The organism is Aeromonas salmonicida subsp. salmonicida, from assembly GCF_001643305.1.
In the GTDB taxonomy this organism is placed as follows: Bacteria; Pseudomonadota; Gammaproteobacteria; order Enterobacterales; family Aeromonadaceae; genus Aeromonas; species Aeromonas salmonicida.
This window is the reverse complement of the sequence record NZ_LSGW01000059.1, coordinates 1-57671: the sequence shown is the minus strand read 5'-3', so window position 1 is coordinate 57671 and position 57671 is coordinate 1. Positions and strand designations below refer to the sequence as shown.

Below are 57671 nucleotides of genomic sequence, written 5' to 3'. Positions count from 1 at the left end.
AAACAGTGGCGGCAGGGATCCTGCGACCTGCACCGAGCCCGGTTGCTCATTGGCAACCTCACGGGCCAGCTGGCCAGCCAGCGCGGCCAGCGCTTCCCCTTCGGCGGCAAATCGCTCGGCACCGATATGAAACGGCACCAGGGCATAACTGTTGGTGGTGATGACACGGGCACCGCTCGCCACATAGGCCTGATGTACTTCGCGCACCGTCTGTGGTGCCTCCATCAGCGCCAGCGCCGACCATTCAGGTTGGCGAAAGGGCGCCCCTCGCCGTGCCAGCTCGCGTCCCATGCCACCATCCAGTACCCACAATGCCTGTGTTTCCATCTGTCGTGTCTCTTTGTTGTTCTGTGTTTGTCTGTTTTGTCGATTTGCAGCTTTTTTGCGCTGCCATGCACTCTTTAGCGTTGCTCTGCGGCTGTGCGTCGCCGGGCCTCATCGTGGTGAGGTATCCCTATCGACACCAGCCATAAAAACATATAGATGTTTAGATGGCTAAAACAAGATAAAGCAAAGCAGTGCAGGCGGCAATCGGTATCAACAGAAATCAGAACGCAAAGATGAGGAAAGGTAGAAATGAGTGAGGCCACCCAAGGGTGGCCTCACTGCTGTCTGGTTAGCTGGCGGTTTAACGCCCTGCCAGCACTCGCTTGATCTGCTTGGTCCAGTCAGAGACCCGCCCCTGCTGGGGCAATCCCTGCCAGATCTGCGCCCACTGGGCCGGGCTCAGAGGGCGACCGAGACGACGCTGCACACCGGCATAGAGATAGTCGTGGGCAGTGGTGGCCGCCTGGGTCGAGGTGAGAAACTTGGAGACAGGGTCGGTCAACCGCACATCCCGCATGCCGAGCAGCGGATAGTCGCTGTGCACCGCCGCCAGCATGGTTTCACGCATGGCAGATTCGATGTAACCACGGGCAAACAGGGCGGTTACCGACTCCAGGGATCCCTGATCCGGGCCGTGATACTCCTCATCAAAGACCGGACTTGGCTCCACTACGGCGCTTTGTACCACGGCATCGGGATCGGATTGCGGCACCACTTCTGCCTTGGCGGCAACCGGTTTGGCAACGACAACCGCCTTGCGGGGGGCGCTCTGACTGCAAGCGCCCAGCGCCAGGGCAAGCGCCACACAGGCCAGCGCACGGGAATGAGACTGCATCTTCATGACTCCTTGGTAGCTCCTTTACGATTCCTGAGCGGACTTGTCGGTCACTATGGGTTCAACCCGAGTGACCAGCAGCTGGTCGATCTTGTAGCTGTCGATATCCACGACTTCAAATTTGTAGCCCGCGTATTTGACCGAGTCGGTACGCTTGGGGATCTTGCGCAGCATGAACATGATGAAACCGGCGATGGTCTCGTAGTTCTGGCTATCCGGAAACGCCTCTATGTCGAAGGCCCGCATCACGTCAGAGATGGGGGTGACACCATCCACCAGCCAGGAATTTTCATCCCGCTGCACAATCTGCTCTTCCACTACGTGGGTGGCCCACTCACCCATGACGGTACTCATCAGGTCGTTCATGGTGACTATCCCCACGACCAGGGCGTACTCGTTCATCACAACGGCGAAGTCACCCCTGTGGTTCTTGAAGTATTCCATCGCCTCGTAGAGGTTGAGGGTATCGGGAATGATGATGACGTTCTGCACCAGGGAGCCGCTGTTGAGATCTATGCTCTGGCCGCTGATGACGCGGATCAGCAACTCTTTGGCATCGACGAAGCCCTTGATGCTGTCGAGGTTGTGGTCACAAACCAGGAACTTGTTGTGGGGGTGCTCGGCGATCTTGGCCTTGATGCTCTCTTCACCCTCTTGCAGGGTGAAGTAAATCAGGCTCTCCCGCGCCGTCATGGCGGAGGTCACGCCGAGGGACTGCAACTCGAACACGTTTTCGATGAGCTGATGCTCTTCGCGCTGAATAACGCCCGCCTCGGCGCCGGCATCCATCACCGCATAGATATCGTCGGAGGTGATCTCGTCGTTGCGTATCATGGAGACCCGCAGCAGACGGAACAACGCATTCGCCATGCCATTGAAGAACCACACCAGCGGCATCAGCAGGGTCACGCACAGCAGCATGGGGCGAACCACCACAACGGCGATCCGCTCCGGCATGGTCATGGCCAGGCGCTTGGGCATCAGGTCGGCGATCAGGATAAACATGCCGGTGACGAACACGAAGGAGGCGGCAGAACTTATCTGGCCCAGCCAGGGGCCCTGATAGAAGCCGGAGATGAACCCCTTGATGGCCGGATTCAGGGCAGACTCGCCCAGGATACCGCCCAGGATGGCGACTGTGTTGAGGCCAATTTGCACCACGGTAAAGAAATTACCCGGCTGGGCCTGCAGTGCCAGCACCTTGGCGGCATGGCGGTTCCCCTCATCGGCCATCACCTGCAATTTGATCTTGCGGGAGGCGGCGAGGGAGATCTCGGAAAGGGAGAAGAACACACTGCCGGCAACCAGCAGCATCAGAAGAAATATACTATCGGCAAAACTCATGATTAACCTATTGCTACACCCGCCTTAGCACAAGACGGCAAACTGGGCCTGGGAGACCAGACCGTGAGTCCATCCGGAACTCACACAGGGGGCATATTCTAGCAGAAAACCGCTATCCGGGTGGCGATATCTTGCTCTGACATGCAGTGCAACAAAAAAGGCGCGAAACGCGCCTTTTTATTCATTTCATCAGCTCTTGCCAAGCAGATCGCTCAGCTCGTCAGCCTTGGTGTGGCGAACGTCCTTGCCCTTGACGTAGTAAACGATGTACTCGCAGATGTGCTGGCAGCGATCGCCGACCCGCTCGATGGCACGCGCCGCCCACAGTACATTGAGTACCTGGGGGATGGTGCGCGGATCCTCCATCATGTAGGTCATCAGCTCGCGGATGATGGACTCGTACTCCCGATCTACCTTGTCATCTTCCTTGTAGACGGCGATGGCCGCCTCCAGATCCATGCGGGCAAACGCATCGAGCACGTCGTGCAGCATCTTGATGGTGCGGCGCCCCATGTTCTCGAGCGACACCAGCGGCGGCTGTGGCTTGTTGGCGTTGTCGGTCAGCATGCGGGCTATCTTGTCCGCCACGTCGCCGATGCGTTCCAGATCCGTGATGGTCTTGATGATGGCCATCACCAGACGCAAGTCGGACGCAGTGGGCTGACGCTTGGCGATGATGCGGGTGCACTCTTCGTCGATGGCCACTTCCATGGCGTTGACCTTGTGGTCATTGGCCACTATCTTGCGCGCCGCATCCAGATCCTGATCGTGGATGGCGGCAATGGCATCGGTAAGCTGTTGCTCCACCAGACCGCCCATCACCAACACCTGATTGCGCACATTCTCAAGCTCGGCATTGAACTGACCGGAGATGTGTTTATTGAGGTTCATATTGTCCATACAAATAATCCTTGATGCTCCGATTATGCCTTAGCCGTTGAACGGGCCGGTAATCTGTTTATTGAGGTTCATCCTGTTCCCCTCCTTATCCGTAACGGCCTGTGATGTAATCTTCGGTCTTTTTCTTGGCCGGTGTGGTGAAGATGGTGTTGGTGTTCGAGTACTCGATGAGCTCGCCCATGTACATGAACGCCGTCTGATCCGACACCCGAGCCGCCTGCTGCATGTTGTGGGTCACGATCACCACGGTAAACTGGCTTTTGAGCTCGTTGATCAGCTCCTCGATGGTGAGGGTGGAGATGGGGTCCAGCGCAGAAGTGGGTTCATCCAGCAACAAGACTTCCGGCTCGATGGCGATGGCCCGTGCAATCACCAGACGCTGCTGCTGACCACCGGAGAGACCGAATGCATTGTCATGCAGTCGATCCTTCACCTCTTCCCACAGGGCAGCGCCACGCAGTGAACGCTCGGCCGCCTCGTCCAGGGTGCGTCTGTCGTTGATGCCCTGCAGCCGCAGACCATAGACCACGTTCTCGTAGATTGACTTGGGGAAGGGGTTCGGACGCTGGAACACCATGCCGACCTGACGACGCAGGGCGGAGACATCCACTCCCTTGTCATAAATGTTGTGGCCGTGCAGCTGGATTTCGCCCTCGATGCGGCAGATCTCCACCAGATCATTCATCCGGTTGATACAGCGCAACAGGGTCGACTTGCCGCAGCCGGACGGACCTATGAAGGCCGTCACCTGCCCCTTCGGGATCTTCATGTTGACGTTGAACAGCGCCTGCTTGTTGCCGTAGTACAGGTTGAGATCCTTCACCTCCAGCGCTGTCTGCTCCGGGCTCAGGTTGAGCAAGTCCAGCGCCGTGTGCTGGGTGGATGCGGTCGTTACGTTGATCATCTGTTACCTCAAATCAGTCTGTGGTGGCCGACAAATTCATGTTCCGGCAACCGTCATGCTTGGGTGGTGAGGGATGGCGGCACGCTCTTTGGCCGCACATCACTTACCTCAATATCAGTCTTGGATAGCCGGATTAATCTTCCAGCGACCGGAATTTTTCACGCAAATGGTTACGAATGCCTGTGATGTCAGTCAGGTTCATGCTGTTCATCCATTGCCTAAACACCAGTCTGGACTGCCGCATCAATGTTCCAAAGAGCGGAATTTTTCACGCAAGTGGTTACGAATGCCGATGGCCGTCAGGTTGAGGCCGACGATCACCGTCACCAGCAGGAACGAGGTGGCATACACCAGCGGTCGCGCCGCTTCGACGTTCGGACTCTGGAATCCCACGTCGTAAATGTGGAAGCCCAGGTGCATGAACTTGCGCTCCACGTGCAGGTACGGGAAGTTGCCATCCATCGGCAGGGTCGGCGCCAGTTTCACCACCCCCACCAGCATCAGCGGAGCCACTTCACCTGCGGCCCGTGCGATCGCCAGGATAAGGCCGGTCATGATGGCCGGGCTCGCCATGGGCAACACGATACGCCACAGTGTCTCGGCCTGGGTGGCACCCAGCGCCAGCGAACCCTGACGGATGGTGCTCGGGATCCGGGCCAGCCCCTCTTCGGTGGAGACGATCACCACCGGCAGGGTCAGGATGGCCAGGGTCAGCGCAGACCAGATGACACCAGGTGAGCCAAAGGTCGGGCTTGGCAGCGCCTCCGGGTAGAACAGCTGATCCAGCGAACCGCCCAGGGTATAGACAAAGAAGCCAAGACCAAACACGCCGTAAACAATGGAGGGCACGCCCGCCAGGTTGATCACCGCGATGCGGATGATCTTGGTCAGGCTGTTCTTGCCCGCATATTCGTGCAGGTAGACAGCCGCCACCACGCCGAGCGGCGTGACAATGATCGCCATCAGGAACACCATGAAGACGGTGCCGAAGATGGCCGGGAAGACGCCGCCCTCTGTGTTGGCCTCGCGGGGATCATCGGAGACAAACTTGCCAATCTGGTGGAACCAGTGACCCACCTTGGCCGGCAGGCTCATGTCATTGGGCCATACCACATCCAGTACCTTGGACATGGGCATGGTCACCAGCTCACCTCGCATGTCCTTGACCGTAATGGAGTCTCTGTCTGCCTGGGCTCGCAGGGAGAAAAGATCCTTCTCCAGCACCTGATAGCGATCGTTTAGCGCCTGACGTTCTTCAGCCAGCTGGGCTTTAAGCTGATCGGTCAGCTTGTCATCCAGCTCGGCCTTGCGCTCCTTGAGACGCAGCCGCTCCAGCTGGTAGTTGATGCTGCCTATGTACCCTTTTTGCAAATCGTCAGCCTGTTCGGACAGATCGTTGGCACGGGCCAGTACCCGTTGCAGCGCGGGATGCAGATCCTCGCTCAGTGCCTGTCCATCCTCTTTCACCCCGACGATATAACCGTAGAAGTTGCCGTTGGTGGCACGCTCCACCATGGCGAGCTCGGCCGGCTGGGTACGGGACTTGATGTCGGTCTCCAGCACCCAGCGAAAATCGAGGTCGACGAATTCGCGCTTGCCGGTCTTGACCAGATAGCGGGTCAGTTGCTCACGAGTTTCCCCTTCCAGGGGCAGACCCGCGGCGCGCAGCCGCTCCACCGGCACCAGTTCACGGTCGTTTATCTCGCCAATCAGCACGCTCTTGTTGCCGCTGGCATCTTCAATCTGCCACTCATAGATGGGGTGAGGCCAGAAATAGACCAGACCACGCCAGCCGATGAGCAGCAACAGACCCAGTACCGCTACCAGACTCAGGCTCACTGCACCGCCTGTCATCCAGATCCAGGGGGCCCCTGATTTAAACCACTTACCCATTGTCGATTCCTTGCCCGTTACATGGAGCTGTATTTTTCACGCAACCGCTGACGCACGAACTCGGCCAGGGTGTTGAACATAAAGGTGAATACAAACAGGACGAAGGCCGCGAGGAACAACACCCGATAGTGGGAGCTGCCCACTTCCGACTCCGGCATCTCCACCGCAATATTGGCGGCCAGGGTACGCAGTCCCTGGAACATGGAGAAGTCCATGATGGGGGTATTGCCTGTTGCCATCAGCACTATCATGGTCTCGCCCACGGCGCGACCAAGGCCCATCATCACCGCCGAGAAGATGCCCGGGCTGGCGGTGAGGATCACCACCCGGCTCAGGGTCTGCCACGGCGTGGCGCCCAGTGCCAGCGACCCCTGAGTCAGATGCTTGGGCACGGAGAAGACGGCGTCTTCAGCGATGGAGAAAATGGTGGGAATGACCGCAAAGCCCATGGCGATACCGACCACCAGGGAGTTGCGCTGGTCAAACTTGACGCCCATTTCATGGGTCAGCCAGATACGGGAATCGCCGTGCATGAAGGCGTTCTCGATGAGAGGGCTCAAAGAGAAGGCGCCCCAGCCAATCAACAGCAGCACAGGAATGAGCAGGATGGCATGCCACCCTTCCGGCAACCAGGACTTGCTGCGCTCGGGCAGATAGTTCCATACCAGCGCGGTCAGCAGCATCCCCATCGGCAACAGGACAAGCAGCAGCACCACGCCGGGCAGTGCCCCTTCGATAATGGGAGCGAGCCAGAGACCAGCCAGGAAACCGAGGATAACGGTCGGCAGCGCCGCCATGATCTCGACCGTCGGCTTGACGTATTTACGCAGCCCGGCCGACATGAAATAGGCGGTGTAGATGGCACCGGCAACACCGAGCGGCACCGCAAACATCATGGCGTAGAAAGACGCTTTCAGAGTCCCGAACACCAGCGGAACCAGACTCAGCTTGGCCTCAAAATCGTTGCTGGCGGAGGTGGATTGCCACACATACATGGGCTCGGGATAACCCTCGTACCACACCTCTTGCCACAGGGCAGACCAGGTCACCTCGGGGTGATCATTCTCGACCGCAAACAACTTGAAGGTGTCGCCCTGCTGCATCAGCAGCACGTTGTGGCGGGGCGAGATGGCCAGTGCCGACAGCATGCCCCCCTCCACCTTCTCGCTCAGCAGCTTGGTCTCGCCAGTGGCGTGGAAGAAGCTGATGGTGCCATCCTTGCCTGCGCTGATGAAGCCCTTGCGAAAGTGCTCAGGAGTCAGCAAATCCACAGGGCCATCGCCTTTGAAATCACGGATCTGGGTGAACTGGCGCTTGCCATCCTTGGCCACTTCGAACCATTGGGAGATGACACCATTGTCGTTACCCACCAGCAAAGAGGAGGCACCGGCGAGCAGCTCGACCCGGGTCACGTTGGCATTGGGGGCATTGATCTCCATGACGTTGCGCAGGGAGATGTCATTGAGGTTGTGGATGTCGTAGACAGAGAGGCGGTTAGCCTCACGCACGAACAAAATGCGCAGATTGGGGGTCAGCAGCATTTGATCCACATGACGCGGCAAGGAGGGGATGCTGTAGTTCTGGGCGCTCCACTCCACTTCACCCGAGATGAAATTCTCCTCGCCACTCATCACCGTCATCACGCCGCGGCCATCTTCGGTCACGGCGGCGGTGGCCATCTTGTCCTTGGTGGCCTCAAATACCATCAGCTGCAGCGCCTTGCCTTGGGGATCGATCACCACGGGCTCTTCGCCGAAGGGATATTTCAGGCTGGGCTCGATGACCCGCACATCATTGGGATAGGAAACCTTGAAATAGGGTTGCATCACCAGGGCTTTGCCATCGGCAAACCCGTAGGCGATGAGCTTCTGGCCCGGCGCCGGGCTGGTGACCGTCGTGATGTCACCGGCAACCTGAGCCTGACCAATGGCCTGCCCCACCTTGACCTTGCCATCCGCCTGAATGGCAAAGAAGTTGACCAGCCCCTTGTCGCTGAAGCGATAGCCGATCTCGTTCTGCTCTTCCATCCCGAGCCAAGCTGTCTTGCCTTCAATGGGCAGGCTGAACGACGTGGTCGGCTCCATGGTGGCGCCGTTGAAAATGGGTTTCACCACATAAAGCAGATAGAAAAAAATGAGCAACAGGGCCACCAGCACCAGAGCACCACCAGTGGTGACTCCGTACTTGGCCAACTTATCCTTGATCCGGCGTTTTCTACTGCCCGCCATGACCAGGTTGATCGATTCCGATGACATGCAAGACCTCAATGTGAGCTAGGCTTGGCGGCATTATATGGCGGTTGCATGACAGTTTTGTTACATCAAAGCCCCTTGAGCAGAGCTTATTTTCGAAGAGGAAAAGGACCACATTTTTTGGCAAGAAACAGATTCAACCATCTGTTTTATATGAAAATATATTGAATGGTGAGAAGCAGGACGCGGCAAAAGTCGCCCCCGCTTGCATCAAGAAGAAGAGTCGGTCGCTTGTTGCAGCGCCTGTCTGGCTGCCTTTTTCTCGGCGCGGCGGCGCTTGAAGAAGGCCGAGAGCTGAGCCGAGCAGGCATCTGCCAACACCCCCCCCGTCAACGACACTCTGTGGTTGTGGCGGGGGTCCTGCAAAATATCGAATACGGAACCTGCCGCTCCCGTTTTGAGATCCCGCGCCCCGAACACCACCCGCTTGACCCGGCTGTGAATGAGGGCACCGGCGCACATGCAGCAAGGCTCCAGCGTCACATACAGCACGGTATCTATCAGACGGTAGTTTTCCAGTCGGGCACCGGCTGCGCGGATCGCCATGATCTCCGCATGGGCACACGCATCATGCTCGCTGATGGAGCGATTCCCCCCCTCACCGACCACTTCGTCTCCCAGCACCAGCACGGCACCGACCGGGATCTCGCCGATCCCCTCGGCCCGGGCTGCCAGTGCCATGGCATGGCGCATCCAGCGCTCATCCTGCTCTGCTTGCTGTGCTGTCTGGCTCAGGGATACTGCGGCTGCTGATGGTTCCACCCCTTGCTCCTCTCTCGATTGGTTGTTCATGACCGATTGGTTGTTCATGACGGCTTGCCCTGCATGTGACTGCGCCCATCAGAGCTTGCCTGCGCCTGGAACAGGCACCACACCTGCGGTTGCTGGCGCCTTGACCACAGTCGCCAAGCTAGCCCTGCGGCGCAATTTTTCCACCGCAATACGGGGCGGCGATTATGCCAAATCTCCGTGGCCGGCCCAAGCAGCATCTTGAGTGAGCAATAAAGAAGCAATCGACATCTCACTGATAAAAAAGGAGTTGCACCAACAGATTCATATCATTAGACTCCCTTTCGTCAGCTCGAACTGACCTCGTCGGTGTGTAGCGCAGCCAGGTAGCGCATCTGCATGGGGTGTAGAGGGTCGGAGGTTCGAATCCTCTCACACCGACCATTTTCCCCGAGAAATAGCCCAGTCAAACGACTGGGCTATTTTTTTACCTCCATTTCACTCCAGCCCCTTCATCCTCCTTATGACCCTGGCAGTACTCTGTCCGGCAGGCGCCACCACAGAGCCATCACACATTGGTGGTATATTTTTTATTCAGAATCACTTGAAACCTGTGGCGAGTGTCGCTAGGATACGCGACTTTTCCGCCGGCAATGAAACAGGGAGGTGGGAATCCGGGTGATGGAGTCACCGACCGGCTTGCAATCCAATGAGGCAAGCACCCATGACGCAAGCAGTTGAATCACAGCCCCACCCAGCCCCCTTGCCACAAGCCGACATCGAACTCGGCGAGCACGAATACGGCACTATAGTGCATCTGGATGTGGTCGATCTCGCGGCGCCGGACGACGAATACTGATCCCGCTCAAGATAGAGTAGAAGAGGAAAAGTGGCCGCTGAAACCTTGGGTTTCGCCACCTTTTTACCTTCCCCGGGGGCCAGGAAGGCCCACTGACACAAATAACAATAAAATGCTGTGTAACTACGATTTATCAGTTTTATCCACTTCCCAACCTCCTCCCCTCATCACCCCAGATAGCAAGCCAAGGTGATACAAACCTACGTTATTGCTCGTCACTTTTCCCCTGCTGACGAGATAAACCCCATTCGCCCCCTCTTCCCCATCCAAGTTTTAAACAAACGTTCAATAGCCAACACTGGCGAGAGCTGAGTATTCACTGAGATCCAAAAAATCATTTCATACAGCCGTTTTCTGAAAGCTTGGAGTAAGGTCGGGATTTGTTTTTGCATTTGTAATTTTATTACGTAATTAGTTACATCCCGAGTATTCAAAACACCGCTGGCCTACACCACCACAGGGGGTAGGAAACCAAGAGCATAACCATCTGCATAGAGCATTTACACCAATCACATAATGTCATTAAAAACATAACCTTAACCATATGTCAGAAACAGGCGTTTTAAAAAAGTGGTTGACGGAGAGGGCAATATTTCGCACCTTATGAATCGTGTTATCCCGTTGTTATGGGAAGCTTGAAAGAACAGGGATCGACTTTAGTCGTAGTTAATTAGTTCAAAATGTAATTCTCAAAGGAGTGAACCCTATGTCGGCACCGGCCCAGACCCACTGTAGCGCCCGTCTGCGCATCCAGGGCGAGATGCTTCCCGAATACGCGCAAATTCTGACGCCGGATGCGGTGGCCCTGGTATCCGAACTGGTGGAACGCTTTGCTCCCCAACGGGGCGAATTGTTGAAACAACGTGTGGCACGCCAGGCCCGTATCGATGGCGGCGAGCTGCCGGACTTTCTGCCGGAAACAGCACATATCCGTGCAGGCGACTGGACGGTGCGCGGTATCCCGGCCGACTTGCAAGACCGCCGGGTAGAGATAACGGGGCCAGTTGAGCGCAAGATGGTCATCAACGCTCTCAACGCCAATGTCGAAGTCTTCATGGCGGACTTCGAGGATTCCCTGGCTCCTGCCTGGAATAAAGTGATCGAGGGTCAAATCAACCTGCGCGATGCGGTCAATGGCACCGTCTCCTACACCAGTCCGGAAGGCAAAGCCTATACCCTGAATTCCAATCCGGCCGTGCTCATCTGCCGGGTACGTGGCCTGCACCTGCCGGAAAAACATGTCACCTTCGATGGGGAGCCCATCCCCGGCGGCCTGTTCGACTTCGCACTCTATTTCCTGCACAACCATCAGGCGCTGCTGGCCAAGGGCTCGGGCCCCTACTTCTATGTGCCCAAGCTGCAAAGTCATCTGGAAGGTCGCTGGTGGAGCGAAGTGTTTGCCTGGACCGAAGACAAGTTCGGTCTGCCCCGCGGCACCATCAAGGCTACCGTGCTGATCGAAACCCTGCCGGCGGTGTTCGAGATGGATGAGCTGCTCTATCAGATGCAGGATCACATAGTCGCGCTGAACTGCGGCCGCTGGGACTACATCTTCAGCTATATCAAGACGCTGAAAGATCATGGGGACAGAGTGCTGCCCGACCGTCAGGTGGTCACCATGGACAAACCCTTCCTCTCAGCCTATTCACGGCTGCTGATCAAGACCTGCCACAAGCGGGGCGCTCTTGCCATGGGCGGCATGGCCGCCTTTATCCCGGCCAAGGATGCCGCCGTCAACGAGCAGGTGTTTGCCAAGGTCAAGGCGGACAAGGAGCGGGAAGCAAGCAACGGCCACGATGGCACCTGGGTCGCCCATCCCGGCCTCGCCGACACCGCCATGGCCGTGTTCAACGCCACCATACCGGCAGGCGCCAAGAACCAGATCGGCGTATTGCGCGAGCAGGATGCACCCATCACAGCCGCCGACCTGCTGGCTCCCTGTGAAGGCGAACGTACCGAAACGGGCATGCGCACCAATATCCGGGTCGCCCTGCAATATCTGGAAGCCTGGATAGGTGGCAATGGCTGCGTGCCCATCTATGGCCTGATGGAAGATGCGGCCACCGCCGAGATCTCCCGCACCTCCATCTGGCAGTGGATCCGCCACGGCAAGAGCCTCTCCAACGGCAAGGTGGTGACCAAAGAGCTGTTTCGCCAGATGCTGGCCGAGGAGCAGGAGGTGGTCAAACATGAAGTGGGCGCCGCCCGCTGGCAAGCAGGACGCTTTGCCGAAGCGAGCGAGTTGATGGAGCAGATCACCTGCGCCGATACCCTGATCGATTTTCTGACGCTGCCCGGTTACGAGCGGCTCTGAACTCCGGGTCTCCCCAGCGGAGCCCGCCAATAACAAGTCAATGGAAACGTGAAATCAATGAAAGAGGGAACTGATATGGCACTGACCCGTGAGCAACAGATCCAGGCTATCGAGAAAGACTGGGCAGAAAACCCCCGCTGGAAAGGGATCAAGCGCGGCTACAGCGCCGAAGACGTGGTGAATCTGCGCGGCAGCTTGCAGCCGGTGCACACCCTGGCTCAGCGCGGCGCCGACAAACTGTGGGAGCTGATCCACGGCAGCGCCAAGAAAGGCTACGTCAACTGCCTCGGCGCCCTGACCGGCGGCCAGGCAGTGCAGCAAGCCAAGGCAGGTATAGAGGCCATCTACCTCTCCGGCTGGCAAGTGGCGGCGGACAACAACTTGTCCTCCACCATGTACCCGGATCAGTCTCTCTATCCGGCCAACTCCGTCCCCTCGGTGGTTGAGCGCATCAACAACTCGTTTGCCCGTGCCGACCAGATCCAGTGGGCCAACAAGGTGGGTCCGCAGGATGCCGGTTTCATCGACTACTTCCTGCCGATCGTGGCGGATGCCGAAGCCGGTTTCGGCGGCGTGCTGAACGCCTTCGAGCTGATGAAGGGGATGATTGAAGCGGGCGCCGCCGGCGTACACTTCGAAGATCAGCTGGCATCGGTCAAGAAGTGCGGCCACATGGGCGGCAAAGTGCTGGTGCCGACTCAGGAAGCGGTGCAGAAGCTGGTTGCAGCACGCCTCGCAGCCGACGTCTGTGGCACCACCACCCTGGTGATCGCCCGTACCGACGCCAACGCGGCGGACTTGCTGACCACGGATGCGGATCCGTACGATTCAGGCTTCCTGACCGGTGAGCGTACCGCCGAAGGTTTCTACAAGGTGCAGGCGGGTATCGAGCAGGCCATCTCCCGTGGTTTGGCTTATGCCCCCTACGCCGACATGGTGTGGTGTGAAACCGCCAAGCCGGATCTGGACGAGGCGCGCAAGTTTGCCGAAGCCATCAAGGCGCAGTACCCGGACACCATACTGGCCTACAACTGCTCCCCCAGCTTCAACTGGAAAAAGAATCTGGACGATGCCACCATCGCCCGCTTCCAGCAGGCGCTCTCTGACATGGGTTACAAGTACCAGTTCATTACCCTCGCGGGTATCCACAATATGTGGTTCCACATGTACGAACTGGCTTACCAGTACGCCCGTGGCGAGGGGATGAAGCACTACGTCGAGATGGTACAAGAGCCGGAATTTGCCGCCGCCAGCCGTGGTTACACCTTCGTTGCTCACCAGCAGGAAGTGGGCACGGGTTACTTCGACAAGGTCACTACCGTCATTCAGGGTGGACAATCTTCAGTAACCGCACTGACGGGTTCGACCGAAGAAGATCAGTTTCACTGATCACGACAGTCGCACAGACAAAAACCCCGGCCTGGTGCCGGGGTTTCTTTTTGGTTTCAATCCGGGTCTTACCCGTACACGCAGCCGCAGCCCGCTCAAAGTTCGAGGATCTCTTTCACAAAGGGGATAGTGAGTTTGCGCTTGGCGCGAAATGAGGCGTTATCGAGCTGATTGAGGGTGGTAAGCAAGGTGCGCATGTCGCGGGAGAGTCTGTTGAGCAGGAAGCGGCCCACATCGATGGGCAATTTGAAGCCCCGCAGCTCGGCACGCAGCTGCAGGGCACTGAGCTTGCCTTCATCATCCAGCTCGTCGAGATGGAAACTCACCCCCCAGTCGAGGCGGGAGGCGAGATCCGGCAGTTGCAGCCCCAGCTTGCGCGGTGCGCTGCAACCCGTGACCACCAGGGTACCTTCCCCCTTCTCCTGCCAGCGATTGTAAAAATCGAACAGGGCACGTTCCCACTGCGCATTGCCGGCGATGGCTTCCAGGCTGTCGAGACAGACCAGTGGCAAGCTTTCGAGGGCGTCGAGCATGCTGGGATCCAGCTGTTCAAACTGATCGAGGGAGAGATAGGCCGCCGCCGCATCGCGGGCATTGACCTCGGCACAGGTTGCATGGAGCAGATGGGAACGTCCCGATCCCTTGGCACCCCAGAAATAGAGGAAAGGCGATCCCTGACCAATGGCCGCATTCTTGAGGGCGGTGATCAGATGAGCATTGTTGCCGGGATAAAAACTGACGAAGGTTTCATCATCCGGTAGTTGTACGGCTAAAGACAGTTGGGCCGGTTGCTTCACTCGTTAGGCTTTGACTGTGACATTTGTGCCAGAGTGTACCATCGCAAAGGCAGATAGAGAACCGCCCGGACTTGGCCGGGCGGTCGGGAACACGATGAAATGATCAGGGCTGCGACCATTGGTAACGCAAACCGCTGTCATTATCATCAATCTGGCGCAACCGGCTCTCCAGTTGCAGGCCGCGGATGAGCTCGGCCTTGTCGCCCTGCAACGAGAGATCGAAGGTCACCTTGTCCCCCTCCAGCTTGCCGATAGTCACCTTGGTCACGCTGGCCATCCCCTGCAGCATCTTCTGCACCGTGATCATGCCATCAATACCGGACAAACCTTCCACCACCAGTGTCTGACTGGAAGCGACACCCGAAATGCGCGCGCCATAGTTTTGTACCAGCCAGGCAGCCAGCTCATCGGCAAAATGCTGTGCCACCTCGGCCTGGGTACCACTGCTGCTGCCACGGGTGAGTTCGGCCAGTTCGCCACCGGCCTTGGGCCCATAAAGGCCCCAGTCTATGCTCCACTTGTCACCTTCCGGTGTCAGCTTGCCCAGCACCACCATCTCGGCGCCGTAACGCTGGCTCGCCTGCAGTATGGGAGCGGCAAAACGACCCCAGACGTCAGTGGCGTTGACCGCCATGTTGTCATCGAGATCCATCAAAGGAATGCTGACCGGCAGCCCCATGGCCTGGCTCTGGGTTCGCAATGCGCTGGCCCAGCCATCGCTGGATTGATCCGGCAGGATGCGGCGCTCCCCCTCATTGATTACCAGCCAGAGCGCCATCTGTGGCCTTGCAGGCCCCAGCAGGGCAAACTTGCTTTGGGAGATCAGGGCATTGACCTTGGCCACGTTGAAGTCGGCTTTCAGAAACTTGACCGGCCCCACATCCTGATAGCCATAGTGCTGCACATAGTCGCCGGGGGCGGCCAGCGCCTTGACCACGTCAGGCTGGGTGAGGATGTCCCGTTTGCCGGTCACCTTGACGAGCACATCCCCCAGCGCCTGGGACTGGGCAGCCACCATGTCGCCGCTGGTGGGCGCCTTGCCCTGATAGAGATCGGTCACCTGAGCGGCCGAGACCATGAATGACAAGCCGCAGCAGAGGACGGTCACAACACGTTTGAGCATGAGAGGAGTCTCGAAATGGGAGATGCTGCTTATGGTAGCGGCAAGGCGCGCATTGCAGCAAGACAGAGGATGCCATAAACAGCAGAGCCGGCAAGGCGCCGGCTCCATTCTCACCCCTCATACAGAGAAGGTGGTCAAGGCATCAGGAATTACTTGGTGCCAAAGATCTTGTCGCCAGCATCGCCCAGACCCGGGACAATATAGCCTTTCTCGTTCAGGCCCTGATCGACGGAGGCGCAGTAGAGCTCAACGTCGGGGTGAGCGGCTTCCAGCGCCTTGATGCCTTCGGGCGCGGCGACCAGCACCAGCACCTTGATGGATTGGCAGCCTTTCTTTTTCAGCAGGTCGATGGTGGCAATCATGGAGCCGCCAGTGGCCAGCATGGGGTCTATGACCAGCGCCAGGCGCTCTTCGATGTTGCTGACGATCTTCTCGAAGTAGGGAACCGGTTGCAAAGTCTCTTCATCGCGGTAGATACCGACCACGCTGACGCGGGCGCTCGGCATGTGCTCCAGCACGCCATCCATCATGCCAAGACCGGCACGCAGGATAGGCACGACAGTGACCTTCTTGCCCTTGATCTGGTCAACTTCCACTGGTCCGTTCCAGCCGTCGATGGTAACCTTCTCGGTTTCGAAGTCAGAGGTCGCTTCGTAGGTCAACAAACTGCCCACTTCTTTGGCCAGTTCACGGAAACGCTTGGTGCTGATATCGCCTTCACGCATCAACCCGATTTTGTGTTTGACCAGGGGGTGTTTGACTTCAACGACTTTCATTATTATCTCCTCTAACTGCCGCGAAAAAATCGCGGAATCATACAACAAAAGCCACGGCTTGTAGAGCTTTTCCACGCAAAAACGCGCAAACGATTTCCTTTCTGCTTTTACTCGGCCACTGTTAGAATACGCCCCGAATTTTACCCTCCACTTCTTCATATGACGGGGAATACGCGTGACTGACAAAACCTCACTGAGCTACAAGGATGCTGGCGTAGATATCGATGCTGGCAATGCACTGGTTGAACGTATCAAGGGCGTGTCAAAACGCACTCGTCGTCCTGAAGTCCTTGGTGGTCTTGGCGGCTTTGGGGCCCTGTGTCAAATCCCTGCGGGCTACAAGGAACCGGTACTGGTCTCCGGTACCGATGGTGTGGGCACCAAGCTGCGTCTCGCCATCGATCTGAAAAAGCACGATACCGTCGGTATCGACCTGGTGGCCATGTGCGTCAACGACCTGATCGTACAGGGTGCTGAGCCCCTGTTCTTCCTCGACTACTATGCCACCGGCAAGCTGGACGTGGACACGGCCGCGGCTGTTGTCACCGGTATCGGTGTCGGCTGTGAGCAATCAGGTTGTGCCCTGGTGGGCGGCGAAACCGCCGAGATGCCAGGCATGTATGAAGGGGAAGACTACGACATCGCCGGTTTCTGCGTCGGTGTGGTGGAAAAGAGCGAGATCATCGACGGCAGCAAAGTGGGTGACGGCGATGCCCTGATCGCCCTGGCTGCCAGTGGCCCCCACTCCAACGGTTTCTCTCTGGTCCGCAAGATCCTTGAGGTCTCCAAGGCAGATGTGCACCAGCCGCTGGGTGATACCACCCTGGCCAGCGCCTTGCTGGAGCCGACCCGCATCTATGTGAAGCCGGTGCTCAAGCTCATCAAGGAGTGCGAGATCCACGCCCTGTCCCACATCACCGGCGGCGGCTTCTGGGAAAACATACCGCGCGTACTGCCCGCCAACACCCAGGCGGTGATCGACGAGCAGAGCTGGCAGTGGCCGGCGGTGTTCAGCTGGTTGCAGCAGGCCGGCAACGTCACCCGCCACGAGATGTACCGTACCTTCAACTGCGGTGTCGGCATGATCATCGCCCTGCCGGCGGATCAGCTTGAAAAAGCGCTGACCCTGCTCAAGGCCGAAGGCGAGAATGCATGGCACATCGGCCATATCGCCAAGGCGGTCGATGGTGAGGAGCAGGTCATCATTCAATGAATGACCGAATCAGCAGCCAAATGACCTCCCCTATGAAACGCATCCTGGTGCTTGTCTCCGGCAGCGGCAGCAACCTGCAGGCTATTCTCGACAGTTGCGCCAGCGGCAAGATTGCCGGCGAAGTGGTCGGCGTCATCAGCAACAAGGCCGATGCCTACGGCTTGGTGCGTGCGCAAACGGCCGGGGTAGCGACCTCCATTCTGGCCCAGCAGCAGTTTGCCAGCCGGGCGGAGTATGACGTCGCCCTGCAGGCGCTGATGGATGACTATCAGCCGGATCTGGTGGTACTGGCCGGCTTTATGCGGATCCTGAGTGCCGATCTGGTGCGTCACTTTGCAGGCCGGATGCTCAACATCCACCCTTCACTGCTGCCCAAGTATCAGGGCTTGCACACTCACCAGCGCGCCATAGATGCCGGTGATAGCGAGCACGGTGCCAGCGTCCATTTCGTCACCGAAGAGCTGGATGGCGGTCCCGTGATCCTGCAGGCTCGCGTCCCCATCTTCAAAGGTGACGATGTCGAGGAAGTGGCGGCCCGGGTGCAGGTCCAGGAGCACAGCATCTACCCGCTGGTGGTGCAGTGGTTCTGCGAGGGAAGGCTGAGAATGCAGGGCGATACCGTCCTGCTGGACGGTGCCGCCCTTGGCCCCGCAGGTCATGCCTGCGAGTAACCGCCAAGCGCAGCATGCAAAATGTAACAAGGGAGGCTCAGCCTCCCTTGTCATTTCTACATATCCACTCTATGACTGCAGTCATGTCCGATTACGCCGCTACGCGGCTAATCGAACTTACACCGGATTGTCGATATCGATAAAGGTCACATCCAGCCCCTGCACGGTCGCCAGCCACTCTCCCAGCGCCTTGATACCGTATCGCTCGGTAGCATGGTGCCCGGCCGCATAGAAATGCATTCCCATCTCGCGGGCGGTGTGGATGGTCTGCTCGGAGGCTTCGCCGGAGATGAAAGCATCGATCCCCTGCTCCGCCGCCAGATTGATATAGCTCTGGCCACCTCCAGTGCACCAGGCCACGGAGCGGATAAGCTCGGGGCCTGTGTCACCACAATAAAGGGGTTCACGACCGAGCCGTTCGGCGATTAGCGTTGCGAAATCACGACCGCTCATCGGCTCTTCCAGCTTGCCCACCATGGCGACGCTCTTGCTGTTCCAGGGCTCCAGGCCACGGCGCACCTTGATGTCCAGCAGCTTGGCAAGCTGGGCGTTGTTACCCACCTCGGGATGCACATCCAGCGGTAGATGATAGGCAAACAGGTTGATGTCGTGAGTGAGCAGGGTCTTGAGGCGACGCTGCTTCATACCGGTGATCTGGGCCGGCTCGCCGCTCCAGAAGTAACCGTGATGGACCAGAATGGCATCGGCGTCTAGGGCCACAGCTGCATCGATCAGAGCCTGACTGGCGGTGACGCCGGTCACGACCTTGCGAATGCGCGCGCGCCCTTCCACCTGCAACCCATTGGGGCAGTAATCCTTGATGGCGTGGGGTTCAAGTAGATGGTTGAGTACGGTTTCGAGTTTTCGATGAGAGATCATAGGGGTCCCTTATAAAGGCTCGGTCCCCTGCATCAACGATACAGCAGGGGCCAGGCTCAAACGCCAAGGACCCCATGATAATCGAGCCAGGCCGCCAAGACCATGACAGTTCCCACACTGGGCACTCGAACGCAACGCCACCCTGACTGCACTGATAACCAAGCCAGGCAGCCAGGGACAAGGGTATTGCTCACCCCCACCTTCCCGCAAACAGGCGAGCCCTTCCTTTTGGACAACAGAGTCAGACCATGAGGGTCACGACAGTTTCCACACCACCTTGCAACCTAGAGGGGCTCCCGGCCACCTGATAACCAGGCCAAGCAACCAGGGCTACGACAGGTTCGACCCCATACTCAGGCGGGAAGATCTATCCCCGCCTCCCGCATCTGGGCCAACTTGTAGCGCAGGGTGCGCGGGCTGATGCCGAGCCTGTCGGCCACCGCCTTGCGACTGCCGTTGCAGTCTTGCAGAGTGTCGAGGATGATCTGATGCTCCTGCTGCTTGAGCTCGCTGCCCAGATGCTCACCACCGCTGAGACGGTCGCTGCCGGTGAAACGGATCTCCTCCTCGTCCACCTCTTCCAGGATCAGGTGCTCGCAGCCAATGAGGCCATCCGGACTCAGGATCAGGGCTCGTTGTACCACGTTGTCCAGCTCGCGCACGTTGCCGGGCCAGGCGTGGGCCAACAGACGTTCGCGAGCCCTCTCTGCCAGCTGCGGCGTCGGCAGCCCCTGCTGGCTGGCATGCAGTGCCAGCAGGTGTTCCGCCAGCGGCAGTATGTCGCCGGGCCGCTCCCAGAGCGCGGTCCAGCGCAGAGGGAAGACGTTGAGACGGTAGTAGAGATCCTCACGGAACAGGCCGTCCTGCACCGCCTTCTTGAGATCCCGGTTGCTGGTGGCGATGACCCGCACATCGAGGGGGATCATCTTGCGACTGCCGAGCCGCTCTACTTCTTTTTCCTGCAATACCCGCAGCAGCTTGGCTTGCAACCCCAGATCCATCTCGGTGATCTCGTCGAGCAGCAAGGTACCGCCCTGGGCCTGTTCGAACTTGCCGGGACAACCCTGCACGGCACCGGTGAAGGCACCCTTCTCGTAGCCGAACAGGGTCGCCTCCAGCATGTTTTCCGGGATGGCGGCGCAGTTGATGGCGACGAAGGTTTGTTCGGCGCGGCTGGAGTTGTCGTGAATGTAGCGAGCCAGCACCTCTTTACCGGTACCGCTCGGGCCAGTCACCATGACAGTGGCTTCGCTTCTGGCCACCCGGGTCGCCAGCTGGAACAGTTCGGCGGTCTTGGGATCCCCGTATACCACAGCGCGCTTTTCTACTTTCTGGGCTGGCACATAGCGGCTGACCTGATTGAGCAGCACTTCGGGGGAAAACGGCTTGGCAAGATAGTCGATGGCGCCTTCCCGCATGGCGCGCACGGCACCGTCGATGTTGGCGTAGGCCGTCATCAGCAGCACGGGGATCTGCGGATATTGCTGGCGGATAGCGGCCAGCAGGGTCAGGCCATCCATGCCCCCCATCTGGATATCGGAGATCACCATATCAAAGCTTTGGCGCGACAGAGCCAGCAGGGCGCGTTCGCCGCTGTCCGCTTCACGACACTCGTAGCCGCCGAGCAAGAGTGTATCCACCAGCGCTTCGCGCAGACCATTGTCATCTTCTACGACCAGAATACGGGCCTGAGTCATGCGACACCTCCAAGCTGCATCGGTTGCTGATGCAGAGGGAACGACAGAGTAAAGCAGGTGCCTTCAGTGGGCACTGAGGCCACGCTGACCTCCCCCTGATGGGCACGCACCACAGATTGCACCACCGCCAGGCCCAGGCCAGTGCCCTGGGAGCGGGTGGTGAAGAAGGGTTCGAAAATCTGGTTGAGCAGGTGAGCGGGCATCCCCTTGCCATTGTCGAGGATGCGCATCTCCACCCGGGTGCCGCTGCGCACCGCACTCACCAGCAAGGAGGTTGCCCCCGCCTGCTGGGCGTTGGCGATCAGGTTGTTGATGGCCCCCGCCAGTGCACTGCTGTTGGCGAGCAGGCAGAGATCCGGCTCCGGCGCCTCCATGTGCAACTCGCAGCCTTGCTGGTTGCAGAATGCCTCGGCACCGGCCTGTACCTCGGCCAGCAACCCCTGTACCGAGATGGGGGTCACCACCTGGTTGTCACCGTTGCGAGCGAACAGCAGTATGTCGTTGATCTGTTTCTCGAGATCTTGCAACCTGGCCATCAGCTTTTGCTGGAACTGGCTGCGGGACTCGGGTTTCAAGGTACGGTTGGCAAGATTGGCCGCATAGAGCATGGCAGCAGAAAGCGGTGTGCGGATCTGGTGGGCCAGCGAGGCTGCCATGTTGCCAAGGGCAGACAACCGCTTCATGTGGTTGACTCTGTCCTGCAATTTGCGGGTTTCAGTCAGATCCGTTATGAATACCAACTGGCCAGGTTGATCCGGCAGCGGCTGGGTCGAGAGCTGCACCCGCCGTCCGTCACGCAGGGAGATCTCGTGACCGTCATCCTCACGGGGCTGAAAGCAGCGGTCGATGATCTGGCGCCAGGCCTGACCTGCCAGCGGCTCCCCCAACAGTGCCAGGGCTGCCGGGTTGGCACGGGTGATGCGACCCTCGCCATCGAGCAGCAATACACCGGTCGGCAGCGCCGTGAAGATGGCATAAAGCTGGCTCACCTCGTGAGACTGGAGTGGGTTGTCCTGCTGCTGGGCTGTCATAAACCTGACCTCAAACTGGCGATTAGGTCAGGTTATTCAATTTCCATGTCACTAAAAATATCACTATAAATCAAAGCCTTGAATCTAAGCGTCAAGGCTTTGACCTTTAGACTTCCTTGCTCATCCCGTACTTTTTCATCTTCTCCACCAATGTGGTACGGCGCATGCCGAGCAAGTCGGCGGCGCGGGCCACGACACCATCCTGGGATTCCAGCGCCTGGCGGATCAGCTCCACCTCCAAGTCGGCCAGCATCTCCTTGAGATTGACCCCCTCCTCCGGCAGCTGCATGGCGCGGGCGTGACTGTTGTGCATATCCAGCTCGGGCGGATCCTGGAACACGGCGGCCAGCGCATCGCGCTCGTCCATTTCGGTCAACCGCTCATCCCTCGGTTCGCACGGCAGCAGACGATAGCGGCTCGGCAGGTCGGCCACATCGACGATCTGTTGCGGGTAGAGAATAAGCAGCCGCTCCAGCAGGTTGGAAAGCTCGCGCACATTGCCGGGCCAGGGGACTCCATGGCGCGCTGGGTCAGGCGAATGATGCCATGATGCTGCTCGGCATGACGGTTGAGCAGCTCCTGCAGCAACAGCGGAATGTCGTCGACCCGCTCGCGCAGGGGAGGCGTCTCGATGGGAAAGACATTGAGGCGATAGTAGAGATCCTCGCGAAAACCCTGGGTGCGGATCATCACCTCCAGATCCCTGTGGGTCGCCGCTATGATGTGCACGTCCGCCTGGATCGGCTTGCCACCGCCGACCCGATCAAACAGCCGCTCTTGCAACACCCGCAGCAACTTGACCTGCATCGGCAACGGCATGTCACCGATCTCGTCGAGGAACAGGGTGCCACCCTGTGCCAGCTCGAAGCGGCCGCGACGGGAGGCGATGGCGCCAGTGAAGGCCCCTTTCTCATGACCGAACAGTTCGCTTTCCAGCAATTCGGCCGGGATGGCGCCGCAGTTGATGGGCACAAAGGGACCGGCACAGCGTGAAGAGAGTTCGTGAATGGCGCGGGCGACCACCTCTTTACCCGTCCCGGACTCCCCCAGGATCAGCACGTTGGCGTCGGTTTCGGCCACCTGACTGATGAGGCGGCGCACCTCCTGGATGCCACGCCCCTTGCCCACCAGCAGACGCAGCAGGGCCTGGCCCTTGTCATGGGTCTGCTGGCGAGGATGCAAGGAGACAAATGCCTGACAGAAATGCAGATACCGAGTGAGGGATTCGTAGGTGAAGGGAGCTTCGGCGACACCGATGAAGTTGCTGTTGGGGAAATCAGCCGGAACCAGCGACAAAAACGGAATGCGGGGAAAGAGGGTCAGCAATTCGTCCAACGGACGACCGGTCAAGGCACCGGCCAGCACCCCTTGCAGCGGGCCGGACGTTTCGATGGCCACATCCAGCTCGCTCTCGGCAATCTCCTGCCAGGGGATCCCCATAAACGAGAGCACAGTGCCCAACTGTTGGCGCCGCTGCGCATCGGCATCAACAATCAATACTCCCATCGCCATCATATCCATCCCTCTTATAATAGACGTAACTTATTGTTTTAATGTGCTTCTGTGGTCAAGCCACGCACCTTATGCAGGTCGCACAAAGTGCCAAAATTCCGACGCATTGTCAAAATTTGTCGCATTTGACTTAATTTTATCGACGCAACTGCGTAATAAGATAAATTTTGTCGCCTCTTTTTTGATGAGGCATGGGGCGCTACCGCGAGGCAGGGATATTGACTGCATGTTTCCGGCCCAGTGACAGGCCGGGAACATGCAACAAGGGATCAGTGACGGGCGTTGGTGTGGGGGGCGGCGTAGCGACACTCGGGGAAGCGGCTGCACGCCATGAACAGGCGACCGGCATGGGGACCTTTTTTGGCCTCCCGCTCCACCAGCGGCGCATCGCAGCGGGGACAATGGGGAGCCTGGTGCGAATGCGAGTCCTCTTCGTCCTCCACCTCGGCAAACAAGTTATCCACCAGCTCGCTGTCGGCGGTCGAGACCAGTGCACTCCTGACCGGCGTGGTGATCACAGGGGACGAGCTTGAAGGCGAGCGTCCCCCATGGCGGGTCTCGTCCATATCGACGCCGTCCAGCAGCAAGGGGCTGAAGGTTGGCTCGCGGCGCTCACCCGGCATCACATTGTCGACCAGCGGTGCAGTTGTCTTGACCAGCAGCGGCAGGATCTGCTCGCGCAGCTCTTCTACCTGATAATGGGCACTCGCCGGGATCTGCAGCAACGGCAAACCGGCACTGTCGCAGGCGGTTTTCAGGAAAAGGTCGCGGGCCTTGCGTTTCTGATGTCGATGAGAACTGTCATCGAGCTCTATGGCGCAGATAAAGGAGAGATCGGCTGGGTGGCAGAGCAGATAATCCAGGTGCTTGGCGCTGATCTTGTTGAAGTGTTGCTGCCATTTGCTTTTGCCAAGCCCCGCCTGTGGCGTCAGCACATCGGCCACCCTCACCTTGGCAAAGACCCGGGCCTTGTCACCGACTGCTAAGTCCAGCACACCGAGGAAGGAGCGCTCGGCCGGGCTGAACAGGGCCTCCTGTAGATCATAGGGTAACGCCTTGCCTCTCTTGCTCCTGGTCCAGAAGACCACCAGCAGGAGCAGCACCAACAACACCAATCCCGATACGACAAGGGTATTCATGAATGCACTATCCAGTTTACAAAACGAAAGAGGGCATCACTCTACCACAGGGGTCAGATACCCGGCAGCGCTGAAACGTGGCACAAACCTCCCCTCTGGTTTTTTTCGGCCTATTTAGGCCGAACGGGGCTTCATATGGCCTGCCACAGCAGGCACAATGCTACAGAAACCCAATTCCAAGGAGAGCAGGATGCAGAAGCAATTGGTCGTGACCGTGATAGGTAAAGACAAACCCGGCATAGTCGAGAGTCTGGCGGATGTCATCACACAGCAACAGGGCAACTGGCTGGGCAGTTCCATGAGCGAGCTGGCTGGACAATTTGCCGGCATCCTGCACGTCACTGTGCCCGATGAGCACTACCGCAGCCTGTGTGAGGCCTTGGTAATGTTGCCCGGCCTCACCGTCAGCTTTGCCGAAGGCCAGCTCGGCCAGGAACCGGAGCGCCAGGTCATGCTCAGCGTCACCGGCAACGACAGAGCAGGGATAGTGCACGAAGTGGCCAGCATACTGCGCCAGCTCAACATCAACGTGGCCGATCTCACCACGGGTTGCGAACCTGCGCCCCACTCGGGCGCCCCGCTCTTCTATGCTCACGCCCTGGTGGCCCTGCCACCCCAGCTGGAGCTGGACGATCTTGTGGCGGCGCTTGAATCTCTATCTGACGATCTTGTCGTCGATATCGACCAGGCTTTCACCGACTGAGCGGATTGTCATCAATCTGTCATATTCACACGCCATAACTGCCGCGCAGACGCGACCTGATACAGAGGCATTAGATGAGCACCGACAAGCAGTATGAAGAAAAAGAGCTGAGCTGGCTCTCATTCAATGAACGGGTGTTGCAAGAGGCGATGGACAAGACGGTGCCCCTCATAGAGCGGGTCCGTTTTCTTGGGATCTTCTCCTCCAACCAGGACGAGTTCTTCAAGGTACGGGTGTCGGACGTCAAGCGCCGTATTCTCATCAATGAAGTACACGGCGGCGGTGACGAAGCCAAGGTGCTGCTGCGCGCCATCCAGCAGAAGGTGATGGCGCTCGGTGAAGCGTTCGACAACACCTACAAGGAGTTGTTGATCGCCCTGGCCCGCCACAACATCTTCCTGGTCAACGAGACCCAGATTTCCGAGTCAATCCATCAGTGGCTGCGGGTCTTTTTCAGAGAGAAGGTGCTGCGCCACATCATTCCTATCCTGCTCAACAAAGAGGTCAACCCGGTCAAGTTCCTCAAGGATGAGTACACCTATCTGGCCATCGAGATGAAGAAAAATGGCCAGGTGATCCAGTACGCCCTGGTGGAGGTACCGACCGATGATCTGCCCCGCTTCTTCCAGCTGCCGCCGGAAGGCACCCGCCGCAAGAAGCAGATCATCATTCTGGATAACGTCATCCGCTTTTGTCTCGACGAGATCTTCAAGGGCTTCTTCGACTATGACGAGATTGCTGCCTACGCGGTGAAGCTGACCCGGGATGCCGAGTATGACCTCTCCGATCAGCTGGATCTCAGTCTGGTGGACAAGATGAGTGACGGCTTGAAGCAGCGTCTCACTGCCATGCCGGTGCGCTTCGTCTACGAGCGGGAGATGCCCGCCGCCATGATAAGCTTCCTCAAGCTCAAGCTGCAGATCAGCTCCTACGACGCCATCATGCCGGGCGGGCGTTATCACAACTTCAAGGATTTCATCGGCTTCCCCAACGTAGGCCGGGACTATCTGGAAAACCCCAAGCTGCCGGCCCTTGAATGCCGCGACTTTGACGGCTTCGTCAATGCCTTCGATGCCATCGCCAAGCAGGACATACTGCTCTACTACCCGTACCACAAGTTCCACCACTTTACCGAGCTGGTGCGTCAGGCGGCGTTCGACCCTGCGGTCAGTGCCATTCGCATCAATATCTACCGGGTCGCCAAGAAGTCGCGCATCATTCACTCCCTTATCGATGCCGCCAACAACGGCAAGAAGGTGACAGTGGTGGTGGAGCTGCGGGCCCGTTTTGACGAAGCGGCCAACATCGACTGGGCCAACATTCTCACTGACGCCGGGGTCAAGGTGGTGTTCGGAGTCCCCAGCCTCAAGATCCACTCCAAACTCTGTCTCATTACCCGCCACGAAAATGGCGAGGCGGTGCGCTACGCCCATATCGGCACCGGCAACTTCAACGAGAAGACGGCCAAGATTTACACCGACTTCTCCCTGTTGACCCGCCACCCGGATATCACAGCCGAAGTGGAAGGGGTGTTCGAATACATCGAGTACCCCTATAAGCGTTACAAGTTCAACCACCTGCTGGTCTCCCCCATCAACAGCCGCCGTCAGCTCTATCGGCTGATCGACAACGAGCTCACCAACGCCAAGGCGGGACAGCCCAGCGGCATTATTCTCAAGATCAACAACCTGGTGGACAAAGACCTCATCAACCGCCTCTATGCCGCCGGTCAAGCCGGGGTACCCATCCAGATGATCATCCGCGGCATGTGCGCCCTGCGTCCCGGCGTGCCGGGCTTGAGCGAAAACATCAAGGTGATCAGCATCATAGACCGCTTCCTCGAACACCCGCGGGTCATGGTGTTTCACAACAAGGGCAACCCCCAGCTCTATATTTCCAGCGCCGACTGGATGAGCCGCAACATCGACGGCCGAATTGAGGTGGCCACGCCCATCTATGACGAGCGCCTCAAACAGCGCATCATGGACATTCTCGATCTGCAACTGAGCGACACCTGCAAGGCTCGCGTCATCGATGCGGATCAGAAGAACGAATATGTGAAGCGGGGTAACCGCCGCAAGATCCGTTCCCAGGTCGCGATTTACGACTACCTCAAACGCATAGAGTCAAACAATGGACAATAGCCTGTACGCCGCTGTGGATCTTGGCTCGAACAGTTTTCACATGGTGATCGCCCGCCTCAACGAGGGGCGTATGCAGATAGTTGATCGCATCAAGGAGCGGGTTCGGCTGGCGGAAGGGATGGATGAGCAACGTCGCATGTCGGCAGACGCCATGGGACGCGGCCTCGACTGTCTCGCCCTGTTTGCCGAACGACTGACCAACATCAAGCCGGATCACATCCGTATCGCCGGCACCTATACCTTGCGCCGCGCCAGTAATGCACGCGAGTTCGTGCGCGAGGCGGCCTCTGTGCTCAACCATCCCATCGAGATCATCAGTGGCCAGGAGGAGGCGCGTCTCATCTATCAGGGCGTCGCCCACACCCAGCACATTGAAGGACAGGTACTGGTGGTGGACATCGGCGGTGGCAGCACCGAGCTCATCATAGGGGAAGGCTTCGATCATAAGGCACTCACCAGCCGCAAGATGGGCTGTGTCAGCTTCACCCAGCATTTCTTTGCCAACGGCAAGCTGAGCGAGAAGGCCTTCAACGCCGCCGTGCTGGAGACCCAACATCAGCTCGCCCCCATCATCAACCAGTATCGCAAGCTGGGCTGGCAGAGTTGCCTGGGCAGCTCCGGCTCCATTCGCACCGTGCGTGACGTGCTGCAGGGCGAAGGCTGGACTGATGGCAGCATCACACTGGCAGGACTGGAGCGTCTCAAGCGGGAGATGCTCGACCACAAGCGGGTCGATCAGTTGAAACTCGCCGGCCTGACCGAGGAGCGCCAGGAGGTGTTTGCCGCCGCTGTGGCCATACTGCTTGGACTCTTTACCTCTCTGCCCATAGAGAGAATGGAGTATTCGGACGGTGCCCTGCGCGAAGGGTTGCTGTATGAATTCGAAGAGCGCTTGCAGCACCACGACATTCGCGAGCGTACCGCGCTGGCCCTCTCCACCCACTATCGCATCGACAAGCGCCAGGCCAATCGGGTCGAGCAGAGCGTACTGACCCTGTTCGATGCGCTGAGCGGTCCCTGGGAGATGCCGGAGGAGCCCTATCGCGCCATCCTCGGCTGGGCGGCGCGACTGCACGAGATTGGTCTGGCCATCAACTACAGCGGCATCCATCGCCACTCCGCCTATATCTTGCAGCACACGGATCTGCCCGGCTTCAACCAGGACGATCAGGCACTGCTGGCGGCGCTGGTGCGGTTTCAGCGCAAGGGGCTCAAGCTATCCGAGCTCCCTCCCCTGCCCAACCACGACGAGCAGACCGTGCTGCGTTGCATTCGCATCCTTCGCCTCGCCGTGGCTGCGCACCACAGGCGGCAGGACAACCTGTTGCCGGAATGGAAGGTGCAGGCAGCCGAAGATCAGCTGGTGGTCACCCTGCCGATCGATTGGTGCGACGAGAACCGCCTGCTGATGCAGAACCTGGAGAAAGAACACCGTTATTGTCAGGAGCAGGGCTGGCCGCTGCTGTTCCAGCTGAGCTGATCCCCTTTCTCCACCCCGTAAACAGACAAGCAAAAAGGCAGCCCAGGCTGCCTTTTTGCTGTTATCCACTCGTTTTAACGGCGGCTTACTACAGCTCGGGCAGCAACCACTTGGCCATCTCGAAATAGATGATGAGGCCGGTACCGTCCACCAGGGTGGCGATGAAAGGAGCAGAAACAACAGCCGGGTCAATCCGGAAGCGACGCAGCACCATGGGAATGATGGAAGCAACGGTAGCGCTCCAGAGCACGATGGCGATGATGGTCAAGGTCACAACCATGCCGATCTCGGGGCCGACACCCAGGCTCCAGGCCCGGATCCATGCCGCAACCGCAATCGCTGCCGAGATAAGCAAACCGGTAGAGAGCTCCTTTTTCAAGACAGTCCCCAGGTTTCGCATGCTCACCTCCCCCACCGCCATGGCCCGCACTATGGTAGTGGTGATCTGGGTACCACTGTTACCACCGGTACCGATCAGCAGCGGTATGAAGAAGGCCAGCGCAATGGCGGCTTCAAGCTGCTCTTCGAATGCCCGCAGTACTGTGCCCGTATAGGCTTCTGCCACAAACAGGATAAGCAGCCAGCCCACCCGCTTGCGCCACAGTTGCCAGGGAGTCGCCTGCAGATAGGGCGTATCGAGCGGCGAGGAGCCACCCTGCATCTCGGCATCCTCTGTGGATTCGAGCTCCAGAATGTCGGCAGCATCGTCCACGTGGAAGATACCCACCAGCTTGCCCTTCTCCTCTACCGGTAGCGTCGAGATATCGCGGTCAATCAGCAAACGGGCAGCCATCTCCTGATCCGCACGCGCATTGATGCGCACTGTATCTCTGTCCATCAGGTCGCTGACGGGCAGTTGGGGATCGGCAATCAGCAAGGATTTGAGCGCGATACTGCCGAGCAGACGATGCTCAGCGTTGACCACATACAGGTTCTGGAACAACTGGGCATTGTCCCAGGCATCGTGGATCAACTGCTTGGCACTGCCCACCGTCTGCTGATCACTGATGGCCAGAAACTCATGGCGCATGTTGGCGCCAACCGATTCTGGTGGCCAGTCGAGCAGGGAGTAGAAGGTGGACTGAGCCGGCTCCGGGAAGCGAGAAAGCAGCATGGTGCGCTCGCTGCTGCCCAGTCGGCGCAGTATGTCCAGCATATCACGACGAGGGATAGCCCCTTGCAACACACCGATAAGGCTGGCATGCAAGCGCAGCAGCAGACGACCGGCAACGTCAGCCGACAGTGAGCTCAGCAGGGCCGCGCCTTGTTCAGTGGGCAGGGTATCGAAGATACAGTTGAGCTCTTCCGGACGCAGGGTCAGCAGTTGATCGGCGCGCTGAACCGGATCCAGATTATTCTCCAGCCAGCCCTGCAGGGCGGCCAGATCGAGCAGTTGATGACGATTGAGTAGAGTCTGTGTTTTCTTCATCACAAGTGACCTCATGTGATTTCAGGCAGGGCCTGAGCGCAATCGGATATCCGGTCGCCGTCTGAAAGAAAACAGCAATTTGATTGACGAGTAATAGGCAGGAAATGACGCCGTCCGGCGTGTCATCATCCCCACGTACCAGCTTTAGCACTGCATAACGTATCCGGCATGCCGGAAGCCACTTGGGTTTACACCTTAATCCGATGAAAACTGTCCTGATCTTGGGCGTCTCTGGACGTCGTGAGATCAGTGGCCTTTGTTTATACAGGAGCCTCGCCTAACGAGATGCTGCAAAAAGTACGCACAACCCTTTGTTGTGCGGGCTGCATAATTATCGAATGCTCAATACGAGTCAAGCCACCAGGGCAAGGTAATTGGCCTGCTGCAACATCTTGTTACAATTAGGGCGAGAGTGGATTCATATGGGAGTTAGCAGTGGATATTCAGCAAATGGGCCCTGTCGCCTGGCAATGAAATTGCGGTGGCCGGGCCCGTGATAATATCAACGAATATAATCAAACAGCGTCAGTTTGCTTATTTTGCTGAAAGAGAGCTGGGAGGCACTCAATGCCGCATCCTCTTTTGACAAGGTGGCGATCACTTCATACAAATCCGCCTCGGATACCTTGGCCCTGGCTTGTTGATTGAGGGTACTCAAACCGTCGTTCGAGCCGAGCACCTGCTCCAGACTGTTCATCCTGCCGCCGATCTCGCCCAACCCCTGGTCGACATTCAAGCGGGCATTCTTCATGTGGGACGTCACATCCGCGACTTTTATCTGAAAATCGTCCGCTGAAATATTCGGATCACGCAGAGCGGTAATAAAGTCGGACATGCCATCCAGAATATTGTTGTTCTGGGGGGGATCCAGTACAAAGTCTTGTGCCGTGCCGCACCGCCTGCAGGCAGATCCAGGGTCAGCTCCAGGCCATTGAAGGGGATCTTGTTGCCCGCAACATAATCACCACTTTGCAGCAGGGTGCCGCCACCATCGCGTATTTCATAAGTATCCGGCGTACCCGCGGCCGTGGTTACAGTATATTGGTTGCTGGCAAGGGCTGGATCATAATTATTGCGATAAAAACTGTCGAAGTTTCCCTGATCGGCCACCCCGACTTGAATATTGGCGCTGGCAGCACTGCCGGTTCTGCGCGTAGGCACTACCTCAAACAAATTGAAGCCTGAATCATTGGCTGCAATTTGCACCGTCGGTGACACCTGAATATTGCGCTGGCCGGTATCTCCCTGAAAGAGATAATTCCCGCTGGCGTCTTTGATAAATGGCTGGGTCTTGCTCTGGTTGCCACCAAAAATAAACTCGCCCTGAGAGTTCTTGCTGTTCATCAGGTCAAACATCTGTTTTTGCAACCCTTCCAGCTCACTGGCAATCGCCAGACGGTCATCTGCGCTCACCGCGGAATCGTTGGATTTCTGGATCAGGGTCTGGGCACTGGTCATGGCGGTGTTGAGCGCGGTCAACACCGTCTCTTCATGACCTAGGCTGTTCTCAAGCAGGCTGCCATTGACACCATACTGCTTGAACAGATCGATCTCCTTGGTCAGCGCCATCTTCTGGCTCATGCCGGAGGGGTCTTCCCCCGAGGTCTTGAACTTGTCCCCGCTCTGCAGCTGTTCATAAGCCGTGCTCAACCTTTCGTTGGCATTGTTCAGCGAGGTGATATTCCGGCTATAGACCATGTTGGTGGTAATACGCATGCACTTACCTCACTGAAGACAACAGGGTATCGAAGATGGTTTTGGCGGTGCTGACCACCTGGGCCGATGCCGCATAAGATTGCTGGTAGCGGATAAGGTTGGCCGCCTCCTCCTCCAGGCTCACGCCAGAGACGCTCTCGAAAATACTGGTGCTCTGGTTCAATTTTGTTTCGTTGGCCTTGAGCAAGGTCTTGGCCTGGTTGGTCTGGTTGCCTATCCCTGTCACCAGGCCCGAGTAAGCCTCGTTGAAGGTCATCTTGTCATTGCTGGTGCCGGCATTGGTGCTCTTGCGCACCAGATCCTTGTTTTGCAGCTCCGCCAGAGCCAACCCGTTGGCGTTGTCGGCAAAACCATCCTGGTTGTAGCTCAGGGTGAAACTGTCATTGGCCCTTACCGTACCTGTGATGCTGAACTCATAGCCAGGCGCCTGGGTCGGATCGGCATACACCTTGGGTCCCCCCAGCGGGCTCTCGATGGAGGCCATCAGATCCTGACCCTTGCTGGAAGCCGGCGCCACGCCGATGAGGGTAGTGCCATCTGCCGCATAGACTTCGTAGTTGCCGCTGCCATCTATCTTCACCACCTGGGGCACTGCCGGATCCAGCGTATTGGTGCCAAAACCCGAACCAGTGCCTGTATTGAAGACACCGCCAAGCTTGATCTCGGCAGAACCGAAGTTGTCCTTGTGCTTGTCGACCTTGAGGGGGGATGCCAGCGCCAGATCCTCCGGGCGGGTGGCCGCTTGGCCCAATCCGGCTGCCGCCTGCTTGGTGGGTTGCAGCAAGATCCTGTCCCCTGCCGCAGGTGTGCCGGATAAGTCTATTTCGATGCCGTGACCTGCCAGCTGGAAAGTGGCTGGTGGTGTGCTGCCGGTCGCTAGCGAGGTGCGGTTGCCATCCTTGTCCAGCGAGAACACCTCGTAACCGGTGGCGCTGCTGAACTGTACCTCGTAATCAAAGGTGGTGACCTCGGTGCCTTTCCCTGGCACGAAGCTGACTTTGGCGGCGCCGGTGCCGGTGTTCTGCTCATAGGCCAGCCCATCGCTGGAGGCAAGGGAGAAGAGATCTCCCCCCAGCTCGTTATCCAGATCCATCCCCAACCGGTTCTGCCGGTTCATGGCATCGGCCATGGCCGCCGCCAACTGACCGAGCTCACGCTTGCTAGGCTCCAGATCATTGCGAGCGGAAAACAAGCCCCCTACTCCGCCACCTATGTCTTTGTCACTGATGGTGGTTTTATTGGCCCCCATGGTCAGCTGCAGCTCGGATTCCCGAGAATCCGGGTTACCCGACACAACGCTGAACTGGGCGACCCCGCCATTGAGGACAAGAGAGTGGCCCGTTCTCATGTTGACCAGCATGCTGCCATTGGCCTGAGGTACTGTGCTGATCTCCATTTTTTCGGAGAGCTGGCGAATGGCTTCATCCCGCTGATCGAACAGCATCAGATTCTCTTCCGGCGTTCCCTGGGTGCGGAGGATGGCCTGATTCAGATCATTGATGCTGTTGATGAGGTTGTTAACCTTCTTGGTCTCGTCACCGATGGTGGTGTTGATGGTGTCGGTCTGCTTGTCCAGCTGGGCTGACAGGGTATGAAAGCGGTTTACCATGCCGCTGAGCTCGCTCAGGGTGGTCTTGCGACCGGCGATGTCGGCGGGAGCCTCATTGGCGGTATGGAACGCCTTGAAATAGGAGGTAACGGCTGCACCGACACTGTTGCTGGCATCCCCCAGCAAAATGTCGGTATTGGAGAGCTGCTCGTAGCGACTGGCCGAGGCGTAATAGGCGGACGTATCACGGCGCACCTCACCCTGGGCGTAGGTATTGATGACCCGATCGGTCAGCATGTCACCCGTGCCCATGCCGACGGAATTGGTATAGATCAGCGTACGCTCACGCACATAGCCCTGGCTGTTGACGTTGACTATGTTGTTGCTGGTGGTCTGCAGCAAGCGTTGCTGTGCCAACACACCCGAGGTACCAATTCCAAGCAGATCGCTTGCCATGACTTACAGCTCCATTTCTGTGTTGGTGGTAGCGGAGTAGCCAGCAATGGCATCACTGCGCAACACCTGTTTCAGTTTCCTGGCGTACTGGGGATCCGTGGCATAGCCCGCCTGTTGCAAGGCTTCAAAGTAACGGTCCGGACTGTCCACCTTGGCCAGGGCCCCTTTGTAACGGGTACCCGAGGTCAGGAAATCGACATAGTCGTTGAAGCTCTCCTCAAACGACTCATAAGAGCGAAATGCTGCCTTCTGGCGTGACGCCACCCCTTGTTCATACTCCAGGGTGCTGACCACCGCCTTGGGGCCTTGCCAACGCGGATCCGCCTTGATGCCGAACAGGTTATGGGTGATTTCTCCCTCTCCGTTCTTGATCACCCGCTTGCCCCAACCGCTTTCCAGTGCAGCCTGGGCCACCAGTACCGCCGGGCTCAGGCCCAACTTGTCCGCCGCCTTTTTGGCAAGGGGCATAAGCCGATTGACGAACTCTTCCGGGGTCTCGAACACCTGCGCCGTCTTGTCCAGCGCCTTGGATCCCCGTACAGCACGACCCTCTTGTGCCAGCCCCATGGGAGGAACTATCCGATGGGTGCGATGCGATGAGGCCAACGGCTGGGCAGCCTCGCCCATCTCTTTATCAGCAAAATCTTTGCCAACTTTTGAAGCCGAGATGAGATCGTTGGCCGCCGAGGTCGGTGGCTGGTAGGGCTTATAGACACGTTCGGTACGCTGCGGCATCTTGAGCACCCTGCCATCGTGGCGGGTAAAGGTCTCGGGGGAGAACTGCTTGATCACCATGTCGGCCAGCCCCATACCACCCTTGCTGGCCATGTCGGATACCCGCTGCTCATCCAGCATGCCTTCATAGAACTGGGTATAGCTGCTGCTCATGGGATTGTCCTGGGTCAGCACCTGATTGGCCTGGCGCATCCCCTTGAACAGGGTCTGGGTAAAGATGGATTCAAACTGGCGGGCAGCGCTTTGCAGTGCGGCAGCCTGCCCATCCTTGCTCTGGCTCAACTGGCGCAGGCGATCCAGGTTCTTGATATCCTGCACCATGCCCATGTTCATGCCGCTGTTGGTGTCAAACTCTGCCATTTTGCTTACCTCATTGCCGCCCGTGGCAACCCCTTGCCGCTTGTTACAGTATGACCAGCTGACCTTCGATGGCGCCCGCCTGTTGCAACGCCTCCAGGATCGCCATCAGATCACCGGGAGCCACCCCGACCTGATTCACCGCCCGGACCAGATCATCCAGCGTCGCGCCAGTATCGAGCTTGAACATGCGCCCCGGCTCTTGCTGGACATTGATGGTCGAGTTGTTGGTCACCGCCGTCTCTCCTCCCGCCAGTGGATTGGGCTGGGAGACCTGCTGGTTTTCTGCGATGGTGACCGTCAAGCCGCCATGGCTGATAGCCGCAGGCTTGAGCCGCACATTGCTGCCGATGACAATGGTACCGGTACGGGAATTGACGATGATCTTGGCCGACTCACTGGCGGGATCCACCTCCAGGTTCTCTATGGTCGCCAGATAAGAGACCCGTTGACCCGGATCCCGCGGCGCATAGACCTTGACCGAGGTGGCATCGAGTGCCTGCGCCGTGTTGGGCCCCACCAGATCATTGACCACATCCGCCAGGCCGCGAGCCGTGGTAAAGTCCGGCCTATTCAGGTTGAAGGTGATGGTATCCCCCTGGCCGAAGGAATTCGGTACCTCCCGCTCCACGGTCGCGCCGTTGGCGATACGGCCCACAGTCGGCGTATTGATCACCACCTTGGAGCCGTCGGCCCCTTCGGCTCCCAAACCACCCACCACCAGACTGCCCTGTGCCACCGCATAGACACGCCCGTCCAGCCCCTTCAGGAAGCTTTGCAACAGGGTGCCGCCGCGCAGACTCTTGGCCTCACCGATGGCCGATACGGTCACATCTATGGTCTGACCCGGCTTGGAGAAAGGAGGCAGATCTGCATGGATGGCAACCGGTGCCACATCTTTTATCTTGGGCTTGATATTATCCGGCACCTTGATACCGAAGTTGTTGAGCATGGTACGGAACGTCTGTTCGGTGAAGGCGTTGTTCTTCTCGCCAGTACCGGGCAGACCAACGACCAGACCGTAGCCAATCAACTGGTTGTTACGAACCCCTTCCACCGAGCTGATGTCCTTGATACGGGAGGCGTGGGCCATTCCCAAAGGCATCAGGCAGCAGATCAGGGTCACAAGACGGAGTGACTTCATAACATCTCCTAAAGCGGCCACCAGGGGCCATTGAAAAAGCTGGTAAGCCACCCTTGCTCCTGGCTGTTGGCCAGATCACCGGTACCACCGTAATGGATACGGGCATTGGCCACCCGCTGTGACGACACACTGTTTTCGGACGTCACATCTTCGGGCCGTATCATGCCGGTGATCCTGATGTACTCGTTGCCATTGTTGAGCATGATCCACTTCTCGCCGCGCACCACCAGATTGCCGTTGGGCAGCACCTTGGCCACGCTCACCGAGATATTGCCCTGCAGACTGTTGCTCTGGTCCGCCTTGGCCTGCCCCTTGAAGGCGCTGTTCTGACCCAGCGACGCCGACAGGTCATAAGGACCTGCTGTGACCGGCACTCCGCCCAGCGTAACGGGCTCCATGCTCAGCTTGTTATCCTTGCCACTCTGGGTATTCGCTTTCTTGGAGGCAGAGGTGGACTCGGCCAACTCTATGGTGATGATGTCACCCACCTTGTGCGCCTTGATGTCCGAGTAGATGCCGTTGACCTGATCAGGCTGGAAAATAGCCCCTGTGGGTCTGACCGACACGGGATCCGACTCCCCGTAAACGGGGGCAAACTCGGGATCATCGGGCTTGGCGGTATTGAGAGTGCTGCTGCAACCTCCCAGCGCCAGCAGTCCCAGCATCCATATGGTTTTCATCATGCGCCTCCTACTGATGTGCGCGGGATCAAAAATGAGCTCATGCCGTCCACAGCCAACTTATGTACGCTGGATAAGGAAGGACATCATGCCGTCCACCGCCGAGAGAACCTTGGAGTTCATCTCGTAGACTCGTTGTGCCTGAATAAGATTGACCAGTTCCTCGGTCACGTTGACGTTGGAGGTCTCCAGCATGCCCTGCTTGATGACCCCGAGCCCGTCTGCACCGGCTACACCTCCGATGGGCGCGCCGCTGGACTGGGTTTCGAGGAACATGTTTTCACCCATGGGCTGCAGACCGGAGGCATTGACGAAGTCGGAAAGGTTGATCTGTCCCACGACCTGGGAAGCGCCATCCCCTTTGAGCTGGATCGATACCTGACCATCCGTGCTCACAGTCACGCTCTGGGCATTTTCGGGGATCTGGATCTCCGGCTGCAGCGGATAGCCGTTGCCTGGGGTCACTATGGTCCCTTCATCATTGAGGGTGAACTGGCCGTTACGGGTATAAGCCGCGCTGCCGTCTGGCAACTGAATTTCGAAGTAGCCACGGCCGCTGATCATCAGATCCAGCGAGTTGTCCGTGGTCTGCACGTTGCCCTGACCATGGTTCTTCTGGGTGGCCACTACTTTGGCACCGGCACCCAGCATCAGGCCTGACGGCAGTTCGGTATCCGCCGAGGAACGACCACCGGGCTGATTGATGTTCTGATAGAGCAGATCCTCGAAGATGGCACGGGATTTTTTGTAACCCACAGTGCTGGCGTTCGCCAGGTTGTTCGAGGTGACCGATATGTTGGTCTGCTGTGCATCCAAGCCGGTCTTGCTGATCCAAAGTGCAGGGTTCATGTAAAACTCCTTTATTAGCTGATGCGCAGCAACTGGGTTTGGGCTTCGTCATTTTCCTCGGCGGTCTTCATGATTTTGACCTGAGTTTCAAACTGACGTTGCAACCGGATTAGGTTGGTCATCTCGTCGACCACGTTGACGTTGCTCCCCTCCAGGGAGCCTGCGATCAGGCCCACAGTGGCCGAGGCCGCCTCATTCTGGCCATCCTTGCGACGAAACAGTCCGTCCTGGCCCTTCTCCACGGCGTCAGCCGCGGGTTTTACCAGCTTGATGCGCTGGAAATCTTCCGGCAGGTTGGCGGCAGCCCCTTCAGGACGACCGCTGATGGTGCCATCCCGGTTGATCTCGATCTTTTCCATCGGCAGCGGCAGCACTATGGGTTGGCCCCCATCATCCACCACGTTCAGACCAGTTGAGGTTTGCAGGTTGCCCGTTGCGCTCAGTTGCAGGTTGCCCATGCGGGTATAGGCTTCCCCGCCTTTGGGATCCTGCACCGCAATCCAGCCCTGACCGTCAACGGCCACGTCAAGATCTCGCCCTGTCGTCATCAACATGCCGTGCTGCAAGTTCTGACCGGGCCGCTCCGTCATGGCAAACACCCGGGATGGCAGCCCTTCACCGAACGCCTGCATACTGCGCGCCTGCTCGAAGTCAGACTTGAAACCGACTGTGTTGGCATTGGCCAGGTTGTTGCCACGAACAGCCAGGCTATTCATGTTTTCCTTGGCCCCTGACATGGCGATGTAAAGCATGTGATCCATGAGATCCTCCGTCAAACCGATGACTCTGATCAGGTAACTGCAATTTGAGTGCCAACGTCTGTTGAATAAACGCCCACGGAAAGGGAACAATAAAAAGGGGCGCCGAAGCGCCCCCCTGTAACACCGTCATCATTAACGGATCTGCAGTATGGTCTGCTGCAATGAACTGTTCACTTCCAGCGAACGGGAGTTGGCCTGGAAGTTACGCTGGGCCGTGATGAGATTCACCAGTTGGGAGGTCAAGTCCACGTTGGATTGCTCCACCGCCGAAGACTTGATACTGCCCAAGGTGCCCGAATTAGGCGTACCGGGCAACGCATCTCCAGAAAGCAGAGACTGGCGCCAGGAGGTATCGCCGACCTGAGTCAGTCCTTGCGAGTTGGCAAACTTGGCCAGCGCAACCATGGCAACCTTTAACGTCGTCGCATTGCTGTAGGTGGCAGAAACAATACCGTCCGGTGTAATCTCCACCTTGGTCAGATTACCAACAGTGGCGCCATCCTGAGTCAGTTTGGTGACGTTGAAAGGGGAGTTGTATTGAGTCACATCACTGAGACGAATTTCCACTGCCTGAGTGGGGTCTGCACCGTTGTTAATAATCCCGGCCGCTGTGCCCAGCGTGACGGTTTTGATCGGGGCCGGTGGAGCTGGAATAGTAAGAGCTGGATCCAATTTTCCGCCGGAGGTAAACGTCATCTGGACGCCAGTGGGGATGCCTGGGCCCGGGCTGGGTGCACCACTAGCGATATCAATGGGCTTGTCCCCCTCATACATGTACATGCTCCAGGTACCCGGCGTCATTGGCGTCCCCGGAGTAACCGGATCCTCATGGCGGACAAAATACTTGGTGATCACATGGGGGGCGCCAAGCGAATCATAGATCGTCACGGATGTTGAGTGTGCAAAGGTAGCTGAGTTGGTGGGATCAAAAGCGGCGGGGTCCGTTGGCTTGGTTTTCGACTCAATACTCAAGTTAAAACTTGCTTCCACCAGCTCGGTCATTTTAGGCTCGCCCGCCCGGTCCGGTACTTGAATCGGCTTGGTGGCGTTGATGCTCACCGCCTTGGGTGTCCCATCCGTGTTAATTTCATAACCTTGCAGATAGTGGCCCTGATTGTTGACCATATAGCTGTTTTCATTGAGCTTGAAAGCTCCGGCCCGAGTGTAGGTGCGATCCAGATTGGTCAGACCGTCCGAAGTGACGAAAAAACCATTGCCCTGGATCGCCAGGTCCAGTGCGTTGTTGGTAAATTGCAACGCCCCCTGATGAAACTGATGAGCCACCGCCCCCGTCGCCACACCGTTGCCGACCTGTGTCTTGGCATTGACAAAGATCGAGTTGGCATAAACATCCGCAAACTCGGCACGGGACTCTTTAAAGCCCATGGTATTGACGTTGGCAATGTTGTTGGCGGTAACGTTCAAATCTTTTTGTGCCGCGTTGACACCGCTCAAGGCATTGTTAAATGACATATCCAGCTCCTTAGATCGATGCTGTAGGCGTGGTGGTTGGTGGTGTGGTGGTCGCTCCTGCAATCTGCAGGATACTGTTCAGGGTTGTTGTGCCAAGGCCTTTCAGATTGAGCTGTGTCGGGTTGGTTCCATTCCCCAAGACCACACTATCAACCTTGCCATAAGCAAATGTAGCGATGCTTTCCGACTTTCCTTCCGAGTTGTTACCGTTGGCCTTGAGGACATATTTGCCTGACGCGACGGGCTCACCGTTCTTGTCTTTGCCATCCCAGGTAAACTCAACGTTCCCCTTTTGATCGCCCTCCAGAGCAAACTCCTTGATAACCTGCCCCTTCTCATCTTCTACGGTAATTTTGACGCTCGTGTACTTGTTCTCGACGCCGACAGCCACAACACCGCCAATGGAACCCTCGTTTTCCAGAAAACCAACGTTGCTCTGCAACAACACATTTTGCCCCACCAGCGCAGAAGCTTGCAGCGCCTGGCTTGAGGTCATCAGAGTGTTGAGATTACCCATCTGGGTTGACAGGCTATTGATCCCCTCCGAAGTAGACATGGAGGTCATCTGGGACAACATCTGGGCGTTATCCACCGGCTTGAACGGGTCCTGATAGGAAAGCTGCATGGTCAGCAACTTCAGAAAAGACGCCTGATCCAGCTCTTTCTTCGGGGCCGTCGTCGTATCAGTGGTCTGGGTTGTGGTACGGCTGATGCCGTTCACACTACTTGTATCTGCCATCTGTGCTTACCCCTATCAGGACTTGCCGAGGTTGAGAGTCTGCTGCAACATTTTTTTGGCAGAATCGGCAACCTGCACATTGGTCTGATAGCTGCGCGAGGCATTGATCATGTCCGCCATCTCTTCAACCATGTTGACGTTGGGTTTGAAAATATAGCCATCATCGTCCGCCATGGGATGGTTGGGGTTGTACTCCTTGAGCAAGGGGGCCTTGCTCTCGACAATCCCTTTCACCTCGACCCCGACCGATGATTGCTTGTCTGACATCGCCTGATCCAGTTGAGCGGCAAAGATTGGCCGCCTGGCATGGTAAGTTTTTTCCACGCTGGAGCTGACGCTGTCGGCGTTGGCCATGTTGCTGGCCACCGTGTTGAGTCGAACAGACTGTGCACTCATGGCCGAGCCTGCAATGTCAAAGACCTTGAACAAACTCATTACTGTTCTCCTTTCAAGGCCTTCAACAGGCCACTGATCTTGCCGTTCATAAATTCAAGGGAGGTCTGGTACTCAAGGCTGTTGCGCAAGAACTCGCTGCGCTCCTGCTGCACGTCAACCGTGTTGCCGTCACCGGTATCCGGCTGCAGGGGATTGCGGTACTGCATCAGACCAGGGGCATCCGATTGCAAGGCAAAGTGCTTCTCACTGGTGGTGGCCATACCAAACCCTTGCTGATGCTGGGCCTGTGCCAATGCCTCTGAGAAGTTGATATCCCTGGCTTTGAAACCCGGGGTATCTGCGTTGGCAATGTTGCTGGATAGCACCTCGGCACGCTTGGAACGAACGCCCAGCGTGTATTGGTGAATCCCGAATGCCTTGTCGAATGAAATTGCCATAGCACACCTCCTGCTTGATAAATTATTAGCAAGAGGTGTGCCAAAGAGGGATTTTAAGCGGGGTTATTTGACTTTGTAGACGATGCCAGGATTGCAACGGACCATTTCGAACCGATCGGTCAGACCAGCCAGTGACTCTGAGGCCCCCAGCATCAGATAACCACCAGGGTTGAGGCTGGCTGCGAACTGATTGAGGATCTTCGACTTCACTTCCGGCGCAAAGTAGATGAGCACGTTACGGCAGAAGATGATGTCAAACTTGCCGAGCAGGCTGTAGCTCTCCAGCAGGTTCAGTGGCCGGAACGTGGTCAATTTTCTGACACGTTCCACCACCCGCATCTTGTTGTCACCATAAGGTTCGAAGAACAATTTTTTGCGCTCAGGTGACAAACCACGAGCCAGCGCCAGGCTGTCGTAAACCCCTTCCTTGCACTGATTGAGCATGGTGCTGGAAATATCTGTGCCCACAATCTGCACGCCACCGGGCAAGGTACCCGGCTTCTTGACCTGCTGTTCCAGCGCCGTCATGGCGATGGAATAGGGCTCCTGCCCGGACGAGGAGGCAGCCGACCAGATCTTGATCGGACGGCCACTCTTGCCCAGTTCGGGAAAAAGCTTGTCAGTGAGTAGTTGAAAGGGGTAAGTATCGCGAAACCAGAGGGTCTCGTTGGTAGTCATGGCATCAACCACTGCCATTTTCAGGTCACGCTCACGCACACTCATCGCTCGAGTAACCAGATCAGACAGACTCTCAATACCAAACTGAGTCATCAAGGGTGAAAGCCGACTCTTGACCAGATACTGTTTGTTGTCACCCAGCACGATTCCGCTCTGTACTGCCAGAAAGTTGCTGAATTGTTTGTATAAGTCGTCCGAAAGTGTCTTCATGCAGTTTGTTCTTCTTGATTAGAGTGCGCCTTGTACGGCTTTGGCCAACTCATCCGGTTGGAATTTGGCGATGAAATTGTTCGCACCGACTTTCTGCACCATGGCCTGATTGAACACCCCACTGAGGGATGTGTGCAGAATAACATGTAAGTCCTTGAGATTGGGATTGTTACGGATCTCGGCGGTAAAAGTATAACCGTCCATTTCCGGCATCTCGATGTCCGAGATCACCAAGGCAATCTGATCCTTGATGGGGCCATTCTTGGCCATCTCCAGCAACATGTTGAGTGCCTCACGCCCATCCTTTGCCAGCACACATTGCACGCCAATCGCCTCGAGGGCTCGCTGCACCTGCTTGCGAGCAACAGAAGAGTCATCTGCTACCAGCACGGGACGACCATGGGTATTGTGCTCAGCACTGGCATCCACCAACTCGGCACTTACTTCGGTCGACACCGGGGAGATTTCGTTGAGGATACGTTCAACATCCAGGATCTCCACCAGCTCGCCGTCTACCTCTGTGACCGCAGTCATGTAGTTGATGCGCCCTGCCCCTTTGGGTGGCGGCAGAATGGATTCCCAGTTCATGTTGATGATGCGTTCAACCGAATGCACCAAGAAGCCCTGAACTGAACGGTTGTACTCGGAAATAATAATGAAACACTTGCTCAGGTCCTCGATGGGACGTTTGCCCACCGCCATGCTGAGATCAATCACCGAAATGGTCTGGCCACGGATGTGCGCAACGCCACGAATACAGGAATTGAGCTTGGGCATGACGGTCAAGGGAGGGCATTGCAGCACTTCACGCACTTTAAATACGTTGATGCCAAATCTTTGACGTCCATTGAGACGAAACAACAGCAGCTCCAACCGGTTTTGTCCCACCAGCTGGGTACGTTGGTTGACCGAGTCCATAATACTGGCCATAAACACTCCCTAAAAACGCTTGGCATTAATCATGCATGCGTATTGGCTTGCGTCAGACTATCGATGTCACTACAAACGAATTCTGAAGCAAGCATAGTTAAATATGGTGATATGCGTGAACAACTTATCGGCCTGCGAGAGAAAATGATTAGTAGACTTTTCCTCATCTTACTGCTGTTTTGCGGCATATCTCACGCCACGGCATCCGAGGTGACCAGTTATCTGCAAGAAATGGCGCAAGAGTTTGTGCTCGGCCAGCTCGATATTCCACTCGATGCCCAGGCTCATGTGCAAGCTGCCTCCATTGATGTCAGGCTACCTTTGAGCCGCTGCGAGCAGCATCTTACCATCAGCCTTCCCGCCAGGATGGAGGTGCGTCGTAACACCACCGTCTACCTCAAATGTGAGGAAGAAAAACCTTGGGACCTCTATTTGCCGGTGCGCGTCAGCATCCAGAAACCCTATGTGACCGTGGCTACCCCGGTAGCCAAGGGCGACATACTCAGTGAGAGTGTCTTGACGCTGGCCTATCAGGATCAGACCCAGATCCGCGGTGATTATCTGAGCGATCAGGCCCCCCTGATAGGGGTCCGCAGCAAACGGGAACTCAAGCCGGGTCAGCCCATACGGCTCAGCCAAGTCTGCGTGGTTTGCAAAGGCGACCAGGTCACACTCAGTGCAGAAAACAGCAGCATGCAAATCAAAACCATGGCCCGAGCCTTGCAAGATGGCAGCTTCGGAGACATGATCAGCCTCGTCAATATTCGTTCAGGAAAAACAGTGCAAGGGAAAGTCAGCGCAGTCGGCTCTGTCGTGGTCCCCTTCTGATATGTTTTTCTGGTTATTTTTTTCTAAAGTTCTGACGACGGTCACCGATAAACAGGTAAGCGAACAGCAAAGCAGACGAAGGTAAACACTATGGCTATTAACAATATCAACAACTTGGCGAATAATCGGTTGCAAAACACCGGTAACAGCCAGGGTGCCAACACCAAACAAGCGACCTCGTCTCCCGACAACCGTGCGGCGACTGTCAAGACAGACTCCGTCTCCTTGACCAATGAGGCGCAGCAATTGCAACAGATGCAGAAAAACCTCAACTCAGCCTCCACCGGCAATGAAAGCCGGGTCGAGAGTCTGAAGAAAGCCGTGGCCAATGGTGAATACCAGGTCAACAGCGAGGCGGTAGCCAAAAAGATGTTCAGCTTTGAATCCACTCTGGACAAGCTGCTCGGATGATGGATTTACCTTCGCTGCTGCACACCCAAGACGAATACCTCTCCCGGATGCAAGGTTTGCTGGAGGAGGAATTCAACCTGCTCAAGCAGCACCAGGCACTGGCGCTGCCTGAGCTGGCAGAGCGCAAGCAGAAACTGCTTGCCGATATTGAAGTGCTGGACCAGACCTTGGCCCGGCTGCCCGAACTGCAACAGCAGCTGTCGGCCTTTCCAGAGCAGATGAATACCCTGCGTGAAAAACTCGATGCCTGTCAGGAACAAAACGATGTGAATGGTCGCCTGCTCGAGCTCAGCATCGTCTCCAACCGCCGCTTGGCAAGCTTTTTGAGCCAGTTGCGGGATCGCAACTCCCTGACTTATGACGCCAAGGGCAACACTCGCTCCGGCACACGCTCATTCGGCATCAAGGCCTGATCCCTTTCCGCTTCCCCTCGCGCAAGCTCTGCCCGTCGCCAACCTATAACACCAGCCTCAACAGTTCTTCGCTGTCCGCACAGGCATGGATGCTCAACACGCCCGTCTCATACCGGCCATAGGTTGCCGCCAGATCTCCCCGTGGAAAACAGATGGACCCCGGATTCATCAGCACCAGCTCCCCTTCTCGCTGCAGCACGGGTAGATGGGTGTGGCCGCTGATAAACAGGCTGCCGGGGGGCAGCGGTACCGCATCCGGGCGATAGAGATGACCATGACTGACAAACCAGCGCCGTCCATCCACCAGCAACTGGTTATAAGGTGCTGTCATGGGGAAGTTCAGCAACATCTGATCCACTTCCGAATCGCAGTTGCCACGCACCGCCATGATGTGCGGCGCCAGCTGATTGAGCCGCTCCGCCACGGCGGCGGGGGCATAACCCGGCGGCACCGGATTGCGAGGGCCATGGTTGAGCAGATCGCCGAGCAGCAGATAGTGATCGGGCTGCCAGGGAGCAAGCTGGGCCAGCACCTGTTCCAGTGCGCTCAGGCTGCCGTGCAGGTCTGAAATGATGGCAATCTTCATCGCGAACTCCCTTACTGCTTGCTGAAATAGAGATCCTTGGTGGCGATAGCCCCCTTGAGGTTCTGGCTCGGCAACCCTCGCAGTGTGGGGTCCACCAGCCGCATCTGGTTGTAGTGATACACGGGAATGGCGGGCATTTCGTCCATCAGCAGCTGCTCGGCCTGGCGATAGAGTCCGGTCCGGGTACTACCATCCAGGGTGTCCGATGCCTGCTGCAGCAAGCCATCAAAGGCCGGATTGCAATAGCCGCTCTCGTTCTGGGGATCCTGACAGCGGAAGCTGTTGAGCATGGATGAGGGCTCCACATAATCTCCAAACAGGAAGGAGCGGACCAGCATGAAATCACCACTGTCTTTTGCCACCTGATAGGCGCTCCACTCCATGTTGTTGAGCGACACCTCCACCCCCAGCGGTTTCCACATGGCGGCCACCGCCAGCGCCAGCTTCTTGTGGCTCTCAGACGTGTTGTAGGTCAACGTCAGCTTGAAGGGACGGGCACTGTTGTAACCTGCCTGCGCCATCAAGGCGGCAGCCTTGGCCAGCCGTGTCGGCTGATCCTGCAGAGCCAGCGGTGAACCAAGTGCCTCATAGCCTGGCATGCCAGGCAGCAGAGACCAGGCAGGCCGCTCCCCCTGACCGCTGACCTGTTCGGTCAGCACATGACGGTCTATGGTCATGGCCAGTGCCTGGCGCACCCGTACATCCTGCAGCTCGGGACGGCGCAGATTGAAGGTATAGAGATAGGTGCCAAGCAGCGGCAGACCCCAAATCCGCTCTGGCGTCGCCTCTTTGGTCTTCTGGTAATACTCCAGTGCCACCTTGTTGGTGAGCTGGATCTCCCCGGCCTCATAGCGCAGCCGTTCAGCATGCTGGGAGGAGAGCGGCAGATAGGTCACCCGCTTGATCCGGGTATGCAAGTCATCCCAATAATGGATGTTGCGCTCAGCCTCGATACGCTCATTGGGCGCCCAGTTCACCAGCTTGTAAGCCCCATTGCTGACCAGTTTGCCGGGCTGAGTCCACTCTTTGCCAAACTGGGTGATCGCCTGCTCATTGACGGGAACAAAGGGGCGTTGACTGACCAGTTGCAGGAAATAGGGTACGGGCCGCTCCAGTGTCACCTTGAGGATCTGGCTGCTCTCGGCTTCCACCCCCAGCGACGTGAGCTCGAGAGCCCCGGCATAAATGGATTGAGCATTGTTGATACCGGTCGCCAGCAGCAATCCGGCGGAAGGGGACCCTTGTGCCGGATCCAGCAGCCGACGCCAGGCGTAGACGAAATCCTGTGCGGTAAGCGGCTCGCCGTTGGACCATTTGAGCTGGGGTCGCAGGAAGAAGCGCCACACCAGCCCATCTTCGCTGGTCTCCCAGCGCTGGGCCTGAGCCGGCACTATCTTGCCCTGACCATCTTCGCTCACCAGCCCTTCAAACAAATCCACCAGCACCACTTCCCCCGGAAAACCGGAGCGGATCTGGGCAGGATCGAGGGACTCAGGTTCATCACCGTTGCCCTTGACCAGCGTCTGGCGATCCGACAGCACAGTCTCCTGGGTAACCGTGGTTGCTTGCAGCGACGGGGCCATCAGCAGGCCCAGCAGCAAGGGAGAAAGCCAGCGACGGGCTGGCCGGCGTTCCGGCTGATAAACAGCGGGGCGGTAAACCATGACATAAACCTCGTTCAATTCACTTTATTTCAAGAAGGGGGAAGGCCGGCAGCGCGCCTGAATACGAATGCATGATGCTGCGCTTGTTATCCCCGAAGACGCCCCGTATTGTATCGGGCTTGCCCAAGAGATGGAGTCTTTCGGGCTATTTTTTTCCGTAGTTTTTATGAAATGCGAGTGGCTGTCGCTGGTAACGTCCTGACACGTCTTTCGATCTGGCTACATTCTCAGGAGTTTTTATGGGGTATGAGTGGCTGGCGCTGGCAGCGGCCAGTTTGTGGGCAGTGGCGGCCCTGATTTCGGTCAAACCGGCCCGCCACCTGGGGGCATTCGCCTACAGTCGCTGGCGCATGTTTCTGGTCAGCCTGATGCTGGGCACCGCCAGCATCGCCACCGGAGGCTGGCAATCCCTTAGCGAGAGCGCCCTTCCCCTGCTGGCGCTGTCGGGCCTGATCGGTATCTTTGTCGGGGATACAGCACTGTTTGCCTGCATGAACCGGCTGGGGCCCAGACGCAGCGGCCTGTTGTTCTCCTGCCATGCTCTCTTCTCCGCCCTGCTCGGTCTCTGGTTGTTTGGTGAGCAGCTCGGCGGCTGGCGACTGGTGGGAGCGCTGCTGGTATTTGCCGGTGTCATGCTCGCCATCCTGTTCGGCCGGCGTGGCGGCAACGAGTGGGAACAGGTGCGTGGACACCTTGCCATCGGCATCGGCCTGGGGCTGACCGCGGCCTTCTGTCAGAGCCTGGGTGCCATCATCGCCAAGCCAGTGATGATGAGTGGCAATATCGACGCTGTGAGCGCCTCCGGCATCCGCATGGGCAGTGCCCTGTTGGCTCACTGCACCTTGCGAGTGCTGAGAATGCCGCTCGCCATGCCCCACAATCCCATCAACCGTCAGGTACTGGGGTTGATTGGCATCAACGGTTTCCTGGCCATGTCCATGGGGATGACACTGATCCTGGTCGCCCTGCGCCAGGGAGAGGTCGGCATGGTAGCGATCCTCTCCTCCACCACACCTGTCATTCTGCTCCCCCTGCTGTGGTGGCATTCAGGTCAGCGCCCCTCCCTTGCGGCCTGGGCGGGCGCCCTGCTGGCTACGCTGGGTACGGCCATGGTGCTGGGGGTCAGCGGACACTGAGCAAGGCGCGCCTTGCTCAGTGTCAGGCGAGCGGCTTAGAACTGGGCGATTTCCTCTGCCGTCAGTTCGCGGTATTCGCCCGGAGCCAACGCCTCATCCAGCGCCAGTGTACCGATCTGCTCCCGATGCAGCCCCACCACCTTGTTGCCGATGGAAGCAAACATCCGCTTCACCTGATGATACTTGCCTTCATGGATAGTGAGTCGCGCCTCGCACTCGGCCAGAATTTCCAGCTGGGCGGGACGGGTCTTCTCGGTCTCGTTGCGCAGAAACACGCCATCGGCAAACAAGGATATGGCATCCTGATGCACCGGGTCGGCCAACCAGACATGGTAGGTCTTGGCACACTCATGGCGTGGCGAGGTGATGCGGTGGGACCATTTGCCATCATCGGTGACCAGCACCAGACCCGTGGTATCGAGATCGAGTCGACCAACCACGTGCAGCTTGCCCATGGCGGGTTCATCCATCAGGAAGAAAACGGTCGGGTGATCCGGATCCTCGTTGGAGCAGACGTAACCTTCCGGTTTGTGCAGCATGAAGTAGCGATTGCGCTGATCCAGCGTCAGCATGACACCGTCAAATTCAACCTGGCTCTGCTCGTTGATGTGAAAAGCGGGTTGTTTGACCACTATGCCATCCACAGTGACCTCTCCCTGCCGGATCAGTTTGCCCGCCAGGGAACGGGTCAAATCGGAACAATCGCAAAGAAATTTATCGAGCCGCATGCACAACCTCAGAGTCCATCAATAAAGGGGCGCCATTATATAGGCCAAGGCCAACAACTCCAGCAATAAGCAGTGCTGGCGTAAACCGTACCACAATGACGAAGCATGGCGCGGATGTTAGACTGCCTGCTGAGGGCCTAACATTACGCATAATAATAAAGTCAGGAAGCCGTATGAAGTCACACACTCCTCATCCCGTCATTCCCGTCAACCAGCTACAAGCAGGCATGTATGTGATCGCCATTACCAGCCAGACCGGCGGCATGGAGATCGCCCAGATGGGGCTGGTGACGACTCGTCGGCAAATTGATGACCTGATCCGGCGCGGTGTGCTCACGGTGCGCGTCGATCTCGCCCGCAGCAAATTGGCTGGCATAGAGCAGATTATCTTTCCCGACCCGGCAGCCTCTTCAATTACGTCACAACGCCCGACAGGCAGCGCCAACGGCGAGGGGCGTGAGCTCAAGATCCGCCGCCTGTATCAGGAGGCCCGTGAGCTGCAAGGCAAATTCATTCGCCAGCTAAAGGCGGGTGAGCCCATCGACATTACCCCCTTGGCAACCGTGGCCGAAGAGATGGTGGACACAATGTTCACCCACGGCGATGCCATGCTCTGTCTGGCCCGCATTCGTGCCAAGGATGCCTACCTGATGGAGCACTCCATGAACGTGGCCATACTGCTGGCCAACTTCGGCCGTTATCTGGCGCTGGAGCGCAGCGTGCTCAAGGAGCTGACCCTGGGGGGGCTGCTGCATGATGTGGGCAAGATCATGACCCCGGATGAGGTGCTCAACAAACCGGGCAAGCTGACCGATGAAGAGTTCACCGTGATGCGCCAGCACGTGGTACATAGCCATGACATTCTGAGCAGCACGCCGGGCATCACAGCCACCATGCTGGAAGTCGCCGCCAATCACCATGAGCGGCTCGATGGCACCGGCTATCCCCGCCACCTCAAGGGTGACCAGCTGTCTCTCTACACCCGCATGAGCGGTATCGTCGATGTCTACGACGCTGTGACGGCGGATCGGGTCTACAAGCAGGGGATGCAGCCGACCCAGGCATTCCGGATCCTGCTCAAGGGGGCAGACCACCATTTTGATCGACTGCTGGTGACCAAGTTCATCAAATGCATGGGGGTCTATCCGGTGGGTACCCTGGTACAACTCTCCAACCAGCGACTGGCAATCGTCATGCAGCGCAATCCGCAAGAGCCGCTCAAGCCGGTGGTGAAGGTGATCTATCACGCGGCCCAGCGCCACTACCTCGAGGTGCAGTGGCTGGATCTGGCGAAGTCCGGGGTACAGGAGAGCATAGAAAGCACGGTCGATCCCAAAGAGTTTGGCATCAGCCTCGCCAACTTCGTCTAGTTGGCGCCCCCTTCCCGTTCGACACAGTGCTGGATCAAAAACTCTTCATCCAGCGGTGACAGATCAAAACGGATGCTGGCCTCTTCAATGGCACGGATATCGTGTTGATGATGCTCGCTGAGCCAGCGTACGGCGCGGCGCAGATCTTCGCCATGGGGCAGCAGAGTGTGGTCGCTCATGGGGGATACCTCCGTTAAGCCATTGGCACCAGCCGCACTATCGGGCTGTCTTTGTATAGCGTAGACCGTTCGCCGCCCCTTCTCGATCTCCCCCTCCATCTTGCCGCAGACAAAAAACCGAGATCAAGGCAGGCAAACGCCCTATCCACCACAGATGCCTTGACCACTGCCCGGCCGCCTCTTGGCCACAAGAGTGGCCGGCAACCAGCAAGTGATCCGTCCTTTGGTACAAGCCGGTCTGGCGACTTGACGCCAGCCACCCTGTCAAGGGTATGCTCGTCCTCTTGCCGACCCGTCCCGCTGGCAGCGGGATCGCCGTACCTCTTTTACAAGGCAGTCATACAAGGAAGCTGAATGCAAACCAAGGACAAGTGTCTGGCCGCCCTGGTCATCCTCTGCTGGGGGCTGAATTTCGTGGCGATCAAGTGGGGGCTGGAGGGGATACCGCCGCTGTTGCTGGGAGCGCTGCGCTTCGTCGGCGTGGTCTTCCCCGCCATCTTGCTGGTGCCCAGGCCCACCATGCCCTGGCGCTGGCTGCTGGCCTATGGTGGCGCCATCAGCCTGGGACAGTTTGCCTTCCTGTTCAGTGCCATGAAGTTCGGCATGCCGGCGGGCATGGCCTCGCTGGTACTGCAATCCCAGGTGGTGTTCACCCTGCTGTTCGCCATGCTCTGGCTGGGGGAGCGCTGGCAGCCCCATCACTGGGTAGCGTTGCCACTGGCGGGCGCAGGACTCTATCTCATCGCCACCCATGGCGAGGGTAACCTGACCCTGCTCGGCTTCGTGCTGACGCTCTGCGCAGCCGCCTGCTGGGGCCTTGGCAACGTCATCAATCGCCAGATTGGCCTGCGCTATCAAACTTCCCTGCCCAGCCTCATCGCCTGGGCGGCCTGGTGCCCATACTGCCTTTCTTCGCCCTGTCCTGGTTGTTCGAAGGGCCGGAGCGCATTGCCGCCAGCCTGCTCAACTTCAGCTGGCAGGGGCTCTTGTGCGTGCTCTATCTCTCCTTTGTCGCCACCTGGCTCGGTTACGGCCTGTGGGGCCGCCTGCTGATGCGTTATCCGGTGGCCCAGGTGGCACAGCTCTCCCTGCTGGTGCCCTGCGTCGGCATGGTGGCGGCTGCCGTCCTGCTCGATGAGCACCCCACTCCGTTGCAGTGGCTGGGTTCTGGTCTGGTGCTGCTCGGCTTCGTGGTCCATCTGCTGGGTGGCCGGCTGCGCTGGTTCAAGCCACAGACGGCGCCTTGATGACCAGGGCGTTATTTGCCCATCGCCATTGACCCAACTGGCAAAAATTTCCATCATGAGCAAGTCCCTATCGGGACTGACGTCACCAGACCGTGCCTGCAGGATGCAGACCATCAGGAGAGAGCAAGGATATGCCATCGACAGCCTCAGCCGGGGTGAGCCCCGTCCCGACCCTTATTCGCACCACTGCTTACACCGCCGCCATCACCCTGATCCTGTGCTGGAGTCAGTTTGGCTGGGGAGCCGGCCTGCCTGCGGATCTCAAGTGGGAGAGCAACAATGCGGATCCTGTCTACGCCGACCCGGCCGCCAAACGGGGCGGTACCTTTCGCGGATTTGTCACCAGCTTTCCGCTGACCCTGCGCAAATTCGGGCCCGATTCCAACGGCAGCTTTGCCAGCTATGTCAGGGAAAGCAACCTGCCGCTGCTGAGCACCCATCCCGTCACAGGCAACCCCATGCCCATGCTGGCAAACGCGTGGGCTTTTGGCGCCGATCACAAGACTCTCTATTTTCGCATCAACCCCAAGGCTCGCTGGTCAGATGGCAAGCCCGTCACTGCCGATGACTGGGTGTTTCCCTCAAGATGATGCGCAGCAAGGAAATAAATGACCCCTGGTACAACAACTACTACAGCACCCAGATCGCAGACGTGACACGCTTCGATGACCACACCCTCTCCATCACCAGCGGCAGCGAAAAGAGTCGGGAAGATCTGCTGGAATCCCTGCCATTCACCCCTGAGCCAAGCCACGCCATCAAGCTCACGGCCAACTGGGTCAAGGAGTACAACTGGAAAATACTGCCAGTCACAGGTCCCTATCAGCTCGGCGAGATAAAAAAGGGCAAGTCGGTTAGCTTCAAGCGGATCAAAGATTGGTGGGGAGACGAGGAACGCTACTTTCAGCACCGCTTCAACCCGGACAGGATTGAGATCAAGGTGTTGCGGGATCAGAACATCGCCTGGCAACACTTCTTGCGCGGCGACCTGGATACCTTCCCGCTGGTCATGCCCAACTGGTGGCACGACAAGACCAAAACCGCAGAATTCGAGAAGGGTTATATCGAGGGGCTCTGGTTCTACAACCAGACCCCACAATCCCCCATGGGGCTCTATCTCAACACAGCAGACCCGCTGCTCAGCGAGCTCAATGTCCGGCTCGGCATCCAGCATTCCCTCAACCTAGACAAGATGCTCGTCACCTTGCTTCGAGGGGATTACCAGCGACTCAACAGCTACGGGTCGGGCCAAGGGGATTTGGCCAACACAGAGATAAAGGCACGCCCGTTTGATCCCAAACTTGCGCGCAGCTATTTCGCCAAGGCTGGTTTCAACAAGGTGGGGCCACAGGGCATTTTGCAAAACAACAAGGGGCAGCCACTGACCCTGACCATCACATACACCACTGCAGAACATGCCCAGCGGCTCACTTTGCTGCGGGAGGAGACCAAGAAGGCGGGGCTCAATCTCGAGCTCAACCTGATGGATGCCTCTTCGGGTTTCAAGTCCATGCTGGAGAAAAAACACCAGAGTGCCTGGATGGCATGGAGCGGCGGTCGCTATCCCGCTTATTGGGAGTTTTTCCACAAGGTCAATGCCAACAAGCCCCAGACCAACAACATCATGAACATCGATGATGACGCCATCACTGCCCTGGTTGAGCAGTACGACAAGGAGTTCGACTTCGCCAAAAAAGCGGCGCTATCGCGGCAGATCCAGCAGCGTCTGTATGAACTGGCCAGCTTTGTCCCTGCCTATCAAGTGCCCTATACCCGGGAAGGGGCCTGGCGCTGGATAAAATTGCCCAAGCTGCCCGCCACACCCAAAAGTGACCTGCTTTACTGGCCACTCGATGGCGGAAGTAGCGGCTACAGCTACGGCGGTCTGCTCTGGATCGACGACCAGCTAAAAACCGAGACAAAAGCCGCCATCAAAAACGGCAAGACCTTTCCTGCCGTCATGAAGATAGACACCACTTATCAGCAGCCTTGAGACCAAAGTACATATCAAACAAAAGACCCCGCACCAGAGGTGACGGGGTCTTTTTTGTTTGCAACCGTGGTTGCAGCCTTGACGCTAGGGGCGATTAAGCGCGCTTGGCCTGCTTCTCGGCAATGGCATCAGCCACGTCAGCCGGCGACAGCACTATGCCTTCCTGATCCGGAGTCGGGAACACGGCGACGCACAGCTCGTCCTGCTCCATACCGTCAACCCAGCGCTCCAGCCACACCTTGAGGGTGATGGACTGCGGCTTGCATTCGGCCCATTCACCCTCGGCCCACGCCTGGGCGTACTCAGGGTGTGGCCATACAGGGATGCAATCTTCATCGTCTGTGGTCAGCATCATGACGCCGTGCTCGTCGGTCAGGACAAACAGCTCTTCGTACTCGACCAGCTTGCTGATGAAGTGCTCGTAACGGTAGTCGGCATTCAGTTGCAGCGCAGCATTGCGCTCGGTTTCGCTCAGTTCATAGCTCATTGGCCAAGTCTCTCTTTCAATAAAGGGCGCCATGTTCACATCTTGCTGACAGCTTGTCCAGTATGAGAGATCGGTCACCTATTTTTCGGCAATATCAGCCCAGTTCAGGTGTCACCAGGGAGATCTCCGTCGTCTCGCAACAACGCTGGCGCAGCCAGTAGGCAGATTCCACCTCAACGAAGCAGAGCTGATCCCGTCCAGCCAACGCGCCACCCATGATCTGCTCGAATCGCAGCAGCTGTTGTTGCTCCCAGGCGTTGGCCAGTTTGGAACCATGGGCTTCGTCCACCACCTCGCGGCGCAGCTCGAACAGGTTGTCGGTGATCGGGCTGTTTATCTTGGCCGGGCTGTGCCAATACATCAGCAGATTGTCCATCATCTCGCTGTCGTAGTTGGCAAGGGCATCCAGCTCGGGCGTCGCTCCGACATCGCTGGCAGCAAAGTCACACCAGCCAGCTGTCAGCGGCGCCAGGGTTTGCGCAGCCGCACCCTTGCCATGCTGACGCAATACGGCCACATCCGCCCCCTTTATGGTTGGCAGCCAGACATCGCCCTGATGCTGGTCGAGCAGAGGTAGCAGCAGAGAGGCGGGATAAACAGGGAAACGGGGGCCGAGAGTGTGAAGCAGTGATACTAGCGTGATCTTTACCATGAGGGGCGCCTTGAACTGGAAGGCCGATATTCAGTGCTCGGCCAGAAAGACAAAGGAGAGCCTTATCCTATCATGTTTGAACGCTGGCGAGCGGACTCACATTTTCACTGCTCAACTCGGAGATCAGCGTCCAAAAAAACAGCGTTCAGCACTCCCCGCACGGATAAAGCCCAATAGTTTGAACCAGCGCCCACTAAAGTGGATCCGGGAATGCTAGTTTGCATACATCTTTAGCGTAAGGAGTGCATTCATGATTGGGATCGACCAGATTTCTAACGACTTTGTAAACGACTTGAAAATACTGGCATGCTTTGATCCGGCCAACATGAGCCTGGGGATCAAATTGCGCAGTGACATGTCCGACGAGCTGTGTCAGGCGGCTGTACGTCTGCATCAGCAAGGGCTCATCAGCGCAGAAGATGGCGGCTACCTGACTCCTTTTGGCATGACAATGGTTGAGCATCTGCAGCATCTGATAGTCGCACTCAAACCGCTTTGATCGCCTGCGGGGCCCAGAGCGAAAAGTTGATCAACTCCCAGCGCAAGCCCTGGCGCAGCAAACAGGCAAACAGCAAAGGACCTTCGGGTCCTTTTACTTTGCCATCGACCATCCACTCCCCTTCCCGCTTTGGCAAAGGCTGAGCCTTGATCTCATCAGGCTGACTATCATTCCCAAGACGTACCTGAACAAACTGCTGACATACGGCTTTCGCTTCTGTGGCGGATGTACTCTGTGTCTGAAGATCGGCAATAGTCAGCAGGCTGGCAGCAAGAAGAAGTGATGGGGTCATGGTGAAATTCAAGGTCAAAGATGATGCTGAAAACAGTGAAGATGGCCCATAAACAAAAAGCCGTGGAACCAGAGGCACCACGGCTTTCTTAAATTCTGTAAGAATTACAGAGCAGTTACGTTCTCAGCCTGCGGGCCTTTCTGACCTTGGGTCACAGAAAACTGTACGCGCTGACCTTCAGCCAGGGTACGGAAACCGTTACCGCTTATAGCGCTGAAGTGAACGAAAACGTCCGGGCCGTTTTCTTGCTGGATGAAGCCAAAACCTTTGGTTTCGTTGAAAAACTTAACGGTACCGGTGATCATGTTAGACATATCTTTAACCTGTATTCTAAATAATTACTTATGCTTTTCAGCGGATAAAGCTCAAAAACGGGATTAACTTATGAACAACAGGAAAAGATGTAAAACATCATATTCATTGACATAGCTTTGGCCCTTTCAAGCTGATTTAGATTATACGTGGCTTTGGGGATTACGCAAACAAATTTGTGCCCCGCCAATGGCAGGGCACAGCCGTTTATAGGGCGGGCGATTCCAGTGCCTGAACCAGTACCTTGAGAAAGCGAGCCGCCTCGCCGCCGGTACAGGCCCTGTGATCAAAGGTCATCGACAGAGGCAGCACTCTGACCGGGCGAGCCTCCCCGTGGATGAACACCACCTTCTCGAACAACTTGCCCGCACCTATGATGGCCACCTGCGGTGGCGTCACGATTGGGCTGGCATAACGACCCGCGATGGCACCGAAGTTGGTGAGAGTAATAGTCGCCCCCTGCAGCATCTCGCGCGGCACAGCCCGCGCCTTCACATCCGCGATCATCCGATCCAGTCCCTGCCGGATGTCGGCTCCCTCCCGCTCGGCTACGTTCTCCATCACAGGCACATAGAGCCCATGCCTGGAGTCGACCGCAATGGCCACGTTGACCTCACTGAACAGCCGCCTTGAGAGCGTATCGCCATCAAACCAGGCATTCATGGAAGGTTCGGCCCGGCAAGCGACACCGATGGCCTTGATGAGCCGCACTGTCACATCTTCGTCTGGACGCCAGTGGCGCAGATCCACTTCGTCGGTGATGCTGACCGGCACCACTGTCTGATGAGAAAGCTCCATCGCCTTGGCCATGGCCCGGCGCGAGCCCTTTAGGAACTCGTTGCCGCTGCTTTGCTGAGCCTCGAATGCCGCCTGCACATCCTGCTCGGTCACCATACCGGCACCGCCACTGCCCTTGATCCGATCGATATCCAGACCCAGTTTCTGTGCCAGCAGACGCACGGCCGGCATGGCCTGCACCAGTGCTCCGCCGGGGGCTGTGGCCCCTACCACGAAGTGATCCTCGATATGCTGTTGGTGGGCGCTGACCTTGCCCACCACAGTGCCGTCATCTTCACCCCCTTCAAATTCCACCAGTGGCGCGCCAATGTGAAGTATGTCTCCCTCCTGACCACAGAGCCTGGCAATCACCCCCGCCACCGGCGAGGGCACATCCACCAGCGCCTTGGCGGTTTCTACCGACAACAGCACCTGATCGACACTCACTGTATCGCCAGCACTCACCTTCCATTCGACGATCTCGGCCTCGGCCAACCCTTCGCCTAAATAGCTGTTCCGAATAGAAGATCACCGGAGGAAGGGAACTCAGTCCAGTTTGTGCGATCTCATTAGTCGCAAAACAAAACAAGCCACACCCAAAGGACTGAGTTGATGCCTATCCTACCACCCCTGCAACGACCACAACT

Annotated in this window: 51 protein-coding genes, 1 tRNA gene, 4 pseudogenes and 1 riboswitch (1 of these 57 running past the window's edge); of the genes and pseudogenes, 17 read left to right on the top strand and 39 right to left on the bottom strand. The window is 57.6% G+C overall.

Annotated elements, in window-relative coordinates; all coding sequences use genetic code 11:
• The 8 genes from AXW79_RS09570 to tadA all read right to left on the bottom strand — a co-directional run.
• Positions 1–327, bottom strand: the 5' portion of a protein-coding gene (locus AXW79_RS09570; RefSeq protein ID WP_005320139.1) for a homocysteine S-methyltransferase family protein. The gene continues 576 nt to the left of window position 1, outside the view; only the first 327 of its 903 coding nucleotides appear in the window; its start codon is at positions 325–327; its stop codon lies off the left edge, out of view.
• A gap of 301 nt (positions 328–628) precedes the next feature.
• Positions 629–1168, bottom strand: a complete 540-nt coding sequence (locus AXW79_RS09565) for a hypothetical protein (RefSeq protein ID WP_005320140.1) — start codon at positions 1166–1168, stop codon at positions 629–631.
• Positions 1169–1186: 18 nt separating this feature from the next.
• Positions 1187–2506, bottom strand: coding sequence for a hemolysin family protein (locus tag AXW79_RS09560; RefSeq protein ID WP_011898555.1), 1320 nt, complete (start codon positions 2504–2506; stop codon positions 1187–1189).
• Positions 2507–2695: 189 nt separating this feature from the next.
• Positions 2696–3406 carry a phosphate signaling complex protein PhoU gene (phoU, locus tag AXW79_RS09555; RefSeq protein ID WP_011898554.1) on the bottom strand — a complete coding sequence of 237 codons (711 nt, stop codon included), beginning with the start codon at positions 3404–3406 and terminating at the stop codon, positions 2696–2698.
• 85 nt (positions 3407–3491) lie between these two features.
• The gene (gene pstB / locus AXW79_RS09550; RefSeq protein ID WP_005320154.1) at positions 3492–4310 is read right to left on the bottom strand and encodes a phosphate ABC transporter ATP-binding protein PstB; all 819 of its coding nucleotides are present in this window, start codon (positions 4308–4310) and stop codon (positions 3492–3494) included.
• A gap of 243 nt (positions 4311–4553) precedes the next feature.
• The gene (pstA, locus tag AXW79_RS09545; RefSeq protein WP_005320156.1) at positions 4554–6203 is read right to left on the bottom strand and encodes a phosphate ABC transporter permease PstA; all 1650 of its coding nucleotides are present in this window, start codon (positions 6201–6203) and stop codon (positions 4554–4556) included.
• A 17-nt stretch (positions 6204–6220) separates the two neighbouring features.
• The gene (locus AXW79_RS09540; protein ID WP_005320158.1) at positions 6221–8458 is read right to left on the bottom strand and encodes an ABC transporter permease subunit; all 2238 of its coding nucleotides are present in this window, start codon (positions 8456–8458) and stop codon (positions 6221–6223) included.
• A 207-nt stretch (positions 8459–8665) separates the two neighbouring features.
• Positions 8666–9265 carry a tRNA adenosine(34) deaminase TadA gene (tadA, locus tag AXW79_RS09535; RefSeq protein WP_005320160.1) on the bottom strand — a complete coding sequence of 200 codons (600 nt, stop codon included), beginning with the start codon at positions 9263–9265 and terminating at the stop codon, positions 8666–8668.
• A gap of 286 nt (positions 9266–9551) precedes the next feature.
• Between tadA and AXW79_RS09530 the strand changes: the two genes are divergently transcribed.
• From AXW79_RS09530 to aceA, 4 genes are all read left to right on the top strand, one after another.
• Positions 9552–9628 (top strand) — tRNA-Pro (locus AXW79_RS09530).
• Positions 9629–9908: 280 nt separating this feature from the next.
• A complete protein-coding gene (locus tag AXW79_RS23955) occupies positions 9909–10043 on the top strand; it encodes a hypothetical protein (RefSeq protein ID WP_005320161.1) in 135 nt (44 codons plus the stop codon).
• Positions 10044–10749: 706 nt separating this feature from the next.
• Entirely contained in the window at positions 10750–12357 is a 1608-nt protein-coding gene (gene aceB / locus AXW79_RS09525) for a malate synthase A (RefSeq protein WP_005320165.1), read from the top strand.
• A gap of 75 nt (positions 12358–12432) precedes the next feature.
• Complete coding sequence (gene aceA, locus AXW79_RS09520; protein WP_005320166.1) at positions 12433–13746, top strand: isocitrate lyase; 1314 nt, start codon at positions 12433–12435, stop codon at positions 13744–13746.
• A gap of 95 nt (positions 13747–13841) precedes the next feature.
• Here the strand turns inward: aceA and hda are convergent, their stop codons facing one another.
• The 3 genes from hda to upp all read right to left on the bottom strand — a co-directional run bounded on the left by hda (position 13842) and on the right by upp (position 16442).
• Positions 13842–14543 carry a DnaA inactivator Hda gene (hda, locus tag AXW79_RS09515; protein WP_005320168.1) on the bottom strand — a complete coding sequence of 234 codons (702 nt, stop codon included), beginning with the start codon at positions 14541–14543 and terminating at the stop codon, positions 13842–13844.
• Between the two features lie 103 nt (positions 14544–14646).
• Positions 14647–15666: a DUF2066 domain-containing protein gene (locus tag AXW79_RS09510; RefSeq protein WP_005320169.1), complete on the bottom strand. Its 1020-nt coding sequence runs from the start codon at positions 15664–15666 to the stop codon at positions 14647–14649.
• 149 nt (positions 15667–15815) lie between these two features.
• Positions 15816–16442, bottom strand: a complete 627-nt coding sequence (gene upp, locus AXW79_RS09505; RefSeq protein WP_005320172.1) for a uracil phosphoribosyltransferase — start codon at positions 16440–16442, stop codon at positions 15816–15818.
• 175 nt (positions 16443–16617) lie between these two features.
• On the opposite strand from upp, the gene purM reads away from it, so the two are divergent.
• Together purM and purN are read left to right on the top strand one after the other, a co-directional pair.
• Positions 16618–17655: a phosphoribosylformylglycinamidine cyclo-ligase gene (gene purM, locus AXW79_RS09500; protein WP_005320174.1), complete on the top strand. Its 1038-nt coding sequence runs from the start codon at positions 16618–16620 to the stop codon at positions 17653–17655.
• Positions 17656–17687: 32 nt separating this feature from the next.
• Entirely contained in the window at positions 17688–18326 is a 639-nt protein-coding gene (purN, locus tag AXW79_RS09495; protein ID WP_005320176.1) for a phosphoribosylglycinamide formyltransferase, read from the top strand.
• 117 nt (positions 18327–18443) lie between these two features.
• Here the strand turns inward: purN and AXW79_RS09490 are convergent, their stop codons facing one another.
• The 5 genes and pseudogenes from AXW79_RS09490 to AXW79_RS09470 form a co-directional block, all read right to left on the bottom strand.
• Positions 18444–19205: a Nif3-like dinuclear metal center hexameric protein gene (locus AXW79_RS09490; protein WP_005320178.1), complete on the bottom strand. Its 762-nt coding sequence runs from the start codon at positions 19203–19205 to the stop codon at positions 18444–18446.
• Positions 19206–19558: 353 nt separating this feature from the next.
• Positions 19559–20902, bottom strand: a complete 1344-nt coding sequence (locus AXW79_RS09485; RefSeq protein ID WP_011898552.1) for a sigma-54-dependent transcriptional regulator — start codon at positions 20900–20902, stop codon at positions 19559–19561.
• The gene (locus AXW79_RS09480) at positions 20899–21933 is read right to left on the bottom strand and encodes a sensor histidine kinase (protein ID WP_005320182.1); all 1035 of its coding nucleotides are present in this window, start codon (positions 21931–21933) and stop codon (positions 20899–20901) included. Before AXW79_RS09480 ends, AXW79_RS09485 begins: the two co-directional genes overlap by 4 nt.
• Before the next feature lie 106 nt (positions 21934–22039).
• Positions 22040–23448 (bottom strand): annotated as a pseudogene (locus AXW79_RS09475) (sigma-54 dependent transcriptional regulator).
• Between the two features lie 266 nt (positions 23449–23714).
• Positions 23715–24584 carry a DUF2726 domain-containing protein gene (locus AXW79_RS09470; protein WP_005320184.1) on the bottom strand — a complete coding sequence of 290 codons (870 nt, stop codon included), beginning with the start codon at positions 24582–24584 and terminating at the stop codon, positions 23715–23717.
• A gap of 190 nt (positions 24585–24774) precedes the next feature.
• Here AXW79_RS09470 and AXW79_RS09465 point away from each other — a divergent pair, with 190 nt between their 5' ends.
• From AXW79_RS09465 to ppx, 3 genes are all read left to right on the top strand, one after another.
• Positions 24775–25287: a glycine cleavage system protein R gene (locus AXW79_RS09465; protein ID WP_005320186.1), complete on the top strand. Its 513-nt coding sequence runs from the start codon at positions 24775–24777 to the stop codon at positions 25285–25287.
• A gap of 74 nt (positions 25288–25361) precedes the next feature.
• On the top strand, positions 25362–27431 hold the full coding sequence (gene ppk1 / locus AXW79_RS09460) for a polyphosphate kinase 1 (protein ID WP_005320188.1): 2070 nt from the start codon (positions 25362–25364) through the stop codon (positions 27429–27431).
• Positions 27421–28911 (top strand): exopolyphosphatase, encoded by a 1491-nt coding sequence (ppx, locus tag AXW79_RS09455; RefSeq protein ID WP_005320190.1) that lies wholly within the window; start codon positions 27421–27423, stop codon positions 28909–28911. The genes ppk1 and ppx overlap by 11 nt, the downstream gene beginning before the upstream one ends.
• Before the next feature lie 88 nt (positions 28912–28999).
• Here the strand turns inward: ppx and mgtE are convergent, their stop codons facing one another.
• From mgtE to AXW79_RS09385, 14 genes and pseudogenes are all read right to left on the bottom strand, one after another.
• Entirely contained in the window at positions 29000–30340 is a 1341-nt protein-coding gene (gene mgtE / locus AXW79_RS09450) for a magnesium transporter (RefSeq protein WP_043151441.1), read from the bottom strand.
• 122 nt (positions 30341–30462) lie between these two features.
• Positions 30463–30632: riboswitch (M-box (ykoK) riboswitch) on the bottom strand.
• Between the two features lie 210 nt (positions 30633–30842).
• Positions 30843–32056, bottom strand: a pseudogene (gene flgL, locus AXW79_RS09445) (flagellar hook-associated protein FlgL).
• 4 nt (positions 32057–32060) lie between these two features.
• Positions 32061–34061 (bottom strand): FlgK family flagellar hook-associated protein, encoded by a 2001-nt coding sequence (locus AXW79_RS09440; RefSeq protein ID WP_005320194.1) that lies wholly within the window; start codon positions 34059–34061, stop codon positions 32061–32063.
• Between the two features lie 3 nt (positions 34062–34064).
• Entirely contained in the window at positions 34065–35156 is a 1092-nt protein-coding gene (flgJ, locus tag AXW79_RS09435; RefSeq protein WP_005320196.1) for a flagellar assembly peptidoglycan hydrolase FlgJ, read from the bottom strand.
• 43 nt (positions 35157–35199) lie between these two features.
• Positions 35200–36297: a flagellar basal body P-ring protein FlgI gene (locus tag AXW79_RS09430; protein ID WP_005320198.1), complete on the bottom strand. Its 1098-nt coding sequence runs from the start codon at positions 36295–36297 to the stop codon at positions 35200–35202.
• Between the two features lie 8 nt (positions 36298–36305).
• Positions 36306–36977, bottom strand: coding sequence for a flagellar basal body L-ring protein FlgH (gene flgH / locus AXW79_RS09425; RefSeq protein WP_005320200.1), 672 nt, complete (start codon positions 36975–36977; stop codon positions 36306–36308).
• A gap of 60 nt (positions 36978–37037) precedes the next feature.
• Positions 37038–37826, bottom strand: a complete 789-nt coding sequence (gene flgG, locus AXW79_RS09420; protein ID WP_005320202.1) for a flagellar basal-body rod protein FlgG — start codon at positions 37824–37826, stop codon at positions 37038–37040.
• Between the two features lie 14 nt (positions 37827–37840).
• Complete coding sequence (gene flgF, locus AXW79_RS09415; RefSeq protein WP_005320205.1) at positions 37841–38587, bottom strand: flagellar basal-body rod protein FlgF; 747 nt, start codon at positions 38585–38587, stop codon at positions 37841–37843.
• Between the two features lie 132 nt (positions 38588–38719).
• A complete protein-coding gene (flgE, locus tag AXW79_RS09410) occupies positions 38720–40060 on the bottom strand; it encodes a flagellar hook protein FlgE (RefSeq protein ID WP_005320207.1) in 1341 nt (446 codons plus the stop codon).
• Positions 40061–40070: 10 nt separating this feature from the next.
• Positions 40071–40799, bottom strand: a complete 729-nt coding sequence (locus AXW79_RS09405) for a flagellar hook assembly protein FlgD (protein ID WP_005320209.1) — start codon at positions 40797–40799, stop codon at positions 40071–40073.
• Positions 40800–40814: 15 nt separating this feature from the next.
• Complete coding sequence (flgC, locus tag AXW79_RS09400) at positions 40815–41234, bottom strand: flagellar basal body rod protein FlgC (protein ID WP_005320210.1); 420 nt, start codon at positions 41232–41234, stop codon at positions 40815–40817.
• Entirely contained in the window at positions 41234–41632 is a 399-nt protein-coding gene (gene flgB, locus AXW79_RS09395; RefSeq protein WP_005320212.1) for a flagellar basal body rod protein FlgB, read from the bottom strand. Before flgB ends, flgC begins: the two co-directional genes overlap by 1 nt.
• Positions 41633–41695: 63 nt before the next feature.
• A complete protein-coding gene (locus AXW79_RS09390) occupies positions 41696–42520 on the bottom strand; it encodes a CheR family methyltransferase (RefSeq protein ID WP_005320215.1) in 825 nt (274 codons plus the stop codon).
• A gap of 18 nt (positions 42521–42538) precedes the next feature.
• Positions 42539–43450 (bottom strand): chemotaxis protein CheV, encoded by a 912-nt coding sequence (locus AXW79_RS09385; RefSeq protein WP_005320217.1) that lies wholly within the window; start codon positions 43448–43450, stop codon positions 42539–42541.
• 222 nt (positions 43451–43672) lie between these two features.
• Here AXW79_RS09385 and flgA point away from each other — a divergent pair, with 222 nt between their 5' ends.
• The 3 genes from flgA to AXW79_RS09370 all read left to right on the top strand — a co-directional run bounded on the left by flgA (position 43673) and on the right by AXW79_RS09370 (position 45102).
• Complete coding sequence (gene flgA / locus AXW79_RS09380; protein WP_034282809.1) at positions 43673–44278, top strand: flagellar basal body P-ring formation chaperone FlgA; 606 nt, start codon at positions 43673–43675, stop codon at positions 44276–44278.
• Positions 44279–44368: 90 nt separating this feature from the next.
• Positions 44369–44689: a flagellar biosynthesis anti-sigma factor FlgM gene (gene flgM / locus AXW79_RS09375; RefSeq protein WP_005320221.1), complete on the top strand. Its 321-nt coding sequence runs from the start codon at positions 44369–44371 to the stop codon at positions 44687–44689.
• On the top strand, positions 44686–45102 hold the full coding sequence (locus AXW79_RS09370; protein WP_011898547.1) for a flagella synthesis protein FlgN: 417 nt from the start codon (positions 44686–44688) through the stop codon (positions 45100–45102). The genes flgM and AXW79_RS09370 overlap by 4 nt, the downstream gene beginning before the upstream one ends.
• Positions 45103–45145: 43 nt before the next feature.
• Here the strand turns inward: AXW79_RS09370 and yfcE are convergent, their stop codons facing one another.
• Together yfcE and AXW79_RS09360 are read right to left on the bottom strand one after the other, a co-directional pair.
• Positions 45146–45688: a phosphodiesterase gene (gene yfcE / locus AXW79_RS09365; RefSeq protein ID WP_005320225.1), complete on the bottom strand. Its 543-nt coding sequence runs from the start codon at positions 45686–45688 to the stop codon at positions 45146–45148.
• An 11-nt stretch (positions 45689–45699) separates the two neighbouring features.
• The gene (locus tag AXW79_RS09360) at positions 45700–47352 is read right to left on the bottom strand and encodes a peptide ABC transporter substrate-binding protein (protein ID WP_005320227.1); all 1653 of its coding nucleotides are present in this window, start codon (positions 47350–47352) and stop codon (positions 45700–45702) included.
• Between the two features lie 239 nt (positions 47353–47591).
• Between AXW79_RS09360 and AXW79_RS09355 the strand changes: the two genes are divergently transcribed.
• Positions 47592–48488, top strand: a complete 897-nt coding sequence (locus tag AXW79_RS09355; RefSeq protein WP_005320229.1) for a DMT family transporter — start codon at positions 47592–47594, stop codon at positions 48486–48488.
• Positions 48489–48523: 35 nt separating this feature from the next.
• Here the strand turns inward: AXW79_RS09355 and rsuA are convergent, their stop codons facing one another.
• Entirely contained in the window at positions 48524–49216 is a 693-nt protein-coding gene (gene rsuA / locus AXW79_RS09350) for a 16S rRNA pseudouridine(516) synthase RsuA (protein ID WP_005320231.1), read from the bottom strand.
• A gap of 173 nt (positions 49217–49389) precedes the next feature.
• Here rsuA and AXW79_RS09345 point away from each other — a divergent pair, with 173 nt between their 5' ends.
• Positions 49390–50586 carry an HD-GYP domain-containing protein gene (locus tag AXW79_RS09345; protein WP_011898545.1) on the top strand — a complete coding sequence of 399 codons (1197 nt, stop codon included), beginning with the start codon at positions 49390–49392 and terminating at the stop codon, positions 50584–50586.
• On the opposite strand, the gene AXW79_RS09340 is transcribed toward AXW79_RS09345, so the two are convergent.
• Positions 50583–50765, bottom strand: coding sequence for a hypothetical protein (locus AXW79_RS09340; RefSeq protein ID WP_005320234.1), 183 nt, complete (start codon positions 50763–50765; stop codon positions 50583–50585). The two genes, AXW79_RS09345 and AXW79_RS09340, sit on opposite strands and share 4 nt — an antisense overlap.
• A gap of 354 nt (positions 50766–51119) precedes the next feature.
• Between AXW79_RS09340 and AXW79_RS09335 the strand changes: the two are divergent.
• Both AXW79_RS09335 and AXW79_RS09330 read left to right on the top strand, forming a co-directional pair.
• Positions 51120–52012: pseudogene (locus AXW79_RS09335) on the top strand (EamA family transporter).
• Between the two features lie 131 nt (positions 52013–52143).
• Positions 52144–54005: pseudogene (locus tag AXW79_RS09330) on the top strand (extracellular solute-binding protein).
• Between the two features lie 94 nt (positions 54006–54099).
• Here AXW79_RS09330 and AXW79_RS09325 read toward each other — a convergent pair.
• Positions 54100–54492 carry a DUF2750 domain-containing protein gene (locus AXW79_RS09325; RefSeq protein ID WP_005320236.1) on the bottom strand — a complete coding sequence of 131 codons (393 nt, stop codon included), beginning with the start codon at positions 54490–54492 and terminating at the stop codon, positions 54100–54102.
• A 94-nt stretch (positions 54493–54586) separates the two neighbouring features.
• Positions 54587–55144, bottom strand: a complete 558-nt coding sequence (locus AXW79_RS09320) for a hypothetical protein (protein ID WP_005320238.1) — start codon at positions 55142–55144, stop codon at positions 54587–54589.
• A gap of 250 nt (positions 55145–55394) precedes the next feature.
• Between AXW79_RS09320 and AXW79_RS09315 the strand changes: the two genes are divergently transcribed.
• On the top strand, positions 55395–55643 hold the full coding sequence (locus tag AXW79_RS09315; protein ID WP_005320240.1) for a TIGR02647 family protein: 249 nt from the start codon (positions 55395–55397) through the stop codon (positions 55641–55643).
• On the opposite strand, the gene AXW79_RS09310 is transcribed toward AXW79_RS09315, so the two are convergent.
• The 3 genes from AXW79_RS09310 to AXW79_RS09300 form a co-directional block, all read right to left on the bottom strand.
• The gene (locus tag AXW79_RS09310) at positions 55630–55935 is read right to left on the bottom strand and encodes a hypothetical protein (protein ID WP_011898543.1); all 306 of its coding nucleotides are present in this window, start codon (positions 55933–55935) and stop codon (positions 55630–55632) included. The genes AXW79_RS09315 and AXW79_RS09310 overlap by 14 nt on opposite strands.
• A 104-nt stretch (positions 55936–56039) precedes the next feature.
• The gene (locus AXW79_RS09305) at positions 56040–56249 is read right to left on the bottom strand and encodes a cold-shock protein (protein WP_005331438.1); all 210 of its coding nucleotides are present in this window, start codon (positions 56247–56249) and stop codon (positions 56040–56042) included.
• Positions 56250–56454: 205 nt separating this feature from the next.
• On the bottom strand, positions 56455–57546 hold the full coding sequence (locus tag AXW79_RS09300) for a dihydrolipoamide acetyltransferase family protein (RefSeq protein ID WP_043143953.1): 1092 nt from the start codon (positions 57544–57546) through the stop codon (positions 56455–56457).
• Positions 57547–57671 lie beyond the last annotated feature (125 nt).

Excerpts from the sequence above, each read along its gene's own strand:
- AXW79_RS09465 (WP_005320186.1), top strand. The coding sequence starts at position 24,775 with ATGCAGAAGCAATTGGTCGTGACCGTGATAGGTAAAGACAAACCCGGC.
- aceA (WP_005320166.1), top strand. The coding sequence starts at position 12,433 with ATGGCACTGACCCGTGAGCAACAGATCCAGGCTATCGAGAAAGACTGG.
- AXW79_RS09355 (WP_005320229.1), top strand. The coding sequence starts at position 47,592 with ATGGGGTATGAGTGGCTGGCGCTGGCAGCGGCCAGTTTGTGGGCAGTG.
- tadA (WP_005320160.1), bottom strand. The coding sequence starts at position 9,265 with ATGAACAACCAATCGGTCATGAACAACCAATCGAGAGAGGAGCAAGGG.
- AXW79_RS09490 (WP_005320178.1), bottom strand. The coding sequence starts at position 19,205 with ATGATCTCTCATCGAAAACTCGAAACCGTACTCAACCATCTACTTGAA.
- AXW79_RS09315 (WP_005320240.1), top strand. The coding sequence starts at position 55,395 with ATGATTGGGATCGACCAGATTTCTAACGACTTTGTAAACGACTTGAAA.
- AXW79_RS23955 (WP_005320161.1), top strand. The coding sequence starts at position 9,909 with ATGACGCAAGCAGTTGAATCACAGCCCCACCCAGCCCCCTTGCCACAA.
- AXW79_RS09320 (WP_005320238.1), bottom strand. The coding sequence starts at position 55,144 with ATGGTAAAGATCACGCTAGTATCACTGCTTCACACTCTCGGCCCCCGT.
- flgB (WP_005320212.1), bottom strand. The coding sequence starts at position 41,632 with ATGGCAATTTCATTCGACAAGGCATTCGGGATTCACCAATACACGCTG.
- AXW79_RS09565 (WP_005320140.1), bottom strand. The coding sequence starts at position 1,168 with ATGAAGATGCAGTCTCATTCCCGTGCGCTGGCCTGTGTGGCGCTTGCC.
- pstA (WP_005320156.1), bottom strand. The coding sequence starts at position 6,203 with ATGGGTAAGTGGTTTAAATCAGGGGCCCCCTGGATCTGGATGACAGGC.
- yfcE (WP_005320225.1), bottom strand. The coding sequence starts at position 45,688 with ATGAAGATTGCCATCATTTCAGACCTGCACGGCAGCCTGAGCGCACTG.
- phoU (WP_011898554.1), bottom strand. The coding sequence starts at position 3,406 with ATGGACAATATGAACCTCAATAAACACATCTCCGGTCAGTTCAATGCC.
- flgJ (WP_005320196.1), bottom strand. The coding sequence starts at position 35,156 with ATGGCAGAGTTTGACACCAACAGCGGCATGAACATGGGCATGGTGCAG.
- AXW79_RS09340 (WP_005320234.1), bottom strand. The coding sequence starts at position 50,765 with ATGAGCGACCACACTCTGCTGCCCCATGGCGAAGATCTGCGCCGCGCC.
- ppx (WP_005320190.1), top strand. The coding sequence starts at position 27,421 with ATGGACAATAGCCTGTACGCCGCTGTGGATCTTGGCTCGAACAGTTTT.
- flgM (WP_005320221.1), top strand. The coding sequence starts at position 44,369 with ATGGCTATTAACAATATCAACAACTTGGCGAATAATCGGTTGCAAAAC.
- flgH (WP_005320200.1), bottom strand. The coding sequence starts at position 36,977 with ATGAAAACCATATGGATGCTGGGACTGCTGGCGCTGGGAGGTTGCAGC.
- AXW79_RS09440 (WP_005320194.1), bottom strand. The coding sequence starts at position 34,061 with ATGGCAAGCGATCTGCTTGGAATTGGTACCTCGGGTGTGTTGGCACAG.
- AXW79_RS09325 (WP_005320236.1), bottom strand. The coding sequence starts at position 54,492 with ATGAGCTATGAACTGAGCGAAACCGAGCGCAATGCTGCGCTGCAACTG.
- flgC (WP_005320210.1), bottom strand. The coding sequence starts at position 41,234 with ATGAGTTTGTTCAAGGTCTTTGACATTGCAGGCTCGGCCATGAGTGCA.
- flgE (WP_005320207.1), bottom strand. The coding sequence starts at position 40,060 with ATGTCATTTAACAATGCCTTGAGCGGTGTCAACGCGGCACAAAAAGAT.
- AXW79_RS09310 (WP_011898543.1), bottom strand. The coding sequence starts at position 55,935 with ATGACCCCATCACTTCTTCTTGCTGCCAGCCTGCTGACTATTGCCGAT.
- AXW79_RS09305 (WP_005331438.1), bottom strand. The coding sequence starts at position 56,249 with ATGTCTAACATGATCACCGGTACCGTTAAGTTTTTCAACGAAACCAAA.
- AXW79_RS09560 (WP_011898555.1), bottom strand. The coding sequence starts at position 2,506 with ATGAGTTTTGCCGATAGTATATTTCTTCTGATGCTGCTGGTTGCCGGC.
- AXW79_RS09360 (WP_005320227.1), bottom strand. The coding sequence starts at position 47,352 with ATGGTTTACCGCCCCGCTGTTTATCAGCCGGAACGCCGGCCAGCCCGT.
- aceB (WP_005320165.1), top strand. The coding sequence starts at position 10,750 with ATGTCGGCACCGGCCCAGACCCACTGTAGCGCCCGTCTGCGCATCCAG.
- ppk1 (WP_005320188.1), top strand. The coding sequence starts at position 25,362 with ATGAGCACCGACAAGCAGTATGAAGAAAAAGAGCTGAGCTGGCTCTCA.
- pstB (WP_005320154.1), bottom strand. The coding sequence starts at position 4,310 with ATGATCAACGTAACGACCGCATCCACCCAGCACACGGCGCTGGACTTG.
- AXW79_RS09430 (WP_005320198.1), bottom strand. The coding sequence starts at position 36,297 with ATGAAGTCACTCCGTCTTGTGACCCTGATCTGCTGCCTGATGCCTTTG.
- AXW79_RS09345 (WP_011898545.1), top strand. The coding sequence starts at position 49,390 with ATGAAGTCACACACTCCTCATCCCGTCATTCCCGTCAACCAGCTACAA.
- rsuA (WP_005320231.1), bottom strand. The coding sequence starts at position 49,216 with ATGCGGCTCGATAAATTTCTTTGCGATTGTTCCGATTTGACCCGTTCC.
- flgF (WP_005320205.1), bottom strand. The coding sequence starts at position 38,587 with ATGGATCACATGCTTTACATCGCCATGTCAGGGGCCAAGGAAAACATG.
- AXW79_RS09485 (WP_011898552.1), bottom strand. The coding sequence starts at position 20,902 with ATGACTCAGGCCCGTATTCTGGTCGTAGAAGATGACAATGGTCTGCGC.
- AXW79_RS09385 (WP_005320217.1), bottom strand. The coding sequence starts at position 43,450 with ATGGCCAGTATTATGGACTCGGTCAACCAACGTACCCAGCTGGTGGGA.
- purN (WP_005320176.1), top strand. The coding sequence starts at position 17,688 with ATGAAACGCATCCTGGTGCTTGTCTCCGGCAGCGGCAGCAACCTGCAG.
- mgtE (WP_043151441.1), bottom strand. The coding sequence starts at position 30,340 with ATGAAGAAAACACAGACTCTACTCAATCGTCATCAACTGCTCGATCTG.
- AXW79_RS09470 (WP_005320184.1), bottom strand. The coding sequence starts at position 24,584 with ATGAATACCCTTGTCGTATCGGGATTGGTGTTGTTGGTGCTGCTCCTG.
- AXW79_RS09370 (WP_011898547.1), top strand. The coding sequence starts at position 44,686 with ATGATGGATTTACCTTCGCTGCTGCACACCCAAGACGAATACCTCTCC.
- AXW79_RS09510 (WP_005320169.1), bottom strand. The coding sequence starts at position 15,666 with ATGCTCAAACGTGTTGTGACCGTCCTCTGCTGCGGCTTGTCATTCATG.
- flgG (WP_005320202.1), bottom strand. The coding sequence starts at position 37,826 with ATGAACCCTGCACTTTGGATCAGCAAGACCGGCTTGGATGCACAGCAG.
- AXW79_RS09405 (WP_005320209.1), bottom strand. The coding sequence starts at position 40,799 with ATGGCAGATACAAGTAGTGTGAACGGCATCAGCCGTACCACAACCCAG.
- upp (WP_005320172.1), bottom strand. The coding sequence starts at position 16,442 with ATGAAAGTCGTTGAAGTCAAACACCCCCTGGTCAAACACAAAATCGGG.
- AXW79_RS09480 (WP_005320182.1), bottom strand. The coding sequence starts at position 21,933 with ATGACAGCCCAGCAGCAGGACAACCCACTCCAGTCTCACGAGGTGAGC.
- AXW79_RS09540 (WP_005320158.1), bottom strand. The coding sequence starts at position 8,458 with ATGTCATCGGAATCGATCAACCTGGTCATGGCGGGCAGTAGAAAACGC.
- AXW79_RS09390 (WP_005320215.1), bottom strand. The coding sequence starts at position 42,520 with ATGAAGACACTTTCGGACGACTTATACAAACAATTCAGCAACTTTCTG.